Source organism: Alkaliphilus flagellatus (assembly GCF_018919215.1).
GTDB classification, from domain to species: domain Bacteria; phylum Bacillota; class Clostridia; order Peptostreptococcales; family Natronincolaceae; genus Alkaliphilus_B; species Alkaliphilus_B flagellatus.
Genome location: NZ_JAHLQK010000005.1, coordinates 288,358 through 343,231 on the forward strand (window position 1 = coordinate 288,358; position 54,874 = coordinate 343,231).

General features: G+C 30.0%; 72 protein-coding genes and 3 pseudogenes (1 of these 75 cut by a window edge). 5 read left to right on the top strand and 70 right to left on the bottom strand.

Annotated elements, in window-relative coordinates:
* The 48 genes and pseudogenes from KQI88_RS14145 to KQI88_RS14375 form a co-directional block, all read right to left on the bottom strand.
* A protein-coding gene (locus KQI88_RS14145) for a polyprenyl synthetase family protein (RefSeq protein WP_216418394.1) crosses the window boundary here: on the bottom strand, nucleotides 1-486 show its 5' portion. 402 nt of this gene lie to the left of the window's left edge; 486 of the gene's 888 nt are visible here — the first part of the coding sequence; the start codon lies at nucleotides 484-486; its stop codon lies beyond the left edge, outside the window.
* Complete coding sequence (locus KQI88_RS14150; RefSeq protein ID WP_212377900.1) at nucleotides 487-717, bottom strand: exodeoxyribonuclease VII small subunit; 231 nt, start codon at nucleotides 715-717, stop codon at nucleotides 487-489.
* Nucleotides 704-1,930, bottom strand: coding sequence for an exodeoxyribonuclease VII large subunit (xseA, locus tag KQI88_RS14155; RefSeq protein ID WP_216418396.1), 1,227 nt, complete (start codon nucleotides 1,928-1,930; stop codon nucleotides 704-706). Before xseA ends, KQI88_RS14150 begins: the two co-directional genes overlap by 14 nt.
* An 18-nt stretch (nucleotides 1,931-1,948) precedes the next feature.
* A complete protein-coding gene (locus tag KQI88_RS14160; protein WP_216418398.1) occupies nucleotides 1,949-2,920 on the bottom strand; it encodes a tRNA (adenosine(37)-N6)-threonylcarbamoyltransferase complex transferase subunit TsaD in 972 nt (323 codons plus the stop codon).
* A complete protein-coding gene (nusB, locus tag KQI88_RS14165) occupies nucleotides 2,913-3,329 on the bottom strand; it encodes a transcription antitermination factor NusB (RefSeq protein ID WP_216418400.1) in 417 nt (138 codons plus the stop codon). Before nusB ends, KQI88_RS14160 begins: the two co-directional genes overlap by 8 nt.
* A gap of 180 nt (nucleotides 3,330-3,509) precedes the next feature.
* Nucleotides 3,510-3,902, bottom strand: coding sequence for an Asp23/Gls24 family envelope stress response protein (locus tag KQI88_RS14170; RefSeq protein WP_212377894.1), 393 nt, complete (start codon nucleotides 3,900-3,902; stop codon nucleotides 3,510-3,512).
* Nucleotides 3,903-4,163: 261 nt separating this feature from the next.
* Entirely contained in the window at nucleotides 4,164-4,904 is a 741-nt protein-coding gene (locus tag KQI88_RS14175) for a SpoIIIAH-like family protein (RefSeq protein WP_216418402.1), read from the bottom strand.
* A gap of 65 nt (nucleotides 4,905-4,969) precedes the next feature.
* Complete coding sequence (gene spoIIIAG, locus KQI88_RS14180) at nucleotides 4,970-5,560, bottom strand: stage III sporulation protein AG (protein ID WP_216418404.1); 591 nt, start codon at nucleotides 5,558-5,560, stop codon at nucleotides 4,970-4,972.
* A 20-nt stretch (nucleotides 5,561-5,580) separates the two neighbouring features.
* Nucleotides 5,581-6,210, bottom strand: coding sequence for a stage III sporulation protein AF (spoIIIAF, locus tag KQI88_RS14185; protein WP_216418406.1), 630 nt, complete (start codon nucleotides 6,208-6,210; stop codon nucleotides 5,581-5,583).
* Nucleotides 6,211-6,218: 8 nt separating this feature from the next.
* Nucleotides 6,219-7,400: a stage III sporulation protein AE gene (spoIIIAE, locus tag KQI88_RS14190; RefSeq protein ID WP_216418408.1), complete on the bottom strand. Its 1,182-nt coding sequence runs from the start codon at nucleotides 7,398-7,400 to the stop codon at nucleotides 6,219-6,221.
* Between the two features lie 11 nt (nucleotides 7,401-7,411).
* Nucleotides 7,412-7,798, bottom strand: coding sequence for a stage III sporulation protein AD (gene spoIIIAD, locus KQI88_RS14195; RefSeq protein ID WP_216418410.1), 387 nt, complete (start codon nucleotides 7,796-7,798; stop codon nucleotides 7,412-7,414).
* A gap of 12 nt (nucleotides 7,799-7,810) precedes the next feature.
* Complete coding sequence (gene spoIIIAC, locus KQI88_RS14200) at nucleotides 7,811-8,014, bottom strand: stage III sporulation protein AC (RefSeq protein WP_330656240.1); 204 nt, start codon at nucleotides 8,012-8,014, stop codon at nucleotides 7,811-7,813.
* Between the two features lie 27 nt (nucleotides 8,015-8,041).
* Nucleotides 8,042-8,563, bottom strand: coding sequence for a stage III sporulation protein SpoIIIAB (gene spoIIIAB / locus KQI88_RS14205; protein WP_216418412.1), 522 nt, complete (start codon nucleotides 8,561-8,563; stop codon nucleotides 8,042-8,044).
* 1 nt (nucleotide 8,564) lies between these two features.
* Complete coding sequence (gene spoIIIAA / locus KQI88_RS14210) at nucleotides 8,565-9,596, bottom strand: stage III sporulation protein AA (protein ID WP_330656241.1); 1,032 nt, start codon at nucleotides 9,594-9,596, stop codon at nucleotides 8,565-8,567.
* Nucleotides 9,597-9,715: 119 nt separating this feature from the next.
* Nucleotides 9,716-10,153 (bottom strand): CD1247 N-terminal domain-containing protein, encoded by a 438-nt coding sequence (locus KQI88_RS14215; protein ID WP_216418414.1) that lies wholly within the window; start codon nucleotides 10,151-10,153, stop codon nucleotides 9,716-9,718.
* Between the two features lie 42 nt (nucleotides 10,154-10,195).
* Nucleotides 10,196-10,753 carry an elongation factor P gene (gene efp / locus KQI88_RS14220; RefSeq protein ID WP_216418416.1) on the bottom strand — a complete coding sequence of 186 codons (558 nt, stop codon included), beginning with the start codon at nucleotides 10,751-10,753 and terminating at the stop codon, nucleotides 10,196-10,198.
* 33 nt (nucleotides 10,754-10,786) lie between these two features.
* On the bottom strand, nucleotides 10,787-11,854 hold the full coding sequence (locus tag KQI88_RS14225) for a M24 family metallopeptidase (protein ID WP_216418418.1): 1,068 nt from the start codon (nucleotides 11,852-11,854) through the stop codon (nucleotides 10,787-10,789).
* A gap of 129 nt (nucleotides 11,855-11,983) precedes the next feature.
* Nucleotides 11,984-12,502, bottom strand: a complete 519-nt coding sequence (locus KQI88_RS14230) for a shikimate kinase (protein WP_216418420.1) — start codon at nucleotides 12,500-12,502, stop codon at nucleotides 11,984-11,986.
* Entirely contained in the window at nucleotides 12,502-12,783 is a 282-nt protein-coding gene (locus tag KQI88_RS14235; RefSeq protein WP_246579309.1) for a late competence development ComFB family protein, read from the bottom strand. The genes KQI88_RS14230 and KQI88_RS14235 overlap by 1 nt, the downstream gene beginning before the upstream one ends.
* A 33-nt stretch (nucleotides 12,784-12,816) precedes the next feature.
* Nucleotides 12,817-13,416 (bottom strand): hypothetical protein, encoded by a 600-nt coding sequence (locus tag KQI88_RS14240; protein WP_216418421.1) that lies wholly within the window; start codon nucleotides 13,414-13,416, stop codon nucleotides 12,817-12,819.
* 10 nt (nucleotides 13,417-13,426) lie between these two features.
* On the bottom strand, nucleotides 13,427-13,744 hold the full coding sequence (locus KQI88_RS18160) for a hypothetical protein (protein ID WP_246579310.1): 318 nt from the start codon (nucleotides 13,742-13,744) through the stop codon (nucleotides 13,427-13,429).
* Nucleotides 13,745-13,996: 252 nt separating this feature from the next.
* Entirely contained in the window at nucleotides 13,997-14,302 is a 306-nt protein-coding gene (locus KQI88_RS14250; RefSeq protein ID WP_246579311.1) for a hypothetical protein, read from the bottom strand.
* A 63-nt stretch (nucleotides 14,303-14,365) separates the two neighbouring features.
* Nucleotides 14,366-14,425, bottom strand: a pseudogene (locus tag KQI88_RS18700) (prepilin-type N-terminal cleavage/methylation domain-containing protein); the annotation flags it as partial.
* 26 nt (nucleotides 14,426-14,451) lie between these two features.
* Nucleotides 14,452-14,889, bottom strand: coding sequence for a type II secretion system protein (locus tag KQI88_RS14255; RefSeq protein WP_216418423.1), 438 nt, complete (start codon nucleotides 14,887-14,889; stop codon nucleotides 14,452-14,454).
* Between the two features lie 286 nt (nucleotides 14,890-15,175).
* On the bottom strand, nucleotides 15,176-16,930 hold the full coding sequence (locus tag KQI88_RS14260; RefSeq protein ID WP_216418425.1) for an S-layer homology domain-containing protein: 1,755 nt from the start codon (nucleotides 16,928-16,930) through the stop codon (nucleotides 15,176-15,178).
* Nucleotides 16,931-17,136: 206 nt separating this feature from the next.
* Nucleotides 17,137-18,390: a hypothetical protein gene (locus KQI88_RS14265; protein WP_216418427.1), complete on the bottom strand. Its 1,254-nt coding sequence runs from the start codon at nucleotides 18,388-18,390 to the stop codon at nucleotides 17,137-17,139.
* Nucleotides 18,377-18,940 carry a PilN domain-containing protein gene (locus KQI88_RS14270; RefSeq protein WP_216418428.1) on the bottom strand — a complete coding sequence of 188 codons (564 nt, stop codon included), beginning with the start codon at nucleotides 18,938-18,940 and terminating at the stop codon, nucleotides 18,377-18,379. Before KQI88_RS14270 ends, KQI88_RS14265 begins: the two co-directional genes overlap by 14 nt.
* A gap of 12 nt (nucleotides 18,941-18,952) precedes the next feature.
* On the bottom strand, nucleotides 18,953-20,011 hold the full coding sequence (gene pilM, locus KQI88_RS14275) for a type IV pilus assembly protein PilM (protein ID WP_216418430.1): 1,059 nt from the start codon (nucleotides 20,009-20,011) through the stop codon (nucleotides 18,953-18,955).
* Between the two features lie 24 nt (nucleotides 20,012-20,035).
* The gene (locus tag KQI88_RS14280) at nucleotides 20,036-20,791 is read right to left on the bottom strand and encodes a prepilin peptidase (protein ID WP_216418432.1); all 756 of its coding nucleotides are present in this window, start codon (nucleotides 20,789-20,791) and stop codon (nucleotides 20,036-20,038) included.
* A 111-nt stretch (nucleotides 20,792-20,902) separates the two neighbouring features.
* A complete protein-coding gene (locus KQI88_RS14285) occupies nucleotides 20,903-22,174 on the bottom strand; it encodes a PilW family protein (RefSeq protein ID WP_216418434.1) in 1,272 nt (423 codons plus the stop codon).
* A gap of 36 nt (nucleotides 22,175-22,210) precedes the next feature.
* Nucleotides 22,211-22,549 carry a PilW family protein gene (locus KQI88_RS14290; protein WP_216418436.1) on the bottom strand — a complete coding sequence of 113 codons (339 nt, stop codon included), beginning with the start codon at nucleotides 22,547-22,549 and terminating at the stop codon, nucleotides 22,211-22,213.
* Between the two features lie 14 nt (nucleotides 22,550-22,563).
* The gene (locus KQI88_RS14295) at nucleotides 22,564-22,998 is read right to left on the bottom strand and encodes a hypothetical protein (RefSeq protein WP_216418439.1); all 435 of its coding nucleotides are present in this window, start codon (nucleotides 22,996-22,998) and stop codon (nucleotides 22,564-22,566) included.
* 123 nt (nucleotides 22,999-23,121) lie between these two features.
* Nucleotides 23,122-23,547, bottom strand: a complete 426-nt coding sequence (locus KQI88_RS18360) for a type II secretion system protein (RefSeq protein WP_281417583.1) — start codon at nucleotides 23,545-23,547, stop codon at nucleotides 23,122-23,124.
* Nucleotides 23,548-23,659: 112 nt separating this feature from the next.
* Nucleotides 23,660-24,865 (bottom strand): type II secretion system F family protein, encoded by a 1,206-nt coding sequence (locus tag KQI88_RS14305; RefSeq protein ID WP_216418440.1) that lies wholly within the window; start codon nucleotides 24,863-24,865, stop codon nucleotides 23,660-23,662.
* Nucleotides 24,866-24,907: 42 nt separating this feature from the next.
* A complete protein-coding gene (locus KQI88_RS14310) occupies nucleotides 24,908-25,963 on the bottom strand; it encodes a type IV pilus twitching motility protein PilT (RefSeq protein WP_216418442.1) in 1,056 nt (351 codons plus the stop codon).
* 10 nt (nucleotides 25,964-25,973) lie between these two features.
* Nucleotides 25,974-27,653 (bottom strand): GspE/PulE family protein, encoded by a 1,680-nt coding sequence (locus KQI88_RS14315; protein ID WP_216418444.1) that lies wholly within the window; start codon nucleotides 27,651-27,653, stop codon nucleotides 25,974-25,976.
* Nucleotides 27,654-27,897: 244 nt separating this feature from the next.
* A complete protein-coding gene (gene aroE / locus KQI88_RS14320) occupies nucleotides 27,898-28,752 on the bottom strand; it encodes a shikimate dehydrogenase (RefSeq protein ID WP_216418445.1) in 855 nt (284 codons plus the stop codon).
* Nucleotides 28,753-29,262, bottom strand: coding sequence for a YqeG family HAD IIIA-type phosphatase (locus KQI88_RS14325; protein ID WP_216418446.1), 510 nt, complete (start codon nucleotides 29,260-29,262; stop codon nucleotides 28,753-28,755). It abuts the gene before it with no gap.
* 196 nt (nucleotides 29,263-29,458) lie between these two features.
* Nucleotides 29,459-29,890, bottom strand: coding sequence for a hypothetical protein (locus tag KQI88_RS14330; protein WP_216418447.1), 432 nt, complete (start codon nucleotides 29,888-29,890; stop codon nucleotides 29,459-29,461).
* Between the two features lie 185 nt (nucleotides 29,891-30,075).
* Nucleotides 30,076-30,588 (bottom strand): hypothetical protein, encoded by a 513-nt coding sequence (locus tag KQI88_RS14335; RefSeq protein WP_216418448.1) that lies wholly within the window; start codon nucleotides 30,586-30,588, stop codon nucleotides 30,076-30,078.
* A gap of 256 nt (nucleotides 30,589-30,844) precedes the next feature.
* Complete coding sequence (locus KQI88_RS14340; RefSeq protein ID WP_216418533.1) at nucleotides 30,845-31,132, bottom strand: sigma-70 family RNA polymerase sigma factor; 288 nt, start codon at nucleotides 31,130-31,132, stop codon at nucleotides 30,845-30,847.
* Nucleotides 31,133-31,236: 104 nt separating this feature from the next.
* The gene (locus KQI88_RS14345) at nucleotides 31,237-31,965 is read right to left on the bottom strand and encodes a GNAT family N-acetyltransferase (protein WP_216418449.1); all 729 of its coding nucleotides are present in this window, start codon (nucleotides 31,963-31,965) and stop codon (nucleotides 31,237-31,239) included.
* Nucleotides 31,966-32,671: 706 nt separating this feature from the next.
* Entirely contained in the window at nucleotides 32,672-32,902 is a 231-nt protein-coding gene (locus tag KQI88_RS14350; protein WP_216418450.1) for a LexA family protein, read from the bottom strand.
* Nucleotides 32,892-33,137 carry a hypothetical protein gene (locus tag KQI88_RS14355; protein ID WP_212377832.1) on the bottom strand — a complete coding sequence of 82 codons (246 nt, stop codon included), beginning with the start codon at nucleotides 33,135-33,137 and terminating at the stop codon, nucleotides 32,892-32,894. Before KQI88_RS14355 ends, KQI88_RS14350 begins: the two co-directional genes overlap by 11 nt.
* A gap of 153 nt (nucleotides 33,138-33,290) precedes the next feature.
* Nucleotides 33,291-33,656 (bottom strand): spore coat protein, encoded by a 366-nt coding sequence (locus tag KQI88_RS14360; protein ID WP_216418451.1) that lies wholly within the window; start codon nucleotides 33,654-33,656, stop codon nucleotides 33,291-33,293.
* A gap of 158 nt (nucleotides 33,657-33,814) precedes the next feature.
* The gene (locus KQI88_RS14365; RefSeq protein ID WP_246579313.1) at nucleotides 33,815-34,108 is read right to left on the bottom strand and encodes a hypothetical protein; all 294 of its coding nucleotides are present in this window, start codon (nucleotides 34,106-34,108) and stop codon (nucleotides 33,815-33,817) included.
* 248 nt (nucleotides 34,109-34,356) lie between these two features.
* Nucleotides 34,357-34,665, bottom strand: a complete 309-nt coding sequence (locus KQI88_RS14370; protein WP_216418452.1) for a spore coat protein — start codon at nucleotides 34,663-34,665, stop codon at nucleotides 34,357-34,359.
* Nucleotide 34,666: 1 nt separating this feature from the next.
* Complete coding sequence (locus tag KQI88_RS14375) at nucleotides 34,667-34,885, bottom strand: hypothetical protein (protein ID WP_216418453.1); 219 nt, start codon at nucleotides 34,883-34,885, stop codon at nucleotides 34,667-34,669.
* 326 nt (nucleotides 34,886-35,211) lie between these two features.
* Here KQI88_RS14375 and KQI88_RS14380 point away from each other — a divergent pair, with 326 nt between their 5' ends.
* Nucleotides 35,212-35,592 carry a hypothetical protein gene (locus KQI88_RS14380; protein WP_212377828.1) on the top strand — a complete coding sequence of 127 codons (381 nt, stop codon included), beginning with the start codon at nucleotides 35,212-35,214 and terminating at the stop codon, nucleotides 35,590-35,592.
* A 14-nt stretch (nucleotides 35,593-35,606) separates the two neighbouring features.
* Here KQI88_RS14380 and KQI88_RS14385 read toward each other — a convergent pair whose 3' ends face one another.
* The 10 genes from KQI88_RS14385 to KQI88_RS14435 form a co-directional block, all read right to left on the bottom strand.
* A complete protein-coding gene (locus KQI88_RS14385; RefSeq protein WP_216418454.1) occupies nucleotides 35,607-35,912 on the bottom strand; it encodes an N-acetylmuramoyl-L-alanine amidase family protein in 306 nt (101 codons plus the stop codon).
* Nucleotides 35,913-35,981: 69 nt separating this feature from the next.
* Nucleotides 35,982-36,479: a DNA-deoxyinosine glycosylase gene (locus KQI88_RS14390; RefSeq protein ID WP_216418455.1), complete on the bottom strand. Its 498-nt coding sequence runs from the start codon at nucleotides 36,477-36,479 to the stop codon at nucleotides 35,982-35,984.
* A gap of 186 nt (nucleotides 36,480-36,665) precedes the next feature.
* Nucleotides 36,666-38,000 carry a CCA tRNA nucleotidyltransferase gene (locus tag KQI88_RS14395; RefSeq protein ID WP_216418456.1) on the bottom strand — a complete coding sequence of 445 codons (1,335 nt, stop codon included), beginning with the start codon at nucleotides 37,998-38,000 and terminating at the stop codon, nucleotides 36,666-36,668.
* Entirely contained in the window at nucleotides 37,997-39,019 is a 1,023-nt protein-coding gene (locus KQI88_RS14400) for a nucleotidyltransferase domain-containing protein (protein WP_216418457.1), read from the bottom strand. Before KQI88_RS14400 ends, KQI88_RS14395 begins: the two co-directional genes overlap by 4 nt.
* Nucleotides 39,020-39,054: 35 nt before the next feature.
* Nucleotides 39,055-39,978, bottom strand: a complete 924-nt coding sequence (locus tag KQI88_RS14405) for a S8 family serine peptidase (RefSeq protein WP_216418458.1) — start codon at nucleotides 39,976-39,978, stop codon at nucleotides 39,055-39,057.
* Nucleotides 39,979-40,010: 32 nt separating this feature from the next.
* Nucleotides 40,011-40,202 (bottom strand): phage scaffolding protein, encoded by a 192-nt coding sequence (locus KQI88_RS14410; protein ID WP_216418459.1) that lies wholly within the window; start codon nucleotides 40,200-40,202, stop codon nucleotides 40,011-40,013.
* Nucleotides 40,203-40,452: 250 nt separating this feature from the next.
* A complete protein-coding gene (locus KQI88_RS14415; protein WP_216418460.1) occupies nucleotides 40,453-40,758 on the bottom strand; it encodes a hypothetical protein in 306 nt (101 codons plus the stop codon).
* A 625-nt stretch (nucleotides 40,759-41,383) separates the two neighbouring features.
* Nucleotides 41,384-41,761 carry a PH domain-containing protein gene (locus KQI88_RS14420; RefSeq protein WP_216418461.1) on the bottom strand — a complete coding sequence of 126 codons (378 nt, stop codon included), beginning with the start codon at nucleotides 41,759-41,761 and terminating at the stop codon, nucleotides 41,384-41,386.
* An 850-nt stretch (nucleotides 41,762-42,611) separates the two neighbouring features.
* The gene (locus KQI88_RS14430; protein WP_216418462.1) at nucleotides 42,612-43,043 is read right to left on the bottom strand and encodes a DUF2383 domain-containing protein; all 432 of its coding nucleotides are present in this window, start codon (nucleotides 43,041-43,043) and stop codon (nucleotides 42,612-42,614) included.
* 813 nt (nucleotides 43,044-43,856) lie between these two features.
* Entirely contained in the window at nucleotides 43,857-44,126 is a 270-nt protein-coding gene (locus tag KQI88_RS14435) for a hypothetical protein (RefSeq protein ID WP_216418463.1), read from the bottom strand.
* Nucleotides 44,127-44,169: 43 nt separating this feature from the next.
* Here KQI88_RS14435 and KQI88_RS18705 point away from each other — a divergent pair.
* Both KQI88_RS18705 and KQI88_RS14445 read left to right on the top strand, forming a co-directional pair.
* A pseudogene (locus tag KQI88_RS18705) lies at nucleotides 44,170-44,472 on the top strand (DUF421 domain-containing protein).
* Between the two features lie 155 nt (nucleotides 44,473-44,627).
* Entirely contained in the window at nucleotides 44,628-44,873 is a 246-nt protein-coding gene (locus KQI88_RS14445) for a hypothetical protein (RefSeq protein ID WP_216418464.1), read from the top strand.
* A gap of 413 nt (nucleotides 44,874-45,286) precedes the next feature.
* On the opposite strand, the gene KQI88_RS14450 is transcribed toward KQI88_RS14445, so the two are convergent.
* Nucleotides 45,287-46,186: an AraC family transcriptional regulator gene (locus KQI88_RS14450; protein WP_330656242.1), complete on the bottom strand. Its 900-nt coding sequence runs from the start codon at nucleotides 46,184-46,186 to the stop codon at nucleotides 45,287-45,289.
* Nucleotides 46,187-46,941: 755 nt separating this feature from the next.
* Between KQI88_RS14450 and KQI88_RS14455 the strand changes: the two genes are divergently transcribed.
* Nucleotides 46,942-47,127: an alpha/beta-type small acid-soluble spore protein gene (locus KQI88_RS14455; RefSeq protein ID WP_216418468.1), complete on the top strand. Its 186-nt coding sequence runs from the start codon at nucleotides 46,942-46,944 to the stop codon at nucleotides 47,125-47,127.
* 238 nt (nucleotides 47,128-47,365) lie between these two features.
* Here KQI88_RS14455 and KQI88_RS14460 read toward each other — a convergent pair whose 3' ends face one another.
* The 5 genes from KQI88_RS14460 to KQI88_RS14480 form a co-directional block, all read right to left on the bottom strand.
* Nucleotides 47,366-47,572: a hypothetical protein gene (locus KQI88_RS14460; RefSeq protein ID WP_216418470.1), complete on the bottom strand. Its 207-nt coding sequence runs from the start codon at nucleotides 47,570-47,572 to the stop codon at nucleotides 47,366-47,368.
* Between the two features lie 243 nt (nucleotides 47,573-47,815).
* Nucleotides 47,816-48,028 carry a hypothetical protein gene (locus KQI88_RS14465; protein ID WP_216418472.1) on the bottom strand — a complete coding sequence of 71 codons (213 nt, stop codon included), beginning with the start codon at nucleotides 48,026-48,028 and terminating at the stop codon, nucleotides 47,816-47,818.
* A gap of 171 nt (nucleotides 48,029-48,199) precedes the next feature.
* Entirely contained in the window at nucleotides 48,200-48,427 is a 228-nt protein-coding gene (locus KQI88_RS14470; RefSeq protein WP_216418475.1) for a hypothetical protein, read from the bottom strand.
* Nucleotides 48,428-48,812: 385 nt separating this feature from the next.
* Nucleotides 48,813-49,001 carry a hypothetical protein gene (locus KQI88_RS14475; protein ID WP_216418476.1) on the bottom strand — a complete coding sequence of 63 codons (189 nt, stop codon included), beginning with the start codon at nucleotides 48,999-49,001 and terminating at the stop codon, nucleotides 48,813-48,815.
* Nucleotides 49,002-49,343: 342 nt separating this feature from the next.
* Nucleotides 49,344-49,574, bottom strand: coding sequence for a hypothetical protein (locus KQI88_RS14480; RefSeq protein ID WP_216418478.1), 231 nt, complete (start codon nucleotides 49,572-49,574; stop codon nucleotides 49,344-49,346).
* A gap of 494 nt (nucleotides 49,575-50,068) precedes the next feature.
* On the opposite strand from KQI88_RS14480, the gene KQI88_RS14485 reads away from it, so the two are divergent.
* Nucleotides 50,069-51,622, top strand: a complete 1,554-nt coding sequence (locus KQI88_RS14485) for a recombinase family protein (RefSeq protein ID WP_216418480.1) — start codon at nucleotides 50,069-50,071, stop codon at nucleotides 51,620-51,622.
* Nucleotides 51,623-52,008: 386 nt separating this feature from the next.
* Here the strand turns inward: KQI88_RS14485 and KQI88_RS14490 are convergent, their stop codons facing one another.
* The 6 genes and pseudogenes from KQI88_RS14490 to KQI88_RS14515 form a co-directional block, all read right to left on the bottom strand.
* A complete protein-coding gene (locus tag KQI88_RS14490) occupies nucleotides 52,009-52,197 on the bottom strand; it encodes a hypothetical protein (protein ID WP_216418481.1) in 189 nt (62 codons plus the stop codon).
* A 189-nt stretch (nucleotides 52,198-52,386) separates the two neighbouring features.
* A complete protein-coding gene (locus tag KQI88_RS14495; protein ID WP_216418484.1) occupies nucleotides 52,387-52,542 on the bottom strand; it encodes a hypothetical protein in 156 nt (51 codons plus the stop codon).
* Nucleotides 52,543-52,586: 44 nt separating this feature from the next.
* Nucleotides 52,587-52,817, bottom strand: a complete 231-nt coding sequence (locus KQI88_RS14500) for a LexA family protein (protein WP_216418486.1) — start codon at nucleotides 52,815-52,817, stop codon at nucleotides 52,587-52,589.
* A 332-nt stretch (nucleotides 52,818-53,149) separates the two neighbouring features.
* Nucleotides 53,150-53,482 carry a YmaF family protein gene (locus KQI88_RS14505; protein ID WP_216418488.1) on the bottom strand — a complete coding sequence of 111 codons (333 nt, stop codon included), beginning with the start codon at nucleotides 53,480-53,482 and terminating at the stop codon, nucleotides 53,150-53,152.
* A gap of 371 nt (nucleotides 53,483-53,853) precedes the next feature.
* Nucleotides 53,854-54,042 (bottom strand): hypothetical protein, encoded by a 189-nt coding sequence (locus KQI88_RS14510; RefSeq protein WP_216418490.1) that lies wholly within the window; start codon nucleotides 54,040-54,042, stop codon nucleotides 53,854-53,856.
* 424 nt (nucleotides 54,043-54,466) lie between these two features.
* Nucleotides 54,467-54,874: pseudogene (locus tag KQI88_RS14515) on the bottom strand (hypothetical protein); the annotation flags it as partial.

Sequence of the window (54,874 nt, forward strand, 5' to 3'; positions counted from 1 at the left end):
AAGGTCAACTATTTGTCCACCAATCATTCCATTAATTCCAGCACTATTAGCAATTTCTTTAATACTTCTAATATGTGAATACATATCTTTATGTTTCAGAGCATTATCTAACATAATCTCAAAAGAGTAGTTTAGCAAACCATCACCAGCAAGGATTGCAATTCCTTCTCCATATATTTTGTGATTAGTTAATTTACCCCTTCTATAGTCATCATTATCCATAGCTGGTAAATCATCATGAATTAAAGAATAGGTATGTATCATTTCTAATGCACATGCATACGGCATAACCTCATGAATATCCTTTCCAAACAAATCATAGGAAGCTAATGCAAGAATTGGTCTTAATCTTTTACCGCCTGCAAATAGACTATACTTCATAGATTCTATTAATTTATTGTTATGTCCCTTTTCATAGTCAAGATAACTAGAAAGTTGGGCATTAACTAACTCAATATAATTATTTAATTGATCCTTGAAAATCATTTACTCACCCTCCTCGTATTCAAATGGCACTTCTTTAAACTCACCATTCTCCTCTACGATTGTATTTATCTTTTTCTCAACTTCATTAAGCTCTTTGCTACATAAACGATATAAATTTATTCCTTCCTCAAATATTTTTAAGGAATCATCTAAAGATAATTGCTCTTTCTCTAACTTATTAACAGCTTCCTCTAGCTTAGTTAGTGCTTCTTCAAAATTAAGATTTGACAAAGGCTTTTTCCTCCTTTATACATTTAATGACTCTACAACTAATTTCACCATCTATTAAATCAATACTTAATATTCTATCCATTCTAACTTGATCTACAGATTTAATTATTTGATTTTTTTCATCCCTTACTATTGAGTAACCCCTTGAAAATACTGATAGGGGACTTAGTCCATTTAGTCGTTCACCTAAGTACATTAAATGTCTCTCATTAAATTCTATTTTAGCCTTTAAGTATCTATTAAGCCTCTGTAATAATTCATCTATATATTGTTGCTTATCATATATTTGATTTAAAGGATACTTAAAGAAGTAGTTATTTTCAATTAAAGATAATCTTTGTTCTAACTCATTAATTTTAATATTCATAGAATAAAGTAATCTTTTTTTAGCTGAGTTCATATAGTCTTTTATATTAAGTATATTTGGTACAACTAGCTCTGCAGCTGCCGACGGAGTAGGTGCTCTCAAATCAGCAACAAAATCTGCAATTGTAAAGTCTGTTTCATGACCAACAGCTGACACTATAGGAACATGACTATTAAATATAGCTCTAGCTACTTTTTCTTCATTAAATGCCCATAGTTCTTCCATAGAACCACCACCACGCCCAATAATAGCAATATCAATGTCTGAAAATCTATTACATAAATTTATAGCATTAACAATAGATGTTGCTGCTGCTTCTCCCTGTACTAAAACAGGAAAAACACATAACTCTACCTTTGGAAATCTTCGGAATATGACTGAAATAATGTCTCTAATAGCCGCCCCAGTGGGGGATGTAATAATTGCAATTTTTCTAGGGATATAAGGAAGTTGTTTTTTATATTTAATATCAAAAATACCTTCCTTATCTAATTTGTCTTTCAATTGTTGATATGCCAGGTGAAGTGCACCAAGACCTAGAGGTTCCATATCAGTAACGTATAATTGATACTGTCCATCTCTTTCATATATAGATACATATCCCTTGCAAATTAGGCTCATCCCCTCATTTGGAAGGAACTTTAATTTTTCACAATTAGATTTAAACATCACACAATTAATTCTGCTATTTTGGTCTTTTAAAGTAAAATACATATGGCCACTACTATGAAATTTATAGTTTGAAATTTCACCTTTTACATGAATATGACCTAAAATCGGATCACTAATTAAAATTCTTTTAATATATTGATTAACTTCAGAAATAGAGAGGGCCTTAATTTGCATCTTATAAATATACCTCCTCTAAATTGTATAATTTTGTTTTAAATATTGAAATAATCCAAGAGCCGCTACTCCTACAGCATTATCTGTACAATATTTAGAATTGGCAAAATAAATATTAATATTTTCCTTTGAAAGTTTGTCCAATAAATGTGAACGAATTTGACCATTAGAGGCTACTCCACCTACGATTAATAATTTTTTTAGGCTATATTGTTTTATTACACCTTTAATTAATAAAACAAGAGACTTAGCTATACAGTCAAATGTAGCATAGGAAATTTCATCGTATTTTATAGTACCATCATTTATAAGTCTTGAAAAATAAGTTTCAGGACCAGAAAAGCTAACTGTATTATTTGTTACAGAAAAGGGTACATTAAAATCTACACTTTTAATATTTTTACTCATTTTTTCTAAGTGAGATCCTGATGGAAAAGGTAGTCCCATCTTAGTTCCAATTCGATCTATTAACTGCCCTGCACTTATATCGCTACTTCCACCAATTATTTTAATTTCATACCCTACATCAAGTGGTTTAACCTTTAATATTTCTGTAGTACCTCCTGATATATGAAGAGCTATAAATTCCTCCTTAAAATCTAATTGTTCGGACCATAATCCAGCCGCAATGTGTCCTTCTTGATGACTAAACTCAAAAAAAGGAATATGCCATAGCTTGCTCATAGTTTCACCATAGGATTTTGATGCTAAAAAGACAGGCATGTACGAATTCTCAACGGATCTAGGTCTTGTTGATGCGCTAATTGCAACAATGTTAAAAGTCCTACTACTTGTTATTATCTCATTAGCTAAAATAGGTATGTGTTTAATATGATGAAAAAGTGCATCCGATTGTCTTAAACCCTTTTTACCTTTATCCACAGGTAGTAATTTTCTAGCATCATATATTACCTGGCTATCTAATGTCATTAATGTCATCGAAGTAGTATAATTAGAAGTATCTAAGCCTAATATAGCTTCATTACTCATCTTCTTTTAGTCCTGCTTTTTCTACATATTTACCTAAAATACCATTAATAAAAGATGGTGTTTCATCAGAACCATATAACTTTGCTAATTCGACAGCTTCATTAATAGATACTCTGTATGGAATGTCTTTCATATAGAGTATTTCAGCAAAAGCTAATCTTAAAATTGCTAAATCAACGTTAGCAATACGATTCAGTTTCCACCCCTTAGAATACTCCTCTATAACTCTGTCTATATCAGTTAGATTAACAATAACTCCATTTAATACATCGTATATATAATCCCTTTGTTTTTCCTCAATACTTCCCTCAAATATATGATGATCTGCCTTTTTTAAGTCAAAGTCATTATTTATGTGCATCTCAAATAATACTTTCATACTAAGTTCTCTAGCTAATTTTCTACTCATTTTTTTCCTCCTATTATATGTAGTATATGGCATTATTATATATTATATATTGTTCTATGTAACTAGCAATTTTAAACTACTTGGAGACAAAATTAAATTTTAATTTTCATTTTACCTTATAGTAACACTATTGTAAGCTAAATTAACCCTCTATTTTTAGAGGGTTAGTTTAGATGATAGTTATTTTGACTGTTGTAATTGTCCTTCTTGTTCTACACTTTCATTAGTAAAATTTACTCCTTGTACATGTATGTTTACTTCATTAACTTCTATACCAGTCATTGTTTCTATAGTTTTTTTTACATTTTCTTGAATTTCCCAAGCTACATCAGGAATTTTTGTTCCATATTCAACAATAATATATAAATCGATGTTAGCAACCTTCTCTTTTACCTCTACCTTTACGCCTTTAGAAAGACTTTTCTTTCCTAGAATTTCTGCAATATCTCCTACAAATCCTCCACTCATTCCAGCTACTCCTTTAACTTCAGTAGCGGCCAATCCAGCAATTGTTGCTACAACATCATCTACAATCTTAACTTCGCCATACTCTAGATTTTCAATTGTATCCATTCTTTCACCCCCTGAATGTCAATTTGATAAACAAAACTTGATTCAGATGGAATTTCAACTCCATCTGAATCACAGTCGAACTTTGAGCACTTGAAAATTTATTCTAAATTTTCAAGTGCGACAGGAACCGATGCCATAGCATCGGACGATTGTTATTTCGAGGATGTAGTACTTGCCCTCCAGTTTATTGAAACAGGAGCATTAGCAATACATCAAAGATAAATTCATTATACCAAATCTAGACTTCATTGACAAACAGTTCTATTTCTTACTCATAATAATAATATTATCCATTGCAATGTCAGTTTCTCTATTTACTATATCAACTATTTTAGCAACATCCTTTTCTGTTAAGTTGTCACTACTTACAACAATATTAATTGATTGATCACTTAAATATACAATTACATCATTAAAGCCCTTTGCCATAATCATATTTTCTATAAATACTTCTTTCTCAGTACTTGTAATTGTATTTAGTTTCATACTTACAGCTTGATCTCTTATCTCCTCACTAGTATTTTGTCCATTTATAATATCATTCAGATTACTAATCATTTCACTTCTTTTCTTATCTCTTTCTAGTTTACTCTCAATAAAATAAGTGTTACTTTTCATCAATTTTTTACTTGTCACTGTTTCAGAGATTTCGACATTGGTAGCTTGTGCTAATTCTGTTAACTCATTAGTATCTGCACTGTCAACAATTACTGCGTTTGTAATTTCTTTCTTTTCTATTTCTTCTTTACCTTCCACTGCTAATTCATCTCCAACAGGAGGAGCTTCCTCTGCAACTTCCACTTCTTCATTTTCCTTAAATACAGCTTCTTCATCTAACAAACCATGTTCTTCCATCATTGTTAATTCATATTTCTCAAGTTCGCTAGAAGTTTCAAGAAGCGCTTGCTGATTTAAGTTATAATTAACATAACTTATGACACCTAACATTAGCACTAATGAGAAAATAACAAAGTTTTTTCTTGCTTTAACTGAAAATTTCATATAAATTACCCCCTAAAAATATTTTATGAATTAATTTATTTATAATCAATGTTTATTACTATTATTTAGTTTCTAGTATAAACCTGAACTCGATCCCCTGAGACTTGCAGCACAGTCTTTACCGCATCATATAACTGCATTTTTACTTCTATATCGTCAGCTCCTTCGGCTACAACAATTACGCCTTTTACCTGAGGTTTAATTTCTTTTATTACTAGAGGTCTATTCCCAGTGTTATCATTTGTAGTAACAATATTTTCTGTAAGATTTTGAGATGTAACAGTCCTAATGCCACCATTAGAATCCTTCTCTTCTGTAGTATCTTTAGTTTCAACAGTATTAGATGCTGGAACAATTTCTGAACCCATTTCAAATGTAACCATAACCTCTACCTCACCAGAACCTTTTATTCTCTCCAGTATCTTCTTTAATCTCACCTCTACTATTTCTTCTTCTGTTTTAAATACTTCTTCTTGTTTAACAAATGTGTCTCCTGTAGTTTCTTTAATATTGTTTTTCGAACTTGAATCTTTAACTAGAAGATCGCTTGAAAATATTAAAGCAATTATGGCTACTGCAAGAATTACAATAATATTAGCTACATGCTTCTTTGATATTAATTCCTTTAATAGATCCTTAATTTCCTTTATCCTCATAGTCCTTCCCCCTAACTTAATTAATTACTCTTAAGTACATAAATATTTATGTTATCCTTTGATACATTGTAAAAATTACTAATATCGTCCTTTAGTAGATCACTCCCATTATTAATCAATATGCTATGAGCCTCTACAGTATTATTATTTTTTCTTCCTAAAGATACATTTATTTGTACTGGCTCAATTTTCGTCTTTGGAGGCTCTTTGTGTTTATTAGTTTCCTTTAATGTAATGTTAAAACTATCAATTAAACCAAAGTTGGAACTTTTACTGTCATCTTCGATTTCAACTAGTATCTCTTTAACAATATATTCTGTGTTTTCTTCAATACGACTTTTGAGTTGCTTGCTAATTTCATTTTTGTATAATTTAACAACAGCTTCGTTATTACTACTTTGAATGTTATTTATTCGATTTTTAGCTGTTGCTAACTCCAATTGATTAGATGTCTTAATAACTCCCTCCTCAAAATCAATTTCACCACTTATAAGATTTGTTATTGGATTTAATATAACTATCATAAGCAAGAATCCAACCACCACATTTATATACCTTTTATGATTTGAATTAGGTATCAATATTTCTACAAATGCTACAAATATAATGACTGATATTATTGTAATAATCCACTCTCTCAGAAGTTCCACTATATCACCTACCTCATCATTACTGTAATATTACCTGCGCCAACTATAATAGTTATCGTGATAAAAAACATAATTGCTACTGAAGATACTGTCGCAAATATTAGGACCAATGAGTTACTCATATGATTTAAACAATCTGCCAGCTGACTTTGCGAAATTGGCTCTACAATAGCAGAGCATATTTTATATATAGTTATTAATGCAATAATTTTAACCATAGGGATTAAGCAAATAATAAAAATCGCAATCAAACCTATTACACCAATACTATTTTTAAGTAGCAGTGAATATCCAATTACTGTGTCCATAGCATCAGATAAAAATCCTCCTACAATAGGTATAAACTTATCTACTGCAAATTTAGCTGTCCTTATTGTAATACCATCTACAGTTGATGCCGTTATTCCCTGTATAGATATTATTCCAATAAACGCGGTTAAAACAAAACCTAATATAACTACTGCTGATTGCTTTAATAAACTAGCCAGTTTTGTTACTTGCACTTTAGACGAAAGATTGTTGACTATCGCCAAAACTGCAGAAAATAGTATTAATGGTAATACTACAGATTTTATTATTGTTCCTATAAAGCCAATTGATCCTAGTAAAACTGGATGAAAAAAAGCCGAAGTTGTTAGTCCCCCCATTGCAATTAATATTGCAAGTAAAATTGGTAGTAGTGCCTGCATAAACGTAACCATTGTATCAATAGTTTCTTTACCTAAGTTGATAGCTATCATAAAACTTTTAATAGTAATTGTAATAATAACTAAATAACATACAGTATATGCTAATTTCCCTACAACATCATTTTCAAATGCACTCTGCAGGTTACTTAATATAGCATATATAGCAGATAAAACTATTATCTGTCCTAATATCTTCCAGTTAGCTACAACCTCCTTAAAAAAATATTTTATAGTTCCATTTATTATATCTTGCAACGATACAATACCTTCCCCCTTAAGTATTTTAGTTATAAAAGGTTTTATTTCAATTTTAGGAATGTATTCTTCTAAATCATCATTCATAGAATCAATTATTCGCTGTAGATCATTGATGTTAAGCTTGTCTAGTTGATCGGCAATTATACTTTCCGGGGTAACAGCATCTTCATTAGCCCAAGACACCCCAGCAAAAGCAATAAGTAACATCATAGTTAAAACTAAGATATTTTTAATTTTTTTCATTTTTTCACATCCTAAGGTACCATATTGATAATCAAATCCATTAAAGAGACTAGAATCGGTACTGCCATTACCATAATAAGAATTTTTCCTGCAAATTCAATCTTAGATGCCATTACCCCTTCACCTGCATCCTTACAAATTTGGGCTCCAAACTCTGCTATGTACGCTATCCCAACTATTTTTAAAATTGTAGATAAATAAATAGAATCAATACTTATTTTATTTGCTAACTGACTAAGTATTTCAATAACCGATTGAAGTTTAGTCGCTATAAATAAAAATATAATTACACCTGCTACAAGACTAATATACAGTCCTATTTCTGGTTTTTCATTTTTTATTAATACAGATAATATAGTAGCAACTAAACCAATAGCAACTATTTGAAAGATCTCCATTTCATCACGTCCTTAATATAACTGAAACATTGTTTTAACTGTATCAAATAGATTCGTTACTAAGTTAATAACCATAGTAAGCACTACAACAACACCAACTAAAGTTATAAACGTAGCCTGTTCTTCTCTACCAGCTTTAATTAGTACTTGATTAAGTACAGTAATTACTATTCCAATTGCAGCTATTTTAAAGATGACGTCAACATTCATAATCATAATTTAACCCCCTAGCTTTGAGCTGTTTTAATATAGTATTATTATTATTGATAATCCTAATAAGAACCCTAAGTTTTTAAATAATTTAACATTTCTACCTTGCTCCAATATCGAAAGCTCATAGTGTCTTTTTAAATCTTCTTGTATTAATCGAATGTGCTTCGTCTGATCTTCGCAATTAGATATTCCTAGATTTTTACCAAGAGATAATAATATTTCTATATCATCCTTATTAAAGCAAGTACCTGCTGTCTCCTTACTTACTGAGATATGCCAGATTTCTTCAAATGTTTGCCCTTGCTTCTTACTTAATAAATCAGCGGCAGTAAAAAAAATACTCCCTATTTCTTTTCTGCTTTTATTTCCTACCTTTTCTAAAAGAATAGGTATTGGTGTTGCACCATATACTATTTCTGTTTCCAGCATTTGTATTGTAGATAAAAGACTATTAAGAAGCTTTGTTCTTTCTATATATGTATTGGCAAAAATAAAGCCTAGTAATGAACTACAGCAAACAATAACAATAGAATATACCACCTTTAGTAACATGCTAAATACACAACCTATTCTGCTTTGTATTTTGGTATAAATAAGTTAAATTAAATCCATCAACAATACTATCTACAGTACCTACTCCATTGCTATTTGATAAAAATACTATCCTTTCAAATACTCCATCCTTAACTAATTTGCCAACAATCTTTTTATTTAATATATTTTCCAATGATCTTCCATGTACGGTAGTAATTAACTTTATTCCCGCCATCATAGCCTCTTCTATAGATATACTATCCTCTTCCCTACCAATTTCGTCTGTAGCAATTACTTGAGGGGACATAGCTCTAATTAACATCATCATCCCTTCAGCTTTTGGACAAGAGTCTAGTATATCTGTTCTAGGTCCTAAGTCATTTTGTGGGATACCTTGAAAGCAGGCCCCTATTTCTGATCTTTCATCAACCACACCAACCTTTATACCTCTAAAATTCATATGTGGTACCCCTTGACTTATCATGCGAATAATATCTCTTAGTAATGTAGTCTTTCCGCATTGTGGTGGCGAAACAATTAATGTATTTAAAAATTCTCCATTAGAAGTAATAACATGAGGCAATACAGTATTTGCCACACCTAACTTTTCTCTAGATATTCTAATATTTAAACCACTAAAATTTTTCAATGTTCTTATGCCTTTACTATCCATCAATACTTTCCCTACTATTCCAATTCTATGTCCACCCTGTATAGTTATATATCCGTTCTTTAGCTCATCTTCAACTGAATATATAGAGTAATCAGAGGCAAACTGTAATGTTTTTTCAATGTTTTCTCTATTTATGTAATAACTATTATTAGGAGTTAATGTAAGATTTCCATTCAAATCAACAAAATAGTCTTTCTGTCCTCCAAATACCATTAAAGGCTTGTTAACTCTTAATCGTATTTCTTCTAAAATTAATTTAAAATCATCCGGTATTTTTTTTATAATTTTTCTAACATCAGGGCATAGATAAAGCTCTAGATTTGAAACAATAGATGCTTCACTTTTACTTTGGTTTATTAAGTTCATACGTTTTTCCACAACATGTCCCTCCTTTTATATATAATTAATATTTACATACTTAACTAATTATGCTTATTTTACAAAAAAATAAAATCCAAGGATTAATCCTTGGATTTTACAGTACTTAGTATTATTTTCTATTCTTCATCGTCAAAATCATCAAAATCATGGTTACAGCAGCAACCGTCTACCTCTTCGAATTCTACTTTTTCATTGCATCTTGGACATATAACATCAATATCATCTTCATATAATAGATCTTCATCTATATATACTTCTTCATGACAATTAGGACATTCTACTTCAACAAAATCGATGTCATCATCGTCTTCGTCATCATCGTCCTCATCATCTTCATATAAATCCTCTTCAATATTTGTTAAGTCTTCATCCATAGCTTCTATATATTCAGCCATTTCATCTGCATCCTCGTTTAATTCTACAATTGAATCAGCAAAATCTTCTAAAACATCAATAATACTAACTAAAAGTCTTCCTTCCTTAGTTGTTTCTTCGATGTTAAGACCATCAGCTAATCCTTTTAAATAAGCTACTTTTTCGTATAAAAATTCCATATTTGTTACCTCCTTTTTTATTTTAACATTTGTATTATTTCCCTATATTCTTGACATATACTCTCCAGTTCGAGTATCAATTCTAACAATATCTCCTTCATTAACAAATAGAGGCACATGGATTACAGCTCCAGTTTCAACTGTGGCAGATTTTGTTACGTTACTTGCAGTATCTCCCTTTACTCCAGGCTCTGTTTCAACTATTTGTAGCTCAACAAAGTTTGGAGGATCTACTTGGAATGGCTTTCCATGGTAAAACTTAATAGTAGCATTTGCATTTTCTTTTAAAAATTTAATTGCATCTTCAACTTCTTCATATGTTAATGGGCTTTGCTCAAAAGTTTCATTATCCATAAAGTAATATAATTCACCATCATTATATAAGTATTGCATTTCTTTTGTTTCTATATGAGCCCTTGGGAATTTATCACTTGGGTTAAATGCTTCTTCTCTAGTACCACCATTTTTTAGATTTTTATATTTTGTTCTAACAAAGGCAGCTCCTTTACCTGGCTTTACGTGTTGAAAATCTAAAACCACATAAGGTTCTCCATTCATCTCAAAAGTTACGCCTTTTCTAAAATCACTTGCTGAAATCATAGTATCCCTCCATATTAATTTGTCTATTGTATATTATATTTCAAGTTCTATAAGGTCTTTTGTAGATTTTGATAGAACTCTATAACCATCATCTGTAACTAAAACTAAATCTTCAATTCTTACGCCACCAAAGTCAGAAATATATATACCTGGTTCAATAGTTATTATCATACCTGACTCCATTGGCACTTTACCTCGTACATTTATATGAGGTAGCTCATGGACTTCAAGTCCAACTCCATGGCCTAAACCATGTCCAAAATATTGACCATATCCTTTGTCACTAATTATTTTTCTTGCAATTCCATCTAATTCCTCACCAGTTACGCCTGGTTCTACTGCCTCTAATGATGTTTTTTGAGCTTCTAATACGATATTATAAATTTCTTTTTGTTTATTATTAGCTTTTCCTAAAACGAAAGTTCTAGTCATATCAGAACAATATCCATTATATACACAACCAAAGTCCAATGTAATCAAATCTCCAGCTTCAATGGTTTTACTAGTAGCAACACCATGAGGTAGAGAAGATCTTTTGCCTGAGGCAATAATAGATTCAAAACTCAGTTTATTAGCTCCTCTTTTTTTCATAAAAAATTCTAATTCTAAAGCAATATCTAATTCAGACATCCCTAGTTTGACAAAATTTAGTATATGATTAAAAGCTTCATCTGCTATAGAAGCAGCTTTTTCTATGTATTCAACTTCATCTAAGGTTTTTACAGATCTTAAATCTACAAGAGCACCATCTAAAGGAGTTAATTCGGTTTTGACTAGTTTGTTTAAAAAATCGCTATATTGTCCATAGGTCATAAAGTCCTCTTCAACTCCAAGCTTTCCTAGATCAAATCCATTTAAAACATCTGTAATTGTTTTTTGATTATTAATTTCTACTATTTCATATCCATTACATTGAGTAGAAGCCTGGTCCAAATATCTGAAGTCTGTAATAAATTTAGCATCGTTTTTAGTAATTAATACATAGCCAGTACTACCTGTAAAACCTGATGCATATCTTCTATTTTCAGGTTTATATAATAATATCCCATCTAGCCCTTTGTCTTTTAGAAGTGTCCTTAGATTATCAATTCTTTTATTCATAAAGAATTCCCCCTATCAAAGCAAACTTTTGTTTTAAATTACTTTCCCAGCTTTGGAATACACTTCCTTACTAATAAATTCCTATATTATAATATCATACTTTTTTATCTTTGAATAGATTTTATGTTACTAAGTAGGCCGAATTATGGAAATAATATTATTAACTATTTCACTAAGTGACTTTCCATCCACTACCACTTTAAACTCAGCTACCTCTTCATAGTACTTTCTTCTTTTGTCAAGGAGTTCTATTATTTTGTCAATAGGATTTGTTTCATTTAATAAAGGTCTAATAGTCTCACTTCTATTTAAATTAGTTAAAATCCATTGAGGACTAGATTCTAAGTAAACAACCTTACCGATATCCCTTAACTTTCTACGATTATCTGCTGAAATTATAATACCTCCTCCAGTAGATATTACTTTGTTTTCTGATTTTCTAAATAAGTCCAATGCTTCATGTTCTTTTTCTCTAAAATAAGCCTCTCCATTTAAAGTAAAGATATTGTTAACAGTTATGCCTTCTATTTCTTCTATTAATTGATCCATGTCAATAAAATCAAGATCTAATGTCTCTGCTAACATCTTACCTATCGTAGTTTTGCCTGTAGCCATAAATCCTACTAGAACAATATTATTATTTCCCACTACTCCATCACCCTATGCTTAGGGAGTTTGTTTACTTTCTCCATAGCCTCTACTAACACTTTAGTAACATCAATCTCTGATTGTACTGTAAACATATTAGCCTTAGATAAAACAGAACCTTTTTCTGTCGCTATATACCTAGGTTTAAGATTATTTAATGCAATAGCTTTAATATCATTTGTACACTGCTCACAAACACATTGATTTCCGTATTTATCCTCCATTAATATACGTTTAAGCACCAGATCTACAACGTCCTCCATATAGTTATGTACCTTCAACTTTATCCCTCCTCTAAATCTAAAAATTACATGCTATAAACCAATCGTTTGATAATACTCTACTATACTCACAGGCAAAATACTAACCTTCGGAAGATTATATTCATCAAACCCATTATCAATAATCTTAGGTAATTCTAATTTGGCCTTAATAAACCTTCTAGCTCTATTGTATCTTCCTGTAGATGTAATATTAATAACTTTTTCTCCAGAGTCATACTCAATATCTATTTTGTAATAATGGTCATTTTCATATTCCTCGAAAGGATTATTTTCATTACCACCTAATTTCTTTATGTTGGGAATAATTTTTTGCTCAACATAAATAGAAAACTTTGGAGGATCATATTTAATAGACGGATTGTTATTTATATCTTTGAGGTATTCTTTCTTATAGTTCTGCAAATCTAATAAATACTCCATTATAACTTTATCTGATAATTCCATTATTTGCATTATCTTTAATTCTAAGATCGATTCTGAAATATAATTAGCTCTGTAACTATCATTATTAGAATTAATAATTTCAATATTAGTGCTCATTATATATACGAGTGAGGTTAAAATTACAAAAATAATCAAAGAAATAAAAATAATGCTTACATATATTATACCATTTTGATTATTTAACAAAGACCTCATATTAAATTTTAGTGTACTCTAATTTAAATTTTATTTTACTAGAGTATCTAGATTTATTTGTTATAACTTCAATTTCTACTAATTTCCCCTCTACTAGTTCATTTACAATAACATTTTTTATATTATTACTCAACACATTATTTTCATTATTTTTATTTACTCGAATTTCATTTTTATCCTTATAAAAATTTATTAATGTATTTTGTTTCCTCGATATCTCACCACTCAGATCTATCCAAGCTATTTTATTATTATAGTCCCTACCTTGAAATATCTTTTCTTCTCCATAATATATAATAGATTTTTGATTACATTCCATTAACCTTTTTTCTATATATTTCAAAACAATTTGTGCATCATTTTTCGCCTCTAAAAGTTCAGTCTGGTTTTTATAGGTATTAAAAGTGAAATAAAATAACATAGAAATGCTGATTAAAATTATAGAAATAAGTGAAATAGATACTATTAATTCAATTAAAATATACCCATTTTCTTGTTTTTTAGCATTAGTATGAATTATGATTCACCCTCTCTATTGAACTTACAATAAAAATTAAATTCAATTGTAATTCTAATAACTAAATTGACTTGAATCTATAGTGAGCTCTTCATAAATATTTTGGAAAGTACTTTTATAGAAATTAATATATCGAATCAAGTTATAGAAAACATCGCCTGTTTCATTAGCTATCTTCAAATTTATATAGTGAATATTTGTATTATCATGTAAAGGTATAATAGAAATATCAACTTTATAACCTTTTTCTTTAAAGCTAATAAGCTCCTTCTGTAATTCTAAAATAGAATATTCTTCCCCTTCTATATAAATACGATTAGATTTAAGTTCTTCCATCTTAGTTTTAGCTACTTCACCCATTTGTTGATTTACTGTATCTATAAATATTAACCTATGAATCAAATAGTAGGATGAATTAAATATTAATATCACTATTGATAGAATAAATAATGCTAATAAGACTTCAACAAGGGTTAGGCCTTTATCTCTTCACATATTATCATCTCCTATTAATATATATCTGATATTCGTATTTTTCCAGTGCCGATTAAGGTATCAATATCAATTTTTTCTCCTTTCTTATTTACTAATATAAATTTTCCATATTGGGTTTCACCATGTCTGTTATATGAAATTCTACTTTGTGATGCTTTATATACAGAAATATTTTTATCAAACTTTCTTGAAAGTACAACTCTTCCTCTAACTACATACTCCCTTACCCTAAATGTATCTTCTATAAATTCTACACAATATTCTCTTGATTCATCTAAACTTAGTTGTTGAGATAGCTGAAGTGCACTTTTCACCTCCATAGCAGTAGATGTTAATACTGCTCTATCGTATAATCTATTAGGTGTACTTATAGTAATTAAGCTTAATATGCCAAATAATGATAAAGCAACTAATACTTCTAATAATGTGAATCCTTTTTCATTATCTGTCATTTTTTCACCTCTCTTGTAAACTTAGTTCAATAAATGTAATTTAGTGCAGAATTTTCTTAATATTCATATGTATTCTATACAAAATTTACCTTTCCTTCTTAACTTTTTAAAAAATATAAAAATAAAACAAAATTTTCCTTCATAAGATTTAAGGGCTAATTTTCTTGAAACATACTACAAAAAATTATGACTTATCTAAAATTTTATAAGTATATACTTTTCTGCATATTATAAAAACAACTAGAGCAATTACTATAGTCTAGTTGTTTCATAGAAATTAATACTATTATATTTTACCTTCATTTTGCAGATGATATAACATATATACTACCTCTACCTTTGTAATATTATTTTCTTTACTCAATATGCTCCTTGAACGAGTATACTTTTCGTACATCATCTTATCTTCAATTTCACTCCATTTAAATTTATTATTATTTGGTATCCTCTGTAAAATGAATTCGATTTCTTTGTAATTAATTGGTTTGGTTGGTTTGAATGTGTTATCAGCATAACCATTGATTAGTTTCAAAGATGTTGCCTTAGCTATAACATCTCCATAATATCCAAATGTATTATAATCGCTAAACTTTTTTATTTGATCATGATTAACATCATTATCCCATTCCATTACCCTACCTAATAAAGTAATAAATTCTGCCCTAGTTATACTCGCCTCAGGCTTAAATGTTTTATCACTATACCCAGTTATATAATCTCTTCTTATAAATGTATATACTTCCTGACCAGCCCAATTACTATGAACATCTTTTAACTCCGTATAGTTGTCATCTATAATTACTGCATATACTCCTCCCATATAGAACTTAGAATCTAGTTTTGTAGAAATTTCTCCATCTTTTATATCACTATATAAGTATCTCCATTTATCATCAACTAGTTGATATATTCCACCTCGTTCGGATCCATAATATTTAAAGGTTAACATAATAGGATTATGTAAACCAATAGTTTTGAATTGATTTTCTATTCTAATGAAGTAGCTATTTGTAACAGGAATATATGAATTAGCATTATATAAGATTGGAAAATCGCCTTTCTGTATAGATAGGTATTTTTCCTCATAAATTGTACCTGGTTCTATTTCCAATTTCATAATTCCATCAGTACTAGTAAGATTTCCTCCAAGCATTGATATAGATTTGTAATTAATATTCTCTTTCCCTAGGTTTATGTTTTGTTGCTGAAAAGATTCTATATATCCATCACGAAATCCATCTTTAAATCCTACTAAAAAACCCTCCCTGTATTCCTGAACTTCTCTATTAAGATTATATTTAATCATAACATCTAAGTTAGATGGTAGTGCCTTTTCCCAATTGTTACTTTTTTTATCTGCAAAATCTATTTGGCCAAGTGTACTACCAAGCTTAAATCCCATTTCTGTTCCGTGTAAAATTCCATTTTCCTTTGGAGCTTTACTAGTATCTATATTTGTTTCTCTATATGTATTAGTGTAGGATTCTTCAAAGGCAATTTTATAACCTAATAAGAAACCTTCTGCATATTTATCTGCATCATTATTTAATGAATGTTCTCTTCTAATAGATGCTTCTGATGGTATTTGATTTCGCCAATCATTAACTTTGCCTTCATAGTAATCCTTCTTACCATAAATTTCACCATCTATAATTCCAAATATCTTACCATGTTCTAATCCTATCTCATATGTGGTTTTCTTTACATTACCACTAAAGTTTTTATAACCATTTTCATAACCTAATTTAAATTCTTCTCTAAATCCTTTAAGAAAATTAAATCGGTATGTTGCAGTTTCTTGCTTTAAATTATAATCGTCTATAACTATTTTTTCTTCTTCAGCATGTGCTTTTTGCCAATTATTCCTTTTTCCATTAATATAGTCCTTTTGTCCATATATCTGCCCACTGGATCTTCCAACAGCTTTCCCTTCATTGTACGCCCTATCTTCTAAAGTTATAGCTTGGACATCTATTGAAGTAGTTATGGATTGAATTAAAATCATAACTAAAACAATTAATATCACTTTAGTTTTTTTCAAAGGAATCCCCCTTTATACTCATCATAAGTAGTCTGTCTTCTATTAAGCATTAAGTTTTACATATTAATAACTTTTGTCAAATTTTAATTTGATTAGGATTCTTAATGTAGTTATGCTTCATAATAAATCCTTTACTATAATCATTATAAAAATCTTTACTTATATTAAAAAAATTATATTATCTTTTTTACATAATATTCAATATACTAATTAGAATTAATATGATTATCCTTTTCATAACTGTGATGCAATGTATTTCTATAAGCAACTTCCATATTATCTAGTAAGAATACTCCATTGATCTTACTTTCAGGATTATTACTTTGTACATATATACGTTGTATTTGAGCAGGATAAGTTACTTCTTCAGGCAACTTAGCTTCTAAAGTACTCCAATATATCCAATCAATTTTATCTGCTAATAAAATATTATATTCCTTTCCTACTGCATCCTTTAGAACAAAACCTATTTTATGGTCATTTTTTTCGTAAGAATAAACTGAAATAGAAATATACTCTGGCTGTATAGATATTGATGGCTTTATATTATCAAAAACAACATTTGCAATATTATTTCCTCTTTGCATTAAAAAATCATATTGTAGCTTAATAGAATAATTGCCCTGTTTTTTATTGGTATCTCTGCTAACATTTCCGTCGACTTCCCTTGGATTACCTACAAAGAACATGTCTAAACTTTCAAAACCTTCCAAAAGAGTTTTCTTAATATCTTCTATAGCTATATTATCTTGAGGGGCAAACATATCTTGATTTTGATTATAATTTGGTTGAGCATTAATCTCATCATTGCCTAAGTAATCAAATAATTCATCAATATAACCTTCAAAAGGATCAAAGGGATTTTGCTTTGAATATGAGTTTTCTTCAATTATACTACTGCTTAATTTTTTTACACCTAAAGAAGGAATACTGTAAAAGTCTAGTACTACATTTCCTGATACTTGGCCTTCGCCATTATTTAAAATATTAATATCTTTAATTAATATCTTTTTATTATTTTGTCTTATCTGCCTTAAAAAGTCTAACAACGATTCATAGTATCCACTAAATGGTATTGATGCAGATATTGCATTTAATTCAGTACTTCCTAATTGTTCAGTCCTGTAATCTGAAAATCCAACACCTGTTATTTCTAATTCTGTATTGTTGATAAAACTATCTAATAAAAGTATGAGAGTAGATTGTTCTAAAGATGTAAAGTAACCTTTAGAGTAACCTTCTACATTTTTTAAATGTTTTTCATATATATTCTTCAAATCGCTTAATGCATCTGTAGCGTGATTGTCTTCAGCAATTATTGATTCATAGTCTTTAATTCCACTTTTCAGATATTTGATTTTTAAAATTTGAGGATTAATAATAAAATTTATATACCCATAAATGAATATTATACCTGCTAGAACTCCAAGCATGTTTTTTTCTCTTTTAGTTAGTTTCATCATCAATCCCACCTTTTATTTGAAAAGAGATTGTAAATACATAACCTACAGTATTCGTAGAAATATTAGAAATAAATATATTCTCAAAATAAGTAAGTTCTCTTAGATTATGTTCAAATTCTGCTATAGATGCATTGTTTTTTGCAATGCCAGTAATTTGTATCGAGTTTTGACTAATATTAATATTTTGAAAAAACATCTCTTCAGGTACTCTATCAGTAATTGTTTGTAAAAATAGATCATTTATTATATCAATTTTTATCATTTCACTATCTATAGACTCTAAAGTTTTATAGTAATCCTCGAGTTCTTGTATTTGTTTTTTCTCATTGCTTATTTTTTTCATTTCTTCTTGAAGCTCTTCAGAATTTACTATAGCACTTACAAGCATAGTTTGATCTCTCATTCTTTTTATAATTAATTGGTTAACTATTGGTGTAATAATCAAAGCAAGAATAACAATAAAAATAGGAATGTATATAACTAATTGTCTCTTTGATAGCTGATTTTGTTTTGTTAAATATGGTTCAAAAAAGTTAAAATCTCTCATATTTACACCTGCTTACTTTCTAATTATTGCACCTATTGCATTAAGAAATGTAGTTATTGAAATATTTTTTATATCATTATTCTTAATATATATATAGCTTATATCATCTATACTTTCTGTAGGAATATCAAAAAATAACTCAAAATATTTAGTAATATTTTTTAAATTAGCATGTCCACCACATAGGTATATTTTACTAACTTTGTTTTCTGGACTTCTACTAGTATAAAACTTGAAGATTCTTTGTATTTCATCTAACCAATTATCTATGCAACCACTGATAACTTCTTCTATTGCAATGTATAAAGATGAAGTACTATCATCTTTAAATGTACTCTGTTCTAATTTTATTCTCTGTGCTTCTTCTAATGAAAAATTAAAGTTATTGGCTATATTTAAATCAATTTCTTTCCCACCTATTGTGAGTAGCCTATTAAATCTTGAAATATTTTTATCAATAATATTAACATTAATATTATCGTAACCTAGATCAATTATTGCAATAGTCTGATCTTGATTTTGGGGTTGACTATTGATATTAAAATTATTTTCAAAAAGCTTTGCTATCCCATTAAAGTGTACATCCAAAGCAATTGGTTCTAATTCTAAAGCATTCGCTAATTCTAAATAGGTTTTAACAATTACTTTAGGAAGTGCGGCAACCACAATCTTAGACTTTTTAACTCCATCTTCTTCAAAGTCTTCTAGCTTTCTAGACTGTATTACATACTCACTTAGATCGGTAGGAAAGTGTTGTTGTACTTCGAAAAATAATATTTGTTCTAATTCTTCATTTTTAGCATATGGCAGAGATAATTCTCTAGTTATAATAGCAGTGCTATCTAAAGTAAATATTACTTTTTTAGATTTTATCTTTATATTATTGATACATTCCTTAATCGCAGATTTTACTTTATTTAAATCTATAACTTGTCCATCATTTATAGAGTTTGAAGGAGTAGTTAAAGAGTCTATATGTAAGATATCCACCTTGTTACCTTTGTAACTACCTACAACTAATTTTGTTGTATATGCTCCAATATCGATTGATATTACATTTTTATTAAACATTACACTTTCTCACCTCATTTTCTTTTAATAAACAACAAATGTCATAATATAATAACTTATTATATCATTCCCATAAAATAGTGTTATTAGAGTTGCCAATACAATAAATGGTCCAAAGGGAATCATATCCTTTACATCCTTAAACTTAAGTAAAATAAGTATAATGGAAATAAAACCTCCAAGTATAAATGATTGAAATAAGTTAAGCAGAGTAAATTTCCATCCTAACCAAAATCCTAGCATAGCCATAAGTTTTATATCTCCTCCACCCATTGCTCCTTTAGTAACAACAGCGATTAGTAACAAAAAGCCTCCTCCAACTAAAAATCCAAACAAATATTGAAGAAAGTTTAAAAGGCTACTAAAATTGATAGTATGAAAAATAAACCCACAAACGAATCCGAATATATTTATAGTATCAGGAATAACTTGGTGATAATAATCTATAATACCTACAACAATCAATATGCTACATAAAATTGAGTATGCTAAAAACTCTAGAGTAAGTCCAAATTTTAGATATACCCATAAATAAAGTAACCCATTAAGCAGCTCAATTAAAGGATATTGATAAGATATTTTTTCACCACAGTATCTACACTTGCCCTTTATAAATAAAAAACTACATACAGGAACTAGGTCCAAGGCCCTTAAACTAGTATTACACTTCGAACAATGGGAGGGTGGAAATGCTATAGACTCTTTTAATGGTATTCTATAAATACAAACATTTAGAAAGGATCCTATTATAGTGCCTAGCAATAAGGTTACAATACGCATATACTCCTCCCCCTATACCATTTATATTTTTAAAATCTTCATATATAGCACTACTTATTATTCTCTATAAGTACAAACTTAATTTAAATCTAAATTTAAACTGGTATCTAGTTAAAAAGGTAAATCTTCTGTATTAAAAGATTTGAAAATTATGGGAGATGAACTTCCTAAAACAACTTCTTCAGCTATTATTATTCCTGAGAAATTGGCAGATCCGCCAGTAATGACTTTACCATTTGGAGCAAAAAGTATTCCACTTACCGAAACATTTCCAGATAAAATTATGTCTCCACTACTAACTATAACAACATCAGAATAACTGTTCCAAGTAGGAAATGAATATGTTCTACCATAATATCTCATACCATTTTGAGGGGTAGTATTGTTTGAGTAACCTTTTTCTATATACCATTCTTTATCTTTAAACTTTGGCATACTTACATTTGGAAATTGGATTTCATCTGTTTTAATAGCTGGAATATCAATCCAGTGTTGTGTATTTAAATTTTTAGTATAATATAGCTGATCGTAGACTCTAGGGTTTCCATCAAGTGTTACGTTTCCATCTATATAAGTTGTTCCTCCTATAGCAGTACTTCCAATACTTGCACTTCCTTCCATAACTAAGTTGCCTTTGATATAAAGTTCCTTTACAGAAATATTGCTATTACCTCCTAAACTTACAGTGTTGTTATTTTGTCCATTAATAATAATAGATGCATTTTCTCCGATAACACTTGCACTGCCATTTGTAAGTTTAATAGTATTTGTAAAAATTACATATTGATCCCATTTATTAGTGTCCTCATCTATAGGAAAATCAGGAATTACTTTTTTGTATCGAATTGCAACACCATCTGAATTTAAAATTTCTTTATTTTGAGGCATATTCAAAATTACAACTTCTGTTCCTAATTTATAATTAGGAGTACTATTCTCACCTAGTACATCAAATTTCAAAATATTTTTAGTACTTTTGTTAAAATCTAGTTCTTTTATTTTATCTGCAACATAATTAGATTTATCCTCGTATCTATATTTTAAGACATTGTTTTCTAAATAAATATAATGGTATTCATTATCTGTTTTTTCCATTTCAGTTATAAGCTCTGATAAGCTTAAATTAAGTATTTGGACATCTGAAGCAAATCGAGTTTCTTTTGTTATAAAATTAGTAGCTAGTCGAAGATTTTGTTGGAGACTTCCTTGGTATGACGCAAAATTGAAAGTTTTAAGCCCTAATATGCTCAAGGAATTAATTATAAGCATAAGTATTCCTAAAAATGCTAAAATTAGCAATAATTCAATAAATGTGTACCCTTTATTGTTTTTTATTAAGTTTAAATTATATAACCTACTATATTCCATTTTATTATTTGCCATACTAAATCCCCTTTTGTCAAAATAAAAATATAGTTATCATTTGTATGGTATAAAATAAAATAAGGCAATTTTTTTATTCCCATATTTTTTTTCGAATTTTACTTCTTTGCCATCAATTGAAATAGTCCTTGATATATTAGGAAAGCTTATATGTAGTGTTTTGCTTTCACCCACATCATAACTTTGATCACCTATGATGTACTCTACTTGTTTTTGTAAATCATATACAACCTGAACCTTTTCTCCTGAATAAATAATTAGTTTGTAACTATTCACATAGAGAGTAGACAATATAACAATAACTAAACCTATAACTGCTAGGGTAATTATAATTTCTACTAATGTAAATCCTTTTTGTTTATTTAATTCCTTCATTTTTTATCTCTCCACTAATTTTTATACTCTGAAAAAATTTTGTAATAATTTGTGCCCACTTTTTTTAATGTTATTATTATAGCATTAGTAATACTATCTATTTTTCCTGTAGATACAATATTGAGCTCTGATATTTCTCCAGAAATATCTATTTCTAAAATACCATTTCCAAAACTGACCGGATTCGATTTTTCTGATCTAATTAAATCTAAAACCAAGCTCTCAAACTCATCTTCATCTAAATTATTTGAACTATCAATAATATATTCTGCAATAGCTTCTGCTCCTGACTTTGCAATATAGTAGGTCTGCACTTTCTTTTGTTCCCTAGCTACCTGGCGGACCTCAGAGGTATTTAAAAATAAAAGTGTTGAACCTAAAATACCTAGAACAAGCATTATAACTAATATGAGAGAAAGTGAAGAACCATTTTGATTGTTTAGATACATGGGTATTCTCCTTGAGGATTAAAGTAATATAGCAAGAGGGCAAATTTCAGTAGAAACATGCCCTGTATTAATTATGATTTCAATAACTTTATAAGTTGTTGTATACTACATAAGAATTTTTAACTATTTTTTGGGATCCACTTTTATATCTCCATTTGATTTAATAGTAACTGTAAATCCAATTCTATTCGTTACTTGTGCTTTTAATTTAGTATCAAGTAAATCTGTCATAACTTTTTCAAGGTCATTATTATCAGAAGTAGTAATATTTGATCCTTCAAATGTTATTGGATCTTCTGTAGTATCTATAGTAATAGTGCCTTCTTCTCCAGTTACGGTTATATCTCCATTAGCAAGAGCAATCAGCACCGTATTTCTAATTACATCCATAGTAGCCTCGTCAGCTTTTTTTGCGGCTGTTTCTTTAAATCCACCAAATTTTGGAACAGCTATAGCCCCTAAAATACCTAAAATGGCAATAACAACTATTAGTTCAACCAATGTAAATCCTTTTTGATTTTTCATCCTCTTACTCAACATTCTAACCATTCTTTTCTCCCCTTTATAATTTTTTAGTTTAAATCTCTCATTATTAGATTCGCTATATTTTTTCCAGCATCACTCCCTAAAAAGTCTTCTCTTATTAATAAGGATTTCTCCCTTAGAAAGATATTGTATTTATCATGTCGAACATAGGTAAAATCATTGCTATTACAATTAAGCCTATAATAATAGCCATAATAATAATCATTAGAGGCTCAATCATCGTTGTCATTTTTTGCAATGCACTCTCCGTTTCTTCATCATAGAAATTAGCTGTTTTATCCAATATGTCATCTAATTGTCCAGAGTCCTCACCGATTTGAATCATAGAAATAACCATTGGGGGAAATACACCAATCTTTTTAATAGAATTAGTCAATGTAACTCCCATAGAAATTTCATCAATCACTTCCCTCATTCCTAATTCCACTACTCTATTACCGGATACTTTAGCGGTGCTTTCTAAGGCTTGAATTAAAGGGATACCGCTGGCTAACAAAGTTGATAGGGTTCTAGTAAAACGTGACGTTACTACTTTTTGTGTAGCGCCCTTAACTACTGGTATTTTAAACTTTAGTCTGTCAAAAAATAGTTTTCCTCTTTCACTTTCATACAGTTGGCTAAATCCTAAGATAAATAATATAAGTCCAATAGTATAAACATACCAATAGCTAGTTAATGAGTAACTAACAAAAAGTAATGCCCTTGTAGGAACTGGCAGTGTTGTTTTTTCAAACATGCTTAAAAAAGTTGGCATAACAAATACTAATAAAAATATTACTACTAAAATTGATACTGTAGATAGCATCAATGGGTATACCATAGCAGCTTTAATTTTATTAGCAATTTTATTTTCCTTCTCATAATGAAACGACATTCTTTCTAAAATTGAATCTAAATTACCACTTAACTCTCCAGCTTCAATCATATTTACAAGAAGGTCTGGAAAAACCTTTTTATGATTTTTTAATGAAGTAGAAAAAGCAGCACCTTTTTGAATATCATCATATACATCATCTAGTGTATTTTTAAGCTTTTTATTTTCTGTTTGTACTTTTAAAACTTCTAGACAGTTTATTATAGGTATACCAGCATTTAACATCGTGTAAAATTGTCTACAAAAAATAGCTAAATCTTTAATCTTTACACTTTTAAATATAGAAATATCTAATATATTATTTTTCTTAACTGTTTCTTTAACTTTCATCGGATAATGTCTACTTTGTCTTAGCATCGCTATTACTTCATTTTCATTAACGGCTTCATATGTACCACTTAGACTCTCACCTTTATCTGTAATTGCTTTGTATTCATATAGGGGCATATTTCCACTCCCTTAAATTAAAGTTATATATTGATAGTACACTCAAAGTCCTATGGATCTTGTAATAGAATCTTGATCTACTGCACTAGTAAATGCCCATTCTTTTGACACTAACCCCTTTTTATATAGCTCTATAATAGATTGATCCATAGTTTGCATACCAAATTTAATCCCAGTTTGTATTGAGGTCTGGATTTGATGACTCTTACCCTCACGAATTAAATTCCTTATAGCTGGTGTAGTTACCATAATCTCATAAGCTCCTATACGTCCTGTTCCATCTGCTTTAGGAATTAACTGTTGTGATATTACCCCTTCTAAAACAGAAGATAACTGAATCTTAATCTGTTGTTGCTGATGGGGTGGAAATACATCTATAATTCTATCAACAGTTTTTGCAGCTCCTAAAGTATGCAGTGTAGACAAAACTAAATGTCCTGTTTCAGCTGCCGTAATAGCTGTACTTATTGTTTCTAAGTCCCGCATCTCTCCAACTAAAATTACATCTGGATCCTGCCTTAAAGCTGAACGCAGAGCATTAGCAAAACTAATTGAATCATTTCCAATTTCCCTCTGATTAACTATACTTTTTTTATGTTTATGTAAATATTCTATTGGATCTTCTAATGTTAGTATATGACAGTTTCTTTCATTATTGATAAGATCAATCATAGCGGCTAAAGTGGTAGATTTTCCACTACCAGTTGGTCCTGTAACTAATATTAGTCCCCTCTGCTTTCTTGCTAATTCCTTCGTTACTATAGGTAAACCTAGCTGTTCTATGGTTGGTATATTAAGAGCAACTATCCTCAATGCCATACTGTAACTCCCTCTTTGTTTAAAAGCATTTACTCTAAATCTACCTAACCCAGAATAGGCTAATGATATATCCAGTTCTCCGTTGGTATCTAATTTATTCAGTTCCTCCTGTGTCAGTACATCCCTTATTAATTTAGCAGATATTTCAGGAGTTATTGGTTGATTATCTATCTTTTTCAGTTTCCCATTCACTCTAACTGTCGGAGGTACAGCTACAGTAATGTGTAAGTCTGAAGCCTTCAAATCAATTGCTATTTTTAGTAGGTTAATAATATCCATAGCATTTCTCCTATTCTAATCCATAGGCTATACGAGCAAGTTCTTCGACAGTTGTTACACCTTGAAATATAAGCTGTTTGCAATTTTCTTTTAAGGAAGTCATCCCATTTTCTAATGCCTTTTTTCTAATCTTATCTATACTTGCTCTTTCATCAATTAATGCTCGTATTGTTTCATCAATACGCATAATTTCTTGAACCGCCTGTCTTCCTTTGTAGCCCGTATAATTGCAAATATTACATCCTTTTCCCCTATGTAGTAATACATTTTCTTCTATATCTAGTATTTTTTTATCCACTGATGTTGAATAATAGGATTCTTTACAATAGGGACATATTTTTTTAATTAATCTTTGGGCTACGACCCCAATAACCGAGGAAGAAACAAGGTATGATTCAATACCCATGTCAGTAAATCTCGTCACAGTTGAAGCTGTATCATTAGTATGCATTGTGCTTAGTACAAGATGACCTGTGATGGCAGCCCTCACTGCAATATGAGCTGTCTCTCCATCTCTAATTTCTCCGACCATAACAATATCAGGATCTTGTCTTAAAATTGCCTTAAGCCCACTAGCAAAGGTTAATCCTGCCTTATTACTGACCTGTACTTGGTTAACCCCTTCTAGCCTATACTCAACCGGATCTTCTATTGTAATAATATTACGAACCACATTATTTAATTCTTTTAAAGCAGCATATAAAGTTGTTGTTTTTCCACTACCCGTTGGACCTGTAACTAAAATAATACCATGTGGACTTTTAATAATTTCATCAAATATTTTTAAATTATCTTGTGTAAATCCAAGTTGATCCTTAGAAATAACAACGCTACTTCTATCTAATAGACGTATTACAGCCTTCTCTCCATACACTGTTGGCAATATCGAAATACGCATATCAATATCTCCACTATCAATTACCATTTCAACTCTACCATCTTGCGGAATCCTTTTTTCTGCAATATCCATCCTACCAAGTATTTTTATTCTTGATATTATGGCCTGATGGGCTGATTTAGCAATGGACATGATTTCTTGCAAGTCGCCATCTATTCTAAAACGAAGTCTTAATGTTTTTTCATAGGGTTCTAAGTGGATATCACTAGCATTTAGTCTAACAGCTTGCTTAATAAAAGAGTTAACGAGCCTAACCATTGGTGCATTACTAATATCTAGAGCGTCTTGTGCTTCTAGATCATCTAAATCTGGCATTCTATATTCTCTTTTAAACTCCTCTATCGCATTTTCTGCACTTTCGCTACCATAATATCGATTAATAGCATTTTCAATATTTTGCCTTGTTGAGATAGCAGGTATAACTTCTAATCCAGTAGCTATTTTAATATCATCTACAGCAAAAATATTTAAAGGGTCTGACATAGCTACTATTAAATTATCCCGCTCTTTTTTTACAGGAATTAACATATGTCGTCTTGCTAATTTTTCGCTAATTAGCCTAGGCATCTCTGGATTAATAAAATACTTCTCCAAATCTAAGTGAGGAATCCCTAATTGAAATTCTAATACCTCAATAATTTGACTTTCTTTAACAAAACCTTCATCAATTAGGATCTCACCAAGTTTTTTAAAAGTAACCTTCTGAAGCTCTAATGCTTTTTCAAGCTGCTCCTGCTCAATTAGTCCAGCTTCTATTAATAAATCCCCTAAACGTTTAGTTTTCCCACTCATATAGAACCCCTCATTTGAAAAAGATTGTATAAAAAAACTAACTATATATTAAATAAATATAAAGTTAGCCGGTTACGCCACTACATCCATACAGCATAAGCGTCCATCTATATCTGTATTTCTTCTGTTCATGTTATTTGATTGTATTATTTCAGAATTACAATAGGACTTTTGTACCAATTATACTTATTCTATATAATTTTAAAAATTCCTGCAATATAATTATATTTGGATTATATTATATTTAAAGTTTTTGAATGATTCTTTTTATTTCCTCAAAGTCTAATATTTTTCCTGTCCATATTTCAAAGGCTAGAATTGCTTGGCCGACCAGCATATTTAATCCATTATAAGTAATAAAGCCTTCATTTCTAGCCACTTTCAAAAGTTGGGTTTCATGTGGATTATATATTAAATCATATACTATAATGTTTTTATGAAGTTTTAATTTATCTCCAAATGGAATTAATCCTTTCAACTTACCCATTCCTACAGGTGTACAATTTACTAATATATCTACATTTTCTAATTTAAGATCATTAGGAGTAACAACTTGTGTTACTTTTCCTAAAAAATTTTTATTATCATTGTTAACTATGTAAAAAATTTCTTCTGCCTTTTCAATATTTCTATTACAGATAATAACCTCGCAATCGGCTTTTAAACAAAGGGAAATAGCTATGCTCTTTGATGCCCCACCAGCACCTAATATACAAATAGTCTTATTCTTTATTTCTATTCCATCTTGAGCTAGTCCATAAATAAATCCTGACCCATCGGTATTGTAACCAATCAATTTTCCATTTTCATTTTTTATTGTATTTACAGCTCCAATAAGTCTTGCTTCTTTAGATACCTCATCTAAAAAATTTATTACTTGTATTTTATGAGGATATGTTACGTTTGCACCTACATACCCTAAGGCTCTAATGCCCTCAATTGCCTCTTTTAAATAATGCTTTTTTACTGTATGATTAACATATACCGTATTTAATTTATGAGTTTGAAATCCATAATTGTGTATAAATGGAGAAAAACTGTGCTCTACAGGATCTCCAATAAGAGCAACAGTTTTTGTTTTACCGCTGATTGTAATCATCTATTTATCCCCCCTATGATCCTTTAAAACCACCCTCAATACATGTCTTTCAACCTTTCTTACAAAGGTTGTCCACCAAAATTCTTTACCTTCTATAGGTACTACTAACACTGTAAATAATCTCATACGATTTCCACCTAATACATCTGTGAAAATTTGATCTCCAATTACAGCTGTATTTTCTATTTTTGTACCCATAATTTTCATAGCCCTTTTAAAAGCACCTACCCTTGGTTTTGATGCTCTATGTATTGCAGGTAATTTTAATTCTTCATTGAAAGTAACAACCCGGTCTTCTGTATTGTTAGAAACTAAGCACACTTTAAAACCTTCCTTTTCAAGGTTTAATAACCATTCCTTCGTTTTTTCACTAGCATATTTAATTTCCCAAGATACTAATGTATTATCAATATCTATTATTAGTCCTTTAATGTTTTTTTGCTTAAGCTTTTCTAAATTTAACTTTAAAACTGATTCTACATATAAATCAGGAGTCAGTAAATTTACCATGTCCGCATATCACCTCATTAATATATTCAGATATTAGTTTAGCATATATTCCCACTAAACCAAAGCATTTATTATATTAAGTATTATATCCTATATACATAAATTAATATGTTATGCGAACTAAAATTGCTAATAAATTAAACTACAATTTAGATAAAGTAGGAATTATATCTAAATTGTAGTTTAATTTATACTTCTATTTTTTTCTTAAATAATAATTCAAGTGCATTTTTCCTGTTTCTTTTGAACTGTCAAGTGTACCCGACAATTCTTCCTTAGCTTTTTGGATACCATTCTTCATTTCTGTTTCACAAATAGGACAATACTTATGATATGCAGATAATAATAGACAACCACATCGCAAACATTGAAGATTTAAATGCTCATTCGGAATCTCAACTAGTCTCCCATCCTTAATAAAGTTGTTAATTACATGGATAGGGATTCCCAATCTCTGTTCCATTTCATAGGCAGTAGCTCCTGGATATTCTCTTAAATATTCTCTAATTTTATCGAAAACCTCTTCTACAATTCCATAACATCTAGAACAATACTCCCGAAGTGAATTTTCATGAATAGGTGTTTTACATCGTTTACATGTCTTCAATCTTCTACTTAATTTTCCCATCTTATTTTCACTTCCTTTAAAAATTTATGAACTTCTAATATATCCCTATAATAATTAAGATATCATTATAACAGATAGAATAAAATAGTAATAAACTCCCATTAATTCGAAAATATAGTTTTACCTATATTGATATCATATCCTATATATATGTTATCGGATTATTCTATTAAATAGATTATTACTTAATACAAATAAGAATCTATGACCTTCCAAGTAATTTTTTCACCATTTAAGTCATAACTCAGTATCATATACCCTTCCATATGTCCATCCCCAAAGGATGTCACTACCCATTGATCTGTCACAGCATGAGTTCCACCTTCATAAAAGTGCATTGTTCCTCCCAGTATACCTTCATAAGGGATCAGATCCGAATGATTTAAAAGATTAGATTCAATATCCTTTATCTCACCTTGAAATCCTTTATCATCTAGTAAAAATTTAATCATAGACTGGTCTATTTTGGGTAGATTATAGATTAATTCATTTTGACTTTTTAGGTCAATATTTAAATTACTAACTGTAGTTGTTAGGTTTTGATTTTCATCTTTTAATTTAGTATATTTATTCGATAGAATCTCCTTTTCTTCCACTAAATTGATTAGTTTGTTTTTATATTGATTTGTAATAGATAATGATGCTACTAAAATTATAATTAGCATTCCAACCCACATAGTTCTTTCTTTAGTACTCATGCTGTTATCCCCCCCTTTTTTGAGTTGTCTATTATATATAAATATTAATACAATATATACCCCTTATTTGATTTTTTAAATTGCTATATATTAATAATTTTTATTTCTTGCGATAGAATATATCCTATTTCTTACTATCTGTCTAAGTTCATCTTTTGTCGTAAGAATTCTTTTATATAATAGTTGTTAGCTTTATCATTTATGATAACATTAACTATGATAATAACAAAATAATTAAAGGCCTTTACTCTGACCTTTAATTATTTCCATTCAATGCTTTATTTAATTTTTTTATTGCTCTTTTTTCAATTCTAGAAACATAGGATCTCGAAATACCTAGCATTTTAGCAATTTCACGTTGTGTTTTAGATCCACCATTACATATTCCATATCTAAGTTCTATCACTATCCTCTCTCTTGACTTCAATACACTAGCCATCTTAGAATATAGCTTTTTAATTTGCATTTTCAATTCTACTTCATCTACTACTTCATCTGGATCAGTTCCTAATATATCAATTAACGATATTTCATTACCACCTATATGTTATCAACTAATTAGTTTAATAATTCAATACAACCATCCGGCGCATAACGCACCGCGTCGCAAGAGCTTGAATAAAAAGAATTTAATTTTGAGTCGGACTCTCAGTCAGTGGAGTCGGGAGAAATCACTTCCCACTTTCCAAACAGCGTCAAACCCGCCGCTTTAGCCAGCGACGTAGACGCCTGGTTATCGAGCTGGCATCGGTACTGGGGCTCATATCCCTGATCACAGGCGTACTTGCTGATTGAACGCACCACTTTGCGGGCGTGACCTTTTCCTCTAAAGGGCGTCAGAGTCAGTACGCCGAGATCTGCAATTTGCGCATTCTCCCAGGGATACATGCTGGCGGCGCTGACCAGGCGATTTTGCTCAAAAGAGCCGAACACCGCCCAGTGATCCAATTCCACATAAGCATCATCCAAGTCTTGTTCCGAGGCGGAGGACTGGAACTCGGAGAAAACCGCATCATCTTGCTCTGTTAACTGGCACAAGACACCTTCCAGGTTTTCTTGCAGCAATACGTTCTTATCGGCTTCTGAAAAATAAAAAAGATAATCTGCACCATGCAGAGTGACTCCCGCTTCATTCAATTTACGGCGAAAGGTCGGCTCAGACAGGTCTTGTCGTTGATAAAGGCCTAACTTATCGGCCAGCGCAGGCGTCAGGACTGCCATAACCCGGCCGTCGGAGGTTTCCAGCACCATCACCCGACGGTCTTCGCTCAGGTCAGAGTTGATGGCGACAGTAAAAACTTCATCGCTATAGAGGACGTCTCCGTTCAAAAATGGCTCCCGCCAAAAGTCAGTTATCGTTTGTGAAAATAAAGGCATACTTCTTACCCCCTTTAATTGAAATTCTATTTAAAAATACCATATAGAGGGAAAAATGTAAACGTTTTCTCTGATTTTTTAATCTTTTTTGTTTTTTCTAATAATTTTCGTCACAAACCAACCTGCTATTCCTACAAGAAATAAAATTATAATAATGGATACAATTTGAACAATATAATCTCCTAAATACATTTTCTCCCCTCCTCTTAATAATAATAGAAAATTTCAGGTATTCGGTAAACAACTCTTTGGAACTATCGATAATTTTTCATTATGTTAACTAATTGTGTATGCTGCATGAGTAAATATTCAATCTAAACTTTTTCTGGTTAACTCCTTTATACAATAATTTCAAGGGTTAACCAGTTATTTATGGTTAACCTTCTATAAAGTCACTTTTATCAATTATAAAACTAATCTAGGGAGCTTCGCCCCTTTTAGAGACAAAAAGAGGTTGCCTTAAGAGCAACCTTTTAGCCTTCAGTCCAAAACTTTGATTTAAAAAGAGTACCAGGCTTACATTCGCTACGCCTACTCATTCAATAAAAAACTAGACCGATTTTTTCTTAGCATAGGAAAAATCGGTTTTTTAATTCCAGAAATTGTCTTAGCGTGGGTTTTACGTCAAAATGTTGGCGCTACCCCTATAAAAGAAAGAAAAAATATTCTACAGTATGATTTTATATATAAAAAAGAGTAGCATATCCTACCCTTCTATTATATCTACACCTTTTTTAGTTATCTTTATTGATCTTAGAATAATGTCCATCTTTGTTATAAATCCTTCTATCTCTAATCTGTTTAAATAAGCGTGCACCGTACTACTAGATCTCAATTCAACCAGGTCACAGATATTCCTTACCATAGGACTTATACCATTGGCATTCACATAAGAATTTATTGCCTTTAGAATTTCTTTATCTCTTTTAGTTAGCATGATAATTACCCCTTATTTCTTCATTACTATCAATCAACTTTGTATCCATTGCGGATAGTATGTTCTCTATCTTAAAGGTTCTAAGTTGCCCTTTATCTATGTCTAGCGTTTTTATAATTTCATTATCCATTTTTAATACTTGGATTCTTCTTTGAGTTATTTCTAAACCCTTCATATACATAATGGTTATTACTTTGTGATTAACTAAAGAGTATTTTAATGATTGATTTACCATATTATCACCCCAAACATGTGTTCTTAATATTATATTACCAGAATATATGTTCGGTGTAAAGAGTAAAAATAGATATAAAAAGAGGGTAAAGCCTAAGCTCTACCCTAACACTTTAAAACTCTAAAAATCATATGATTATCTGATAAGTTTTGATTAAATAATTCTACATAAAGGTACTCTAACTAAAACTAGACGATCAGTTGCATTTTCAACATTAAATACTAAGAATACATTTTGACCTACTACAAATGCACAAATAAGGGTTACTCCTGCTCCTGTAGGAATTGTGGTAACTATTTGACAACGCATAACTCCCGCTGCTATTAGTGCCGCTGCTTGAGCTGCTGTTATCTCTGTTATAATCACTTCTTCTCTCTCAATACCCATAACTTCTATTTCAATTTCTATAAGCAAGAAGAATCTTCCATCTATTTGAGCTACACATGTTGCACCTATACTAATTGGATCGTTGCCTGGATTGTTGCACCTTTGTGTATTAATTTCTTGACTATAATCCATTATTTTCGCCTTCCCCTTTTTTATATTAGAAAAGTTGCTCACTGCTTTGCTTCTTCCCCAATACAAGTATATTACGGACTGGCAAAAGTGTTACTACAAAGTAGATATAAAAAAAGAGGGTAAAGCCTAAGCCCCACCCCCTATTATGTTTCTTCTATTTAGAAACATAATAGTCCTCGTCCAGAAAATAGTACAACAAGTAATAAAAAGAAGAAAAGTAGGCTATCTCCTGATCCTTTAAAAATACCACAGTTACAGAAAATTATTATTAGCAACAAGAAGAAGAAAAGTAAATTATTTCTATTCTTTCCAAAAATACCATCAGTACCTCCATCACAACCCCTATTATTTTCAATATTTCCTACTAAATTTTCACCACAATCTCCACTTTTTTCAATATTTTGGACTAAATTTTCACTACACTCTCCACAATTTTCAATAATTTCACCCATATATTACACCTACCTTTTTTAATTTTAAGTACTGCAAAGTACACACTTTTTTTCTTTATGTTCCAAAACTATTAGTAGCTGTAATATATACTATGAAGTTACATATAAACTGTTCTATATTTCTATTTTAAAAATAAAAAAGTTATATTCTCAATATTGCCATACATCCAAATACAAAAACAAATTAAAATTATAGACAAAAAGATAGATTGTAAAAAAGAGCCTTATATAAGGCTCTTTGATATGTATTATTCAGTTACATGGCTATCTAATATTTCTTTAGACTGATTAAAAGTTTGAAGCAACTGGTTTTCTGGCTGTTCATATGGATTTACCCATCCTTTATTTGCAGCTAATTCAGATAATGCAGCATGCTCACCAACCGTTTGTGTTAAGTTTGAGCTAAACAATTGTTTTAATTCAGGAGTTGCTGTCATTAACATTGCGTTTAGATATGCATTTGATGCTGAAGTTTTTGCAGCTAAAGCGTTATTCGTAATAGTTTGATCAGATAAATTTGTCGCTTTCTGACCCAACATTTCTTTTATCGGTTTCATTTTACTTTACCTCCCCAGTACCTAAAACTTGATTTTCATTAATAAATTGTTGTATACCTTTTATTCTTGCTTCTGATGCCATTATACCCGCTTCCGCAGACTTTTTTAAATCATTGTCTTCAATTAACATATGAGTTGCTTTAGCTGCTGCAAGTCCTTCAGTTTCCATTTTTAACATTCCTGTCAATGTTAATAGTTCTGCTTCAGATAATTTTCTCACTGCTTTTCCCTCCATTATTATTAATTTAATCAGTAATATTATTAGTAATAAAATAGCAATTATTCACAAAACTTAAAAACATTTCTTTTTCTCGTTTTCAACATTAAAAAACATTTTTTCAAATAAAGTCATTTGTTTTAGTGTTACAAGACTAACTCGAACTTTGGCGTCAAACATAATAATGTAGCCTAAGCTACCTTATTATAAGGAATACGTCTTAGGTTACACTTATTAACTTTCAAGTATTCATCTTTATCATCTTAGTATATTAGCAGCTATAACGTACAAAATATATTTATATCTTTAGATAGAAAGGATGACGTTTAATGGAAGTAAGAAAAAATATTATCGTCCCCTTAGGGTATGGTAAGTTTATTAGGTCAGATAAGATTATTGCGCTTGAGCCTATTGAGAATGATCGAGGTCCTGGGAAAAGAACTTATGTGTATATTGAAGAAATCGATAGTCCTTTGATTGCTTCTCGTACAGAAACATCAATTTTAGCTAACATAGTTGAAACTCCTAAAGAAATTATCGAAGCAACAGCTGCATTAGAACTTCTGCAAGATATACTAGATGATATTCAACAAATTGGACCAATGCTCAAAAAGAGTATAAAAAAAGAAGCTAACCTCGATTTAGATAAGATTGTAATTAGAATCCAAGAAATCCTCAATCATGAAATAGGAATTGACGAAAAACATTAGTGGAATAAAAAAGACTAGGAGAGACTCTCCCCTAGTCTAATCTTTTTTGACTTTGTGGTTTTAGGATTATTAGCACTATTAATATGAATAGACACAAAATAATCTGCCTTAGAACTATTTGCAATTTCAATTCTTTTGTCTAGGCTAACTCTTACATCTCCAACACGTGTAAATATAATTTTTATTCCATATCTCATAAGGATATCTGCTACCATGCAGGCAATTTTCCATGCTACATGACTTTCATATAAACCAGTCGGTCCTACTGCTCCTAGATCACTTCCACCGTGGCCGGGATCTATAACTATAATTAGTTTCATTAGTACACCTCCAAAATAAAAAGAACCTGGATTAACCAAGTTCTTATCTAAATATTTTAATTTTAATTATCATCCTAAATATTCTTTAATGATCTTCCATTCCATTATTTTTATTTCAATTGAAATGGTGTTTGCCGGACTGGTTGAAGTCAGCTTTTTAAAAATAATTTTATCTGATATATTAAAGCCTACTTGTTTTCTAAACACTTCATAAGCCTTAGTTCCATTGAATAAAACAAATTCTATATTAGGATAATCCTTAAATAAGGAAACAAAATCATTTGTTTTTTCATTTTTTATATTTGAATCTAAACTACCTTCTCTATCACAAACTTTTATAACATCCCATAGTGCAATGTTTTTTTCTTGAATAAAGTCGATCCGTTTATTATAGCTTTCCTCAACGTTAAAATCGTATAAAGAAAAAATAATCTTCCAGAAACTATTTCTTGAATTTGCATAATATTGTTGTTTTTCCAATGATTCTTTTCCAGGCACTGATCCTAATATTAAAGCTTTAGCATGTCTATCAATTACGGGATTAAGTGATTTTACACTACTATTCATTATTAATTCCTCCTGTTAATTAAACCACCTTAGCTTATTTTAACATAACCTCTGAACTTTAACTAATAGGAGTATAAAAATGGGATAACAAAGTTTCAATTTTCTTAATATCAGCTATTAAATTTTTTGTATATTTACATTTCAATTCAATATATTTTTCTGCAAAATCATCTATTTCTATGTTATTTAAATCCACTTTTGCATCACGATTTCTGTAAGAATATCTCTTCTATTTAGTTCTGGATTCTCTAGTATTATTTCCATTAACTCATTTAGAACTGTACCAACCTGCTTTCCCTGAGGTATCCCTAATTGAATCAAATCATACCCATTAATTTCTAAATCCTTTATAGATAACGGTTGTTTCTCGTTTAATATTCGTTCAACTTCATTCTTTAACTCAAATATCTTACTTACACCATCCCTTTTATTTGAACCATTTATGTCTGCAATCTGAAGTTTAAATAGCCTTTCAATATTGCCAATTCCTACTCTATTAATAAATTTTTTAGTGTTCTTAACTCTTAACTTCTCATATCTAGACATGTGCTCCCTAACCAAAATTACAACTTGTTCAATGGATTTATTATCATATTTTAGTCTCTTCATTACTTCCTCTGTAATGTCTGAACTTTTTAAATTATGTTTATAAAAATGACCTACACCATCTTCATCTAGATTGAATGTTTCTGGCTTTCCTATATCGTGAAATAATGCCGCCAGCCTTAATATTAGATCCTTTTCAGTATTGTCAACTACACTTAAAATATGACTAAAAACATCTTTGTCATGGTTTGGGTTGTGCTGCTGAAATCCAACACACATTTCTAACTCTGGTATGATATATTTCAACAGATCAGTACTACTCAACAACTTTAAACCTCTTGATGGCATATCTGTCATTAGAATTTTATTCAATTCTTCTCTAATTCTTTCTTCACTAATATCCACAATATTTTTAGATAGCTTTTTTATTTCCTTTGATGTCTCTGCATCTAAACTATATTCTAACTGTGCAGAAAACCTTATTGCTCTTAGCATACGTAAATAATCTTCACTAAATCTTTCAAAAGGATTGCCTACACATCTTATTTTTTTGTTAAAGATATCTGTAATTCCACCATAGTAATCAATTAATCCTTCTTTATTATTGTAGGCCATTGCATTAATTGTAAAATCTCTTCTTTTTAAATCTTCTTTTAAGTTATTTGTAAACTCAACTTGTTCTGGATGTCTACCATTTATATATTCTCCATCAATCCTATACGTGGTTACTTCGTAATTTTGTCCATTAATAACTACAGTGAGAGTTCCATGCTTTAATCCAGTAGGTATGACTTTAAAACAACTAAATATCTCCAACATTTTTTCGGGAGTGCAGTTAGTGCATATATCCCAGTCATTAGGTGTCTTATTTAGAATGCTGTCCCTCACACATCCGCCAACAATATATCCATCATAACCATAAAAACTTAATATATCTAGTATCCTATGTACTTCTTGTGGCATTTGAATTTTCATTTTAAAAGTCTCCTTCTGTTAATTTCAATCAATAATTCCTCAACTTTATTAAAGTTGGGCTTAGATGGTAATGGTGAATTATCAGCAGCATACTTCAATTTTACCTCATATTGATTTACTAATTCAAAGAATTCTTCTTTAAATGAACCATCTTCATTCTGATACTTACCATCTCTAATTTCTAATAAGAATTCACGATCATTCTCCCTATAGGTATTTATACCTTTTCCTTCTAGTAATTCTGTTCCCATAATTAATAATCTTACTAAATGCATTGCATGTTTGTTTAAATGTAAATCATCTTTCTTTCTATTTCTATGGTTAAGCTTACTATAGTCTTTAATTACATTCCCCATCTCAGAATAGATATTTTTAAAATCTCGTAGTGGATAATGAGTTAGCTTAATATCCATAAAAATTTCTTCTTCGTAGTCTTCTTTTAATGATTTATCAATATATAATTTTATTTCTTCATTAGTAAATTCGGTATAATGTTCCTGCAAATGTCTTATTTGCGTCATGATACTATTTAAAATATGCTTTTCTTTTTCTGATTGTGGATAATTATCTCTTGCTAAAGCATTTTGGAGCCTTCTTAATTGAGCAGTTGCATATCCACCAAAACTATGTATTGCTCTTTTTGATAAAAATAAATCTATATTCTCTCTTATAAGCCTTCCTTCTTCTGACAATATAAATAAGTGTTCATCTTTTGTACCTAGCATTTCAACAGTATTGGGGTTACAATTTAATAATAATCCAACTACTTTTTTAAGTCCATAAATTGTAGTATCAGTAGAAACATCTTCAAATTGTTCAAAATTAGATAATCCTAAAACTTCTTTTTCCCCTTCAATTGCAATTCCTCTAATATCTAAATCACTTGTTTCTACGTTAGTACCATATGCATGTGAACCTCCTGTTGTTAGTAATATAATATTATCTCCAAGATGTTCATTATCCCTTAAGAAATCATATTCTTTTGATTGTAGTTTGTTTTTTATATTCTCTATATTCATTTGTTTCACCCCCTTTTTCTCACAGCCAGAACAAACTACTCTTTTCTCTTTATAATCTTTCTAAGTTCCGCTACAATATACTCTGCACGTGTTAAAGGCTTGTCTGGTTTAAATGTACCATCTGGGTAACCTTTTAGGATTCCCTTTTCAGTACCTTCTTTTATTTCCTTTTCTGCCCAATGTCCTTTGATATCTTTGAATTTTATTTCTTCTGACATATTATTTTCTTCATTTTTTGAATTATCTATTTCTACTTCCCCAAACTTAAAGTTATCTGGAAATTTAAAAATACCAGCAAATTGGTCATATGGCCTAGAGTTTTCCTTTATAAAACTCCTAACATCTTCACACTTCCAGTTAGGATATTTTGCTAGTATTAAGCTAACACAGCCTGCGATTACTGGAGCACAACTTGATGTACCGTTATAATAGTGGAAAAATCCTTCATCTTTATTTCTAACATAGATATTTCCTTCTGTATATACATCTAACTCTTTTGATACGGAAGATTCTATATTTATTCCTGCAACTGCAATTGTATATTCTGAGTTAGCTGGAAATTGTACGTCTCTATTTGATTTGTTTCCGCTTGCTGCTACAAAAATTCCTCCCCAATCATGGTATTTTTTTAGGGCTTCTCTTCTACTAAAATTATTCATACATGTGAATGAAGCATTAATTATTTTTATATCATTCTCTATGCAGTAGTCTACAACTTGGAGAAAATCTATTTTTGATGCGTATATCTCTGCTTCAGGATTAATAAGCTTAATAACCTGTGCTGTCCACGAAGCATGCATAGCATAGCTACCTACTTTAACTACTTCCTTAATACCGAGGAAACCTAAATCATAGGGTATGTCTTCTTCCATAACCATGACCTTTGTTTTGCCTGTAAAACTAGGTGAATTAAGTTTATCTAACCGTTCCTTGTTTTGCTTCTGTAAATATTTAATCACTTATAAAATCCCACCTTTCGTATATTATTACTTTACACTGAAATCTCACCTGTTGCTAGATATATCTCTACTGCTGTTCTATAGCTTTCTTCTACTACTGGCTTTTCACTTACCACAACTAACTCTACTCCCAATTGCTTATCTAAGTCATTCACCTGTATTTTATAATGCTTTCTCTCTTCATTGATATCATCAAACTTTTTCTTTATGAATCCACTTACCATTACTTACTATATATATCTTTTTATCTCCAAGCTTTTCTTTTGCCTAGTTAAATAAATCATCTCCTAAGATAGTTTGAATAGTTTCTTCTTCGAATAGCTGAAGATTAAAGCTAAATAGTCTACTTTTCACTTTTATTCTCTTTTCTTATTTCCTGCTTGCCTCTTATGCTGGTCAGCTACAACTGAGGCCTTGTTTCTTTATTCCCTAACAATACTAAAAAAGGGCAAAATAAAAGCACCCTTTTAGGTGCTAATTATCAAATTTCCTTTTTAAAGCTTTAATATCTTTATCTATTTCCTTTTTAAGCTTTTCTATTTGTTTAATTAGTTTCTGCGCTTGTTTAATATCCCTGCTTCTTATATTGTTATATTTCTCTTGTAGTATCCTCATTTTCTCTTGTTTTCTCTTAATTAGTACACTGCTATAATAGCTTGTGTATTGTGTGTCACAGTGAGGACAAGTGAAATAAAATTTCTCAATATTGTTTTCTAATTTCTGTACTTGAATGTCTATTATGAATTCCTTTGTACATCTATCACAAAATGTTGTTTTCATAGTAGTCCCCCTTTTTCTAATCTAATATTTATAATTCATTAATTAAAGTAGAAGCATACACAAATAGTATACATGCCTATAAGGATTCATTGACCTTACTTTGTAATATCCTATAATGTCACTATACTTCTTTATCTATCATTGTGTTCATTATTGGTTATATTTTTTTAATAAAAAAATCTCCATATTTTTGATACCATTCGTCTAGTATTGAATTATCTTCTCTCTCTAACCAATTTCTTAGTTTGGACGAAACATCATCAAGGCGTTTAGATATATATGGTACCATAGTAAAGAATCGATTTGGGTGTCTAAAGGCACTTCATCAATTTTAAATATCTTCCCATGTCTTTCTCTGCATAAATCACAGGTTCTACCATATTATAAGGCTGATTGCCACTCTACCTTCTATAAATGGATTCATAGATAATGATTTATTACTTACAGTTTGATAAGCATGTTTTATAGAAGTTCTAACTAGTCTTTGAGTATTTTAGTACCTCTAAGATTAAGGGTATATTTTACTCCACCTCTATGGCTTTTTAGTTGTCTAAAAATATATTTGGTTGCTATTTGTTTGTTTTGTTAAATGAAAAAAGAGCCGATGGCTCTATAATTAATTTGACTATCTTAATATATAAGTAGCTAATACAGACTGCAGCTCATATATGTTAAGACTCTTATTAAATTGTTTCTCAATTGGTGCTGATGTTCCAGAAATCCATATCTTCAACTCAGCATCTAAATCAAAATGTCCTGCTGTTTCAATGTTAAAATGCGTTATGCTCTTATATGGAATTGAATGATATTCGGTTTTCTTACCTGTCATTCCTTGCTTATCCACCAATATCAATCTCTTATTAGTGAATATAAACATATCTCTTATTAACTTATAAGACTTTTCTATAGTCTCATTTTCAGCCAAAATATTAGCATATTCCTTATTTACATCTTTAATATTTACCTCAGATGCATTTCCCATTATTCCACCTAATAAACCCATAATACCCCTCCACTAGTAAAATTATATATTTTTAATTCTTCATGAAATCTTAATATCCTCTATAAGATTGATAAAAATAATTCAATTACTGCAATAAATACGCAAATTTCGACAAATTTTTTATATAAAGTATATTATAATATTCTCTATGATTTTATTTAAAAGGAGTTGTTTTTATGAAGAAAGAATTTCTAATATTATTAATTAATCAAATAGAAATTTTTAAGAAATGTATATTTCAATTAATAAGTCATTCAAACTTTAGTTTAAGTAGCCCTGAAGTCTTAAGCATCGGTACTATGCTAGATTCTTTAATTGAGATTTATTATTTACTTTAGTATATTACTATATTTTAAATTTAATTCATCTCCTAAACGTATACATTCACTTTATCTTGATGAACTTGTTCAGTACGTAATTACAATATTTATATTTTTTCTCTCCTACTGCTAATACTCCAAAATATATTAGTAACAATATTCATTTCTAATAATTAGTTATTATTAACTCTCCATACCTTCCCCTAGTCCTATGATCTTTTGATACAGAATAAGTAACATAATTTCCCCTATATTCATTTAGCCATCTCTCTTTCACTTTATTTTATTTTGAAGATATTCTCTTTACATCGTGGGCAAGTCTCTGAAATCGCATTGTCATCTGTTTTTTTAATTGCATATATCAAGCTTTCAAGTGTGAGTTTTTCAAATTTATAATTGCAATTATTACATTTAACTTTTTTCATATCTCCACCACAGTTTTTTAAATAAAAATCAAATTAAAATTGTTATTAAAATTTCACACGAAAAAAGAGCCGCTTAGGCTCTTTCGTATAACACTTATATGTTTCTTACATTAAATTCTTTAGCTTCTCAATAGATCTTCTATCATTTTTCAGTATCTCACCTGCAATATCTCTTGATTTATCGTCTAGATTACCCCTTAGAACCTTTTCAGCCATATTAACTCCTTGAGTTTCGCCTTCTATGGCTTTTGCAATAACTTCAGAGGTATCAACTTTTAAACCCAAGTCCATATTAATCTTAATTTCAGCCATTTTACCCTTCATTCCAAGATTCTCATGTGGTTGTCCACCTATATCCTGAATATAACTTGCTAATGTATTAATATTTTCTCTATGCTGTTTCTGAACCTCTTTTAAAGAATTTTTCATATTATCATCTTCTAGCTTAGACATAAAGTTATTAAAACTCTCTACTGCCATATACTCTCCCTGTAAAAGCTGATTAAGTGATTTTATTGTTTCTGAGTTTTTAGACATTCTGTTTGGCCTCCTTTATTATAAGTTTACAATTGAATATTGTGTTCTTATGTTCCCACCAAACTAGAAATTAATACAACCCAATTATCATCTGATTTATGGCAATTAAAAACCCCGCTAGGCTCCTTATATACCTAACAGGATTTTATCTCACTCTCCAAAGGGGTACTAGATCAATTTTTGTCACATTATCATTATATAACATATATAATCCAAAAACAGGTACAAAACAGGTAATTTTCAGGTACTTTTTGGGTACTCTGCATTTTATAATACTTTAAACCTTGTATAATAAGGTTCTAATATTTTAGTTAATAATTCTATCGACTCTTTATTCATCTTTTTCAATCCCTCATAAGTTATATAATTCTGTTGTCTAAATCTATTGTTAAAGCTAACCTCTATATCTCTCTAAAACATGTTCTTAAAGTATTTGCATTCTATAATAAATTGTTGTTGTTTAGTTAATGCATTTAATGCTTCATCTAACTGCTCTACTTCAATCTGGTGAATATATATCCTAGACTTATCTTGCTTTATCCACTCTTGTAGAACTCTATCTCTTCTTCTTGGGTTAACAACTCGTATTCTACTCTACTATTGAAGTACCATTATAAGGCACTGGTGGCATCCCTAGCTGCTTACTAGTGCCTAAAAATAATCCCTTATGTAGTTCTGGATTATTAATCACCTACTGATATATTTCTACTCTAATTAATGTAAATACTCTATATAATCATTTGCTAATTCTTTACTGCAGTTACTTAAACTAAAATCTTCATACTCTGTAGTCTTTAAAAATCCTTCTTTAGTCTATTCTCTTATGTATTCTTTATCTTGAACAGTGTAATTAGCGATATCTTTTATAATTGTAAAGATTTTACCTCTCTGATCGTTGTTGATCCATTTCATTCTTTCCTTTTGTTCTTCTGCATTTACAAGTATTTCTACCTTTACAGGCTTATCCATGAAATTATATATATCTTTCATAACCTTAGGTATCTCTTTTCCAGGCAACTGCAGAGTGATCTTCATTCCATTTTTTAATGTTCTTATATTATCTATTTCACAGTTTATTTTCATTAAATTCCTTCTTTCATAAATCTTTTGATGCACAGAACACAGTATATTTTCAATTACAGAAGTTGAATATGCAATATTAGAACCAGATGGTAAATTAAGTGTACTGAAAAAACACCAACAACAACAAATAACTAAGGAAGATATGAATATTCCTGTTAACACTTTAAATTAAATTTCATCTGAGATAATTGTTGATGGAAAAATAATAAAACATAATTTAAAAGAATTAAATTTAAATGAAGAATGGCTCACAACTAAACTTAAACAAAATAATATTGCTAATACAGAAGATGTTTTTTACGCTGAAGTTCAAAGTGATGGTACTTTATTTATAGATAGAAATTAATTTCTTCTTTATAATATTCTTGTGATACGTATTACCACTCAATTTTTGCACACATCTATTACGATGTTGAAATACATTAATATTGCGTGTACCTCGAACACTTATTCTGTGCCATTTCGTCTTAAAATGCATATAATACTTATGAGGTGGTATACATGTCAAATTTTTCAAGTATAAATCCAGATACATTAGTACTTATAACTTCTTTACTTTCTGTTTTAATATCACAAAATTTGAGCACTGATGAACTTAATGTACTAGGAAATGTTATTACACAAATTGGCGCAAGTTTACTTACTAAGGCTGCCCAGCAAGATAGTTTACAATCTAAAGAAGAACTTAAAAATCAGATAGCAGATATGGAGCAACAGCTTAAAAATCTTAAAAGACAATTATGCTAAATGAAATATCATCATCCATATCAGTAGTAGACAATATCCTTACAATGCAACTTACTACAATTCTTTCATACAAAAAAACAATTCCCCTGCAATATTTCTCCCCATCTTCCAACATATCGAATGTTGCATGGGAATGTCTATCTTACATATTTTTTATATATTCATCTATGTCATCTTTTTTTATTTCACATAATTTTTGTATTGCGACATAAAAATACCGTAAAATTCATTTCTGAATAATACGGTATTAAAATAAAATATTCGAATTTTATAGTTTATAGTAGAAGAGTATAGATGGTTTGAAATCTTATTCTTACTACTAATATTCTTTATGATCTGTCATAACTAAAACTATACATTACGCTCATTTTCTGTATATTGATTCATATGGAAACTTCTAAATAATTTATATTTTAACTGTTACCGGATTTAACTATGGCAATCCATACCTCCTGCCTGTTATTTTGCATATAACTTTCAATAACAGGCAGATCATCCAGCTCATAACCAGAATTAGGCAGCCATTCTGTATAAAACTTTTTATAAACCTGCTGAACAGCATCTGGTAGTTCTCCATTTGCTTCAAATATTACCCATGTAGCCTGTGGAAACTCAAACGTGTCCATACCATCAAATGGTTCAACTCTTTTACATTCGAGAACATCAACATATGTTGTCACTGCAAGGTAATAATCCATTTCCTCCGAATTTCCCCATCTGCCTCCAGCACTTATTCCAAGAAATCCAGCTGGGCGATAGTCTGCTTTCATAAAAAGTTCTGTCATACAATCCATTGTGCCATTTTTCCATGCAGTATCCCAAATCTGCGGCACAATATTGAATGCATCATTTGTGCAAATCCTGTGTTTAAAACCTGAAACTGTAAACCCAGGCAATTGCTCAATCTGATAGTTCATATATGTCTCTCCTTTAATAATTATTTGAAAGGAGATTTTGGGACAGGACTTTAATCTAACAGTTTCGTTTCGTACCTTTGACGGAAGAACACCATGAAATTTTTGAAAAGCTCTTGTAAAGGAATCGTGTGAATCATATCCATATTTCATGGCTATATCAATAATCTTATCCTTACTATTGATAAGATCAAACGCAGCCATGGTAAGACGCCTGTTCCTAATATATTCAGATAGAGGTTTATCTGCAATATATGAAAACATCCTTTGAAAATTATACACGGAACACCCTACAATCTGCGCAATCCTCTCATATGAGATTTCTTTGTCAAGGTTTTCTTCTATGTAGTTCACTGCACTATTTATACGTTCAATCCAATCCATTATATCTCCCCTCATTCTAATAATACAATTAAAGAAATCTAGATACTCGACTTTTCATGCCGCATTTTATCGACTAGAATATACATAATCATAGTTATATTATCATATAATTATGAATTATCTCTTAAAAAAATTATATCATATTTCACCAAATATATATCAAACCGTATTAATAATTATTTGTCCAGTGCTTGTCCCAAAACTTACCATTAACAAGTTTTCTAATTCTCATTAAATTCCCTTGATCTGTTTTGTTGTTATAGATTATGTTATAGCCGCCATCAAATTTAATACTTTCTAATTGCCATCAGCTTTTTATTAAGTACTTGAATTTAGACTAAAGCAATTCGCTAATCTTTATATTGTTTATTTGCCATCTGCACTTCTTTTTTTAAATAATACTCCTTTGTTTGCCATATCTAAGTTTTTCAATTTGTCCCCTCCTTGCACATTCTAAATTGTTTTTTATATAAATCTATACCAGTTTGAGTTATTTCTATATTTTTTTATTTTCAGCTGCTATGGCAACTCTTTTGTTTCTAGCTTAAATAATTTACATCATCATAACATCATAGTGATTTCTCTCTTATATATCTCTCACTACTGAATTATTTATAAAAAATTTTCTTTCTCTTTTATATGATTTCAATCTTTGTAATTTCTTAATAACAGTATCTAACTGTAATTTATACTTAGCATATTTATTTTATCTTTTACACATCCTATATACTACAGAGTTTGTATTAAATTATTAAAAGGAGTGGAAAATATTGGCTAAGAATAGACTTGTTGTCCCTGAGGCACGCCAAGCTTTAGAACAATTTAAAATGGAAGTTGCTCAAGAATTTGGTGTAGATGATCCCAGATCCCTAGCTTCAAATCATACTGGATATATCGTAAGAAAACTAGTTGAAATGGGTGAGCAGCAACTAATAGATAACAATAAAAATAATTAATAGAGTTAAAGGAGTTATATAAAGCTCCTTTTTCCATCTATGCCTCTTAATTTACTCTAATTTCGATTTTTATTCCAACTGGCTAAAAATCTCTAATAGCTTGTTGATTTTCTTTTCAATTTACCCCACTCTATAGCCTATAATACCCATATATTTTTTAGGTTGTCCTATAATTTTCTGCAGGTTATTAATAAAAATAACCTGCTTAGTAATTTCATCTAATTTTTCTTGCATTATATTATACATTTTCACACTTTATAGATTTTTTTGTATCGGTATGATCTTCACACCCACATTGTTTGCATAAGTGTCTTTCATTAGCACACTCTTCACAATACTGCCAACATGGAGAATGTGGTGTTAGAATTATTTTTTCACATATTTTGCATTTTCCTTCACGCAGTGCTTGCGAACAAATCATACTCTCACACTTTCTACATGACATGTTACTTCCCCCCCAACATACTATCTTTCAATAACAATGTATGTTTTTTGTCTATATAAGTTCGCCTTATTTTTGTGATGTGTAGCTATCCAAACATTGATATTTGATTATATAATTTGAAATTAGCCGAAACTATTTTGTACATTGAAACCTCCTGTTATAGATTTTTTAAATTATGTTTTGTGCTTCAATGATTATCTCTTCACTAGTCATGGCTCTTTTTCTTGAAAAGTTCTTATATCATTAATGGTATCTGGATGTTTTTTTACCTTTAGTTATTGAGTAAAAGTTAGCTTTTTCATGAAGGTATTTTAAGTAATCTTCATTTGGATTTCTTAGCCACTCAATTATTTCCAATACTTTTTCCTTAGTTGGCTTCTCTATCCTATAACCACCTTGTATGAAAGTACTTATATTAATTAAGGTATTGATATGAACCCTTGTCATTGCACTCAATCACTATATCATCTAATCCTTTAATTTTTTAGTACTTCATCTATAAAATGATCTGTAGTATGTCCCGTAAGTTCTTTATCAGCTTCACCATGTTTCTTAGTTCGCTTCTCTTTCAAAATATCTTGTAACTCTCCTGCTTGTCCATTATTAAGAGTGATTTCTACCTTTACCTCATGTTATAGTCCACGTATTCGGTTCCCCAAAGTTGTCCAATGTCTTAATCTTGAAATTACTAATATTGTTGCCGTCGTTATCAAATCGGACCCATAAAAAAACATCAAATACTGTTGTTTTATCTGTTCCGTTCTTTCCAAGTATTGAAATATTTATTCCCTTAACATCTGTTGAAAATTCTCGTATTCCTTTAAAATTTTTAAGATATAAATTGTTTAGCTTCATTATTGCCTCCCCTAATAATTTTCTCAAATTCTCTGATTCTTCCTTAAGACTCTAATTTTCAATGCTTAAACCAGTAACAATTTTATTCAGTTCATCATAGTTGGTCCGTCATACAAATATTCATCTAGTGTTAGAAAAAGCTCTTCAAGTTGCACAAATGTGTCAATTATCTTTTATCCATTAAAATCCATATAGTGAAGTTCTATTAATTTTTTATATCAACAAGTGCTTTCAATTTTAAAATCTTATCTTTTTTGGTGGAATAGTTATAAGTTATATTTTTCTTTGGCCTTATTTGGTTACCGCCAATAGTGTCTTTTTATATTCTTTAAGATCAATCCTTAATTCTCTTATGGTGCTTATAAATACAATGCATACTTCATGTTTACACCTCCTTTCCTTTAGAAACTAAGTCTTCAATAATCTCCCAACCTATTGCATGCATATCATTAAGAATTTTTTCTACTTCAGCTTTATCCATTGGTGGTGGAGCTACCACTTCAACAACTGCATTTCTAAACTTGTATGTTTCCGATAATATTCGATCTCCATCTTTTACTTGTTTAATAAGCATTTCGATCCCCTCCTACTACTAAAAGGTATGAAATTACTGGTTTGTACTATTCAATATCTTTCTTCATAACCTTTTTTATAAAAATTCATTCATTGATCCAGCTAAAGTTTAAAATATTCTTCCTCATCTAAGTGCTCTTTGGGGCCACTTACCTTCTGGATGCCAGTTAAGTATACTGATGCTTTCTCAAATCCATCAAGCAAACATCTAATAAAATATTTTTGCTCTCCCTCAAAATCTGCTTTTTTAAAAGCATAATGTAAGTTAAATACTTTAATATTCCGACTTAATAAATTATTCATAAGCTTTTCATGGTATTTATCATTTACTTACTCACTCTTTCTAGTTCAATAACCTCCTGCCTGTGCAACTGCAATTTTTCTTAAGTCTAATTTGTATGGAACATTCTTCACATACTGCAATAAGTTGTTCATAACTACCTAGTCTTTCTGCCCATGCAACAAACATATTTAAATATTTTAGCTCTCCTTTTATTGTTGCAAATCTACTAATAATGTTACTATCTACGTGTAAGAGCATTGCTATATCATTTTGTCTGTATACATTCTCCATTCTTACATCTATTAAAGTTTGTCGTTAGTTCATATCAATCCCCTTTCAATTCCTTCTTTTATGCGACATTTGTAGTTTTATTTGTCTACTTTCGTGTTAGAACTTAATTAATAACTTTTCTGAAACAAAAATCTAATATGCTGTCTAAAGTCATCCCGGCCTTAATCATCTTTTCTTTTCCCTTAGAAATAGCATAGGGTTATTCCGTCTTTATATATTATCAATTTTTTATTTCAAAATGACTCATTACTTATCATTTAAACAAAACATCTACTCGATAGGATAATTGGATGAATTTTGTGTTTTTTATATAATTCTTTAATATCAAGTTTGTAATGTTTTCCATTATAGTTCTATCTTATATACTAGTTAGAAAACAGACTATATGGCTTTGCTCTTGTACTTTTGTATTTAAAGCCAATAATTATCTTAATCATTAGTTGCATATTATATAATAATCTTTAAGTAGGATATATCTTATAGGAGGTGAACTAATGGAAAGAGTATGTATTTATCTAAGAAAATCCAGAGCTGATATTGAAGCAGAGTCCAGGGGTGAAGGAGAAACTCTAGCCAAGCATCGCAGTACTCTTTTAAAGGTTGCTAAGGAAAAAGGCCTTAATATCATAAAAATATATGAAGAAATAGTATCTGGTGAGAGCTTAATGCACCGCCCTGAAATGCTTGAACTATTAAAAAATGTTGAAAATAAATTGTATGATGCTGTTTTAGTTATGGACGTAGATCGTCTTGGTAGGGGTAACATGCAAGAGCAGGGCCTTATATTAGAAACATTTAAAAAGTCAGGAACTAAGATTATTACACCTAGAAAAATATATAACCTAGATGATGAATTCGACGAAGAATACAGTGAGTTTGAAGCTTTTATGGCTAGAAAAGAATTAAAGATGATTAATAGACGTCTGCAACGTGGTAGGGTTCGGTCTATTGAAGATGGTAACTACATAAGTCCTAATCCACCCTATGGATATGAAATAGATGAAGGAAAAGACTACAGGACCTTAAAACCACATCCAGAACAAGCTGAAGTAGTAAAAATGATATTTGAATGGTACGTTGATGGATTAGGTGCTGGAAAAATATCTAATAAATTAAATGAACTTGGCTATACAACATATACAGGCATAAAATGGCGTAATTATTCAGTTCTTAATATAATCAAAAATCATGTTTATACCGGGAAAGTAGTTTGGGGTAAAAAAGATATTAGAAAATCTAATAAACCTGGTCAATTAAAAGAAGTAAATGAAAGACCTAAAGATGAATGGATTATAGCAGATGGAAAACATCCTGCTTTAATATCGGAAGAATTATTTGAAAAAGCTACTGAAATTTTGGAGAAAAGATATCATGTACCATATAAATTAGAAAATGGTATTACAAACCCATTAGCAGGTATTATACGGTGTCAAAATTGTGGAGCTTCTATGGTATTTAGATCTTACACAAAAAAAGATCCTCATATTATGTGCTATGCCAATTGTGGTAACAAATCATCTAAGTTCAAGTATGTAGAAAAAGAACTCCTAGATGCACTTGAGCAATGGTCCATCCAATATAAGGCCCAATGGGATATTAGAAAAAAAGCTACCGGAGAAATAGCAGCCACTTCTTCTATTTCTATATTTGAAAAAGCTACTGAAAACTTAGAAAAAGAATTGGCAGAATTAGAAAATCAAAAAGGCAGGCTCCATGACCTTTTAGAACGTGGAGTGTATGATGTAGATACTTATCTAGAGAGATCACAAAATTTAGCTGAAAGAATGGATGCTACTAAAGCAAATATTGATAAAGCTAAATTAGCACTTAATCAAGAAATACAACGAGAAAAAGCTCAAATAGATATTATTCCTAAGATAGAAAAAGTGCTAGACCTCTACCCTAAATTAGAAGATCCAGCACAGAAAAATAAGTTACTTAAAAGTATATTAGATTACTGCGAGTACGACAAGAAAAAATCTCAAAGAAATGACAACTTTACATTAAGGCTATTTCCAAAACTTCCAAAACAAACCCCTAATAGTTGATAACCTGTTATGGGTAATTCATTACCCTCTTTATCTACTCCTATAGGATCTTGCAGTGATACTTCAGTTTTAATTTTCTTGTTCGATCTAATGGTCATCAATATTTCATTTGCTATGCTCACATTATGGAAACATATTACTATACTCAAACTATGGATATATTAAAAAGTATATCAGACTTATCAATCGTCGATAGTAAATAGGATATTACCGATTATTAAAGGGGTTACCCCAAGAGGATTTATGTTGTAAAGCAGGTAGCTTTATTTTAAATAGGATATCAAACATAGTCATGTACAAAATTGGTTAATCCTGTTGCTTGTTTCAAATAAAAATATTCATAAAAAACAGGGTAAAGCCCAAGCTCTACCCCAATTCTGTTCTATCTATCTTTTACAATCACAAAATTCACGTCCGCATCCACATCTACGTTCACGTCCAAATACGAAACATAATATAATAATTAAGATAAATAAGGAAAATAAATTATTTGTGCCGCCGCAACCTTTGTTTCCCCCAAAGATTCCGTCTAAAAACCCGCCACCGCATCCGCCGCTTTCAATAATTCCACTCATATATTCCACCTACCTTTTCAAATTTTGACTTTTCTCTTTTTCTGTTCTAAGACTATTTGTCGTTTTAATATAATATACATTATGAAATTATCTATAAATTGTTCTATATTTTTCTATAAAAATAAAAAAGGGAGAGCCTAGGCTACCCCATCATTTTCATTTAGAAACTATCATCCTGACACAGTTTGATTAAATAATAGTACATAAAGGTACTCTAACTAAAACCAGACGATCAGTTGCATTTTGAACACTAAATACTACGAATACATTTCTTCCTACTACGAACGCACAAATAAGCTCTACTTCTCTTCCTGTAGGAATTGTGTTAACCATTTGACAACGCATAACTCTCGCTGCTATTAGTGCTGCTGCTTGAACTGCTGTTATCTCTAACCTTTTATTATATTTAGTCCTTTTTCAGTTACCGATATAGATCTGGGACTACTATCTATTTTTGTGATAAATCCTTGATTTTCTAAATTACCAAGATATCCATGCACAGTACTACTCGATTTAAATCCTACTAAGTCGCAAATATTTCTTACTGTAGGACTAATTCCATTATCCTGTATATATTTGTGTATAGCTTCTAAAATTTCCCTCTGACTTTCAGTTAGCATGATAATCCCCATTTTACTATTATTATTGCTGATTAACTTTGTATCTATTGCGGATAGTATGTTGTCTATTTAAAAAATTCTTAATTCTCCCTTATCTATATCTAAGGCTTTTATAATTTCACTGTCCATTTTAATACTTGGATTCTTCTCTGGGTTATTTCTAAATTTTTCATATATACAACAGTTATTATTTTTTGATTGTTAATGAGTATTTTAATGATTGTTTTATCATATATTCACCTCAAACGTATGTTCTTAATTATATGTTACCAGAATGTACGTTCGATGTAAAGAGTAAAAAAAGAGAGAAATAAGTCCTCTCCTATAATATATTAATAACATCTATTATATTGCTGGTACATTTGAGGTGATGTGTTATTTTCATACTCATGATCATGTTCAGCTATAAATGTTGTTCTACCTTCCATGTAATGAATATGTCCCTCTGAAACTATTATTGCGGGACTTGTACTTCCATAATATCGATGAATATGTCCATCATCAAGTGTCGTATATCCATTATAATAGTGGACATGACTACCTTGTACTGGTATAGGCTCTCCTGTACATCCATAATATCTATGAGTGTGTCCATCATTTAAAGTCGTAACTCCTTGATACTGGTGGATATGCCCCATATGATGATTATTATAGTAATTGTACATTTTAATTCCCCCTAAATTCTATATATATGCTTTTGACAATTATAATATATTCCCTACAAAAGCAAGTGTTACATGGTTCAAAATAAGCTTTCTTGCTCTGTGCTATTTCTAAATAATAAATTATTTCCTGCAAGTTTTAGCAATAACTTTAATCGCTTTCTCATTTTTAGAAAATCATCACTATCTAAATATAAACCGTATATATCTAATGAAATGGAGTTTTCTTTAATTGGTATTATATCATTTGCATATAAAAATTTGATATTTTATTGATTCTGGTTTTAGTTTATCACAGCTGATTGAATTTTTTAAAATAGGCATAAACAATAGGGTAGAGCATAAGCCCTACCCCAATTCTGTTAATCTATTTTTTAGCATCCGAAAATTCCACGTCCGCAAAATAGTACAACAAGTAATAGGAAGAAGAAAAGTAAGCTATCTCCTGTTCCTTTAAAAATACCACAGTTACAGAAAATGATTATTAATAACAAGAAAAAGAAAAGTAAACTACTTTGCCTTCCTCCAAACAAACCACCTAAACCTAAGTTACCTTCACTCATATATTACACCTACCTTTTTAAATTTTAAATACTGCTAAATACACAACTTTTTTATCTTTCAGTTCTAAGACTATCTATAGTTGTAATATATACTATGAAATTATCTATAAACTGTTCCATATTTTATGTTGAAAATAAAAAATGATAAAGCATAAGTTCTACCCATTAATAAATTCTAAGGCTATTTAATTCGTTCATATTTATACCTTAATTTGTTTTTATTATAAGTATTATACGGATTATAATAGAAAAAAGTTTCATTTTTTGTTTTTTAATATATTTTCAACAAATCATTCACACATTTTTATACGCAACATAGTATGGAAGTACAATATATTTTTCTCCAGTGTTCTTTTTTATATAAGAATAAAATAGGATATGCAGTTTTACATACCCTATTTGTAAAATATTATTCTTGATATGTTTAGCAAGGTCTATTACATTCTTGCTCTGTTGGGCACTCTCTACGAGTTGGACCAATTGCAACCTGTCTATTTTGTAAAATTTTAAGTGTAATAGCTATAACCATTTTTTCTTCAATTTTTGTAAATAGTTTTTCTCCTACAGGTAGATCTGTATGCTTTGGATGTACACGATGTAAAAACTCATCGAATTCAACAATTTTAGCGCTTATTAATTCGCAAAATGTTAGTTCATTAAAAAATTCTGTGCTGATTTGATTAAACTCTGATAAATCTCCTGATAATAGTCTATCTTTTTCAGCAAAATCATTTGGTAATTCTTTTGATGTAAAAAATTCAAATTCATTTGATGTATTAGTAACAAGAGGTGCTGGACGTGTACCATTAAATTTAACAACAGTTGTACATTC

What these genes read in the sequence shown, in the direction of transcription:
- KQI88_RS14310 (WP_216418442.1), bottom strand. Translation starts at nt 25,963, where the DNA reads ATGGATATTATTAACCTACTAAAAATAGCAATTGATTTGAAGGCTTCA.
- KQI88_RS14400 (WP_216418457.1), bottom strand. Translation starts at nt 39,019, where the DNA reads ATGAATATAGAGAATATAAAAAACAAACTACAATCAAAAGAATATGAT.
- KQI88_RS14435 (WP_216418463.1), bottom strand. Translation starts at nt 44,126, where the DNA reads ATGAAAATAAACTGTGAAATAGATAATATAAGAACATTAAAAAATGGA.
- spoIIIAC (WP_330656240.1), bottom strand. Translation starts at nt 8,014, where the DNA reads ATGATTATGAATGTTGACGTCATCTTTAAAATAGCTGCAATTGGAATA.
- KQI88_RS14305 (WP_216418440.1), bottom strand. Translation starts at nt 24,865, where the DNA reads ATGCCCCTATATGAATACAAAGCAATTACAGATAAAGGTGAGAGTCTA.
- KQI88_RS14315 (WP_216418444.1), bottom strand. Translation starts at nt 27,653, where the DNA reads ATGAGTGGGAAAACTAAACGTTTAGGGGATTTATTAATAGAAGCTGGA.
- KQI88_RS14175 (WP_216418402.1), bottom strand. Translation starts at nt 4,904, where the DNA reads ATGAAATTTTCAGTTAAAGCAAGAAAAAACTTTGTTATTTTCTCATTA.
- KQI88_RS14430 (WP_216418462.1), bottom strand. Translation starts at nt 43,043, where the DNA reads ATGTCTAAAAACTCAGAAACAATAAAATCACTTAATCAGCTTTTACAG.
- KQI88_RS18360 (WP_281417583.1), bottom strand. Translation starts at nt 23,547, where the DNA reads ATGGTTAGAATGTTGAGTAAGAGGATGAAAAATCAAAAAGGATTTACA.
- KQI88_RS14420 (WP_216418461.1), bottom strand. Translation starts at nt 41,761, where the DNA reads ATGGGTTTATTAGGTGGAATAATGGGAAATGCATCTGAGGTAAATATT.
- KQI88_RS14250 (WP_246579311.1), bottom strand. Translation starts at nt 14,302, where the DNA reads ATGGGTGAAGTAGCTAAAACTAAGATGGAAGAACTTAAATCTAATCGT.
- KQI88_RS14325 (WP_216418446.1), bottom strand. Translation starts at nt 29,262, where the DNA reads ATGGTAAATTTACTGACTCCTGATTTATATGTAGAATCAGTTTTAAAG.
- spoIIIAG (WP_216418404.1), bottom strand. Translation starts at nt 5,560, where the DNA reads ATGAGGATAAAGGAAATTAAGGATCTATTAAAGGAATTAATATCAAAG.
- KQI88_RS14370 (WP_216418452.1), bottom strand. Translation starts at nt 34,665, where the DNA reads ATGAAACCGATAAAAGAAATGTTGGGTCAGAAAGCGACAAATTTATCT.
- KQI88_RS14380 (WP_212377828.1), top strand. Translation starts at nt 35,212, where the DNA reads ATGGAAGTAAGAAAAAATATTATCGTCCCCTTAGGGTATGGTAAGTTT.
- KQI88_RS14450 (WP_330656242.1), bottom strand. Translation starts at nt 46,186, where the DNA reads ATGAGGGGAGATATAATGGATTGGATTGAACGTATAAATAGTGCAGTG.
- KQI88_RS14495 (WP_216418484.1), bottom strand. Translation starts at nt 52,542, where the DNA reads ATGCGTTGTCAAATGGTTAACACAATTCCTACAGGAAGAGAAGTAGAG.
- KQI88_RS14395 (WP_216418456.1), bottom strand. Translation starts at nt 38,000, where the DNA reads ATGAAAATTCAAATGCCACAAGAAGTACATAGGATACTAGATATATTA.
- KQI88_RS14510 (WP_216418490.1), bottom strand. Translation starts at nt 54,042, where the DNA reads ATGAGTGAAGGTAACTTAGGTTTAGGTGGTTTGTTTGGAGGAAGGCAA.
- KQI88_RS14335 (WP_216418448.1), bottom strand. Translation starts at nt 30,588, where the DNA reads ATGAGTACTAAAGAAAGAACTATGTGGGTTGGAATGCTAATTATAATT.
- KQI88_RS14170 (WP_212377894.1), bottom strand. Translation starts at nt 3,902, where the DNA reads ATGGATACAATTGAAAATCTAGAGTATGGCGAAGTTAAGATTGTAGAT.
- KQI88_RS14490 (WP_216418481.1), bottom strand. Translation starts at nt 52,197, where the DNA reads ATGAGTGGAATTATTGAAAGCGGCGGATGCGGTGGCGGGTTTTTAGAC.
- pilM (WP_216418430.1), bottom strand. Translation starts at nt 20,011, where the DNA reads ATGTTTAATAAAAATGTAATATCAATCGATATTGGAGCATATACAACA.
- KQI88_RS14345 (WP_216418449.1), bottom strand. Translation starts at nt 31,965, where the DNA reads ATGCCTTTATTTTCACAAACGATAACTGACTTTTGGCGGGAGCCATTT.
- xseA (WP_216418396.1), bottom strand. Translation starts at nt 1,930, where the DNA reads ATGCAAATTAAGGCCCTCTCTATTTCTGAAGTTAATCAATATATTAAA.
- KQI88_RS14350 (WP_216418450.1), bottom strand. Translation starts at nt 32,902, where the DNA reads ATGCTAACTAAAAGAGATAAAGAAATTCTAAAGGCAATAAATTCTTAT.
- KQI88_RS14285 (WP_216418434.1), bottom strand. Translation starts at nt 22,174, where the DNA reads ATGGCAAATAATAAAATGGAATATAGTAGGTTATATAATTTAAACTTA.
- KQI88_RS14160 (WP_216418398.1), bottom strand. Translation starts at nt 2,920, where the DNA reads ATGAGTAATGAAGCTATATTAGGCTTAGATACTTCTAATTATACTACT.
- KQI88_RS14270 (WP_216418428.1), bottom strand. Translation starts at nt 18,940, where the DNA reads ATGAGAGATTTTAACTTTTTTGAACCATATTTAACAAAACAAAATCAG.
- KQI88_RS14295 (WP_216418439.1), bottom strand. Translation starts at nt 22,998, where the DNA reads ATGTATCTAAACAATCAAAATGGTTCTTCACTTTCTCTCATATTAGTT.
- KQI88_RS14265 (WP_216418427.1), bottom strand. Translation starts at nt 18,390, where the DNA reads ATGAAACTAACTAAAAGAGAAAAAAACATGCTTGGAGTTCTAGCAGGT.
- spoIIIAB (WP_216418412.1), bottom strand. Translation starts at nt 8,563, where the DNA reads ATGTTACTAAAGGTGGTATATTCTATTGTTATTGTTTGCTGTAGTTCA.
- KQI88_RS14390 (WP_216418455.1), bottom strand. Translation starts at nt 36,479, where the DNA reads ATGAATAGTAGTGTAAAATCACTTAATCCCGTAATTGATAGACATGCT.
- KQI88_RS14480 (WP_216418478.1), bottom strand. Translation starts at nt 49,574, where the DNA reads ATGGAGAATGTATACAGACAAAATGATATAGCAATGCTCTTACACGTA.
- KQI88_RS14485 (WP_216418480.1), top strand. Translation starts at nt 50,069, where the DNA reads ATGGAAAGAGTATGTATTTATCTAAGAAAATCCAGAGCTGATATTGAA.
- nusB (WP_216418400.1), bottom strand. Translation starts at nt 3,329, where the DNA reads ATGAGTAGAAAATTAGCTAGAGAACTTAGTATGAAAGTATTATTTGAG.
- spoIIIAE (WP_216418408.1), bottom strand. Translation starts at nt 7,400, where the DNA reads ATGAAAAAAATTAAAAATATCTTAGTTTTAACTATGATGTTACTTATT.
- KQI88_RS14330 (WP_216418447.1), bottom strand. Translation starts at nt 29,890, where the DNA reads ATGGGAAAATTAAGTAGAAGATTGAAGACATGTAAACGATGTAAAACA.
- KQI88_RS14360 (WP_216418451.1), bottom strand. Translation starts at nt 33,656, where the DNA reads ATGGATTATAGTCAAGAAATTAATACACAAAGGTGCAACAATCCAGGC.
- aroE (WP_216418445.1), bottom strand. Translation starts at nt 28,752, where the DNA reads ATGATTACAATCAGCGGTAAAACAAAAACTGTTGCTCTTATTGGAGAT.
- KQI88_RS14365 (WP_246579313.1), bottom strand. Translation starts at nt 34,108, where the DNA reads ATGGGTGAAATTATTGAAAATTGTGGAGAGTGTAGTGAAAATTTAGTC.
- KQI88_RS14500 (WP_216418486.1), bottom strand. Translation starts at nt 52,817, where the DNA reads ATGCTAACTGAAAGTCAGAGGGAAATTTTAGAAGCTATACACAAATAT.
- KQI88_RS14385 (WP_216418454.1), bottom strand. Translation starts at nt 35,912, where the DNA reads ATGAAACTAATTATAGTTATAGATCCCGGCCACGGTGGAAGTGATCTA.
- efp (WP_216418416.1), bottom strand. Translation starts at nt 10,753, where the DNA reads ATGATTTCAGCAAGTGATTTTAGAAAAGGCGTAACTTTTGAGATGAAT.
- KQI88_RS14460 (WP_216418470.1), bottom strand. Translation starts at nt 47,572, where the DNA reads ATGTCATGTAGAAAGTGTGAGAGTATGATTTGTTCGCAAGCACTGCGT.
- KQI88_RS14475 (WP_216418476.1), bottom strand. Translation starts at nt 49,001, where the DNA reads ATGCTTATTAAACAAGTAAAAGATGGAGATCGAATATTATCGGAAACA.
- KQI88_RS18160 (WP_246579310.1), bottom strand. Translation starts at nt 13,744, where the DNA reads ATGGAATGTAATCAAAAATCTATTATATATTATGGAGAAGAAAAGATA.
- KQI88_RS14445 (WP_216418464.1), top strand. Translation starts at nt 44,628, where the DNA reads ATGTCAAATTTTTCAAGTATAAATCCAGATACATTAGTACTTATAACT.
- KQI88_RS14215 (WP_216418414.1), bottom strand. Translation starts at nt 10,153, where the DNA reads ATGGAATTTTTATACGAAAAAGTAGCTTATTTAAAAGGATTAGCTGAT.
- KQI88_RS14280 (WP_216418432.1), bottom strand. Translation starts at nt 20,791, where the DNA reads ATGCGTATTGTAACCTTATTGCTAGGCACTATAATAGGATCCTTTCTA.
- KQI88_RS14470 (WP_216418475.1), bottom strand. Translation starts at nt 48,427, where the DNA reads ATGAAGCTAAACAATTTATATCTTAAAAATTTTAAAGGAATACGAGAA.
- KQI88_RS14255 (WP_216418423.1), bottom strand. Translation starts at nt 14,889, where the DNA reads ATGACAGATAATGAAAAAGGATTCACATTATTAGAAGTATTAGTTGCT.
- KQI88_RS14225 (WP_216418418.1), bottom strand. Translation starts at nt 11,854, where the DNA reads ATGAATAAAAGAATTGATAATCTAAGGACACTTCTAAAAGACAAAGGG.
- KQI88_RS14355 (WP_212377832.1), bottom strand. Translation starts at nt 33,137, where the DNA reads ATGGTAAATCAATCATTAAAATACTCTTTAGTTAATCACAAAGTAATA.
- spoIIIAD (WP_216418410.1), bottom strand. Translation starts at nt 7,798, where the DNA reads ATGGAGATCTTTCAAATAGTTGCTATTGGTTTAGTTGCTACTATATTA.
- KQI88_RS14290 (WP_216418436.1), bottom strand. Translation starts at nt 22,549, where the DNA reads ATGAAGGAATTAAATAAACAAAAAGGATTTACATTAGTAGAAATTATA.
- KQI88_RS14505 (WP_216418488.1), bottom strand. Translation starts at nt 53,482, where the DNA reads ATGTACAATTACTATAATAATCATCATATGGGGCATATCCACCAGTAT.
- KQI88_RS14410 (WP_216418459.1), bottom strand. Translation starts at nt 40,202, where the DNA reads ATGGTAAGTGGATTCATAAAGAAAAAGTTTGATGATATCAATGAAGAG.
- KQI88_RS14415 (WP_216418460.1), bottom strand. Translation starts at nt 40,758, where the DNA reads ATGAAAACAACATTTTGTGATAGATGTACAAAGGAATTCATAATAGAC.